Here is a 55,863-nt window from a genome sequence, read left to right as displayed (position 1 = left end):
TCCAGCACACCTTCGTCGCCGCCGAGAACAAGACGTTCTACACGGACAAGGGCGTCGACCTGAAGGGCACCGCCCGCGGCGTGCTCAACACTGTGCTCGGCAAGGGCAAGCAGGGTGGTTCGACGATCACCCAGCAGTACGTCAAGAACTACTACCTGACGCAGGAACAGACCGTCTCCCGCAAGCTCAAGGAACTGGTCATCTCGCTGAAGGTGGACCAGAAGCAGTCCAAGGACGACATCCTCGCCGGGTACATCAACACCAGCTACTACGGCCGCGGCGCCTGGGGCATCCAGGCCGCCGCCCAGGCCTACTACGGCGAGGACGCAAGCAAGCTGACCGTGCCGCAGGGCGCGTACCTCGCCGCGCTGCTCCAGGCCCCGAACCAGTACGACTGGGCGATCGCGTCCGACACCGGGAAGCAACTGGCCACGGCGCGCTGGAACTACGTGCTCGACAACATGGTCGACATGCACTGGCTGGACGCGAGCAAGCGGCAGGACATGACGTTCGACAAGCCGATCCCGCCGAAGGCCGCGTCCGGGCTCCAGGGCCAGGAGGGCTACCTCTACGAGGCCGCCAAGGACGAGGTGATGAAGGAACTGAACCTCACCGAGGCGCAGTTCACCGCGGGCGGCTACACGATCACGCTCAACGTCGACCGCAAGAAGCAGAAGCAGCTCGAGAAGTCGGTGAAGCAGCAGCTCAACGACAACCTCGACCGCAAGGACAAGAAGGCCGACGCGCGCGTGCAGGCCGGCGCCGTCTCCCTCGCCCCGAAGACCGGCAAGGTCCTCGCGATGTACGGCGGCGAAGGGCTCAGCGAGCACTACGTCAACAACGCGACCCGCACCGACTACCAGCCCGCCTCCACCTTCAAGCCGCTGATCCTCGCGGCCGCCCTGGAGGAGAAGGCCACCACGCAGTCCGGCCAGAACATCACCGCGGACACGATCTACGACGGCACCAGCAAGCGCCCGGTCGTCGACAACGGCGAGAAGGTCGGCTTCGCCCCGCCGAACGAGGACAAGAAGAGCTACGGCCCGGTCACCGTCCAGACCGCCATGAACAAGTCCATCAACTCCGTCTTCGCGCAGCTCGGCGTCGACGTCGGCATGCAAGAGGTCATGGCCACGGCGAAGGAGCTCGGCATGGACTCCGGCGACCTCAAGCCGTTCCCCGCGCAGACGCTCGGCACCATGGGCGCGAGCCCGATGGAGATGGCCGGCGTCTACGCGACCCTCGACAACCACGGCAAGAAGGTCACCCCGCGGATCGTGAAGGCGGTCTCCAAGCAGGGCGAGAAGGTCCCGCTCGAGGAGCCCTCCCAGGAGCAGGTGATCAGCCGGGGCGCCGCCGACTCGGTGACCTCGGTGCTGACCGGCGTGGTCGACGACGGTACGGCGAAGTCCTCGGTGCGCGACAACCCGGCCCGCGCGGGCCAGCAGGTCGCGGGCAAGACCGGTACCTCCGACGACAACAAGTCGGCCTGGTTCACCGGGTACACGCCGGACCTGGTCACGTCGGTCGGCCTGTTCGGCGAGGGCGCGCTGAAGTCCTCCGAGGCGGGCGCGCACGTGTCCATGGAGGGTGCGGGCGGCTTGCCCCGTGTCGACGGCGGCAGCTTCCCGGCCCGGATCTGGGCGCAGTACACCTTCAACTCGGCGAGCGCGAACAGCAAGTTCGACCTGGACACCGACATGGGCAAGGCCGTCCAGCCGACACGGACCGCCCCGGCCACCCCGACCGAGGAGCCGTCGACCGACCCGACGCCGAGCAAGTCGGAGACGACCGAGCCGACGCCCACCGAGTCGACGCCGAGCGAGACGCCGACCAGCGAGACGCCGCCGCCGGATCCGACGCAGACGCTCCCGATCCCGACCGACAGCCCGACGGAGAGCTGGCCGGAGGACCCGGTCGAGCCGGAGAACGGCGGCTCAAGGCCCCGGAACTGACGCGCTACTCGCAGGCACCGAGCCAGGTGCGGGCCGCTCCCAGCAGGGCCCGCACCCCCAGCTCGATCGTGGGGTCCTGGAGCGGCGCGTACTGCGGCGAGTGGTTCACCGGGACCTCGGCGGGCAGGCCGCGCGAGGCCAGCGTGGCGGCGTCGTAGCCCTCGAAGGCTGCCGGGTCGGCGCCGCCGAAGTGCCAGAACACCGAGGGCACTCCCAGCTCCGTGCCGAACAGGCCGAAGTCCTCGCTGCCGTTGATCGGCTGCGGCAGCACGAGCACGCCGTGCTCGCCGAGCGCCGCGCGCAGCCCGTCGATCGTCGTCGCGGTGGCGTCGCCGGTGTTCTCCGTGACGGGGAAGGAGCCGAGCGAGGTGAACTCCGGCTCCTTCGGGGAACCCGAGGCCTCGCACTCCGCCCGGACGATCCTGCGCACCGCCGCGAGCACCCGCTCGCGCACCACCGGGTCCACCGAGCGGATGTTGAGCCGCAGTTCGGCCTCGTCCGCGATGATGTTCTCCTTCGTGCCGACGTGCATCGAGCCCACCGTCACGACGGCCGTCTGCGAGGCGCCGATCTCGCGCGAGACCACGGTCTGCAGACGCATCACCACGGCCGCCGCGAGGACCACCGGGTCGACCGTCGACTCGGGCGTCGAGCCGTGCCCGCCGCGCCCGAAGAGGCGTACGCGGTAGCTGTCGGAGGCCGCCATGACCGCTCCGGGGCGGGTCACCGCGACCCCCGTCGGGAACGGTCCGACGTGCTGCCCGAGACACACGTCCGGCCTCGGGAAGCGCTCCGCGAACCCGTCGGCCAGCATGTCCCTGGCCCCGCGGCCGATCTCCTCGGCGGGCTGGAACACCGCCACGACGGTGCCGCGCCAGGAGTCACGGTCCGCCGCGAGCAGTGCCGTCACGCCGAGCAGACACGTGACGTGCATGTCGTGGCCGCAGGCGTGCATCACCGGTACGTCGTTGCCGTCGCGGTCGGTGCCGCGGGCCACGGACGCGTAGGGCAGGCCGGTCGCCTCCAGGACGGGCAGGCCGTCCATGTCGGCGCGCAGCAGCACCGTCGGGCCCTCGCCACCGCGCAGGACGCCGACGACGCCGGTGCCGCCGACGCCCTCGGTCACCTCCCAGCCGCCCTGCTCGCGCAGCCGGGCCGCGACGATCCCGGCGGTGCGGGTCTCCTGGAGGGAGAGTTCGGGGTGGGCGTGCAGGTCCTGGTAGAGCTCGCGCAGGGACGGCAGCAGGCTGTCGAGAGTGGTGGTCATCGGGGCTCGCTTTCTACGGGTGCTGCGGATACGGGAGCGGGGTCCGCGTCGGGCAGCCGCAGCGCCCGGCGGAAGGCGGACGTGGTCTGCGGGGTGACACAGGCGAGGACCGCGGCGAGCACCGCGCCGACGACGAGGAAGCCGAACGCGGCACCGAACCCGGCCGAGTCCGCCAGCAGCCCCATCGCGGTCGGCGCGACGACGCCGCCGGCCTGCCCGCCGAACGTGATCAACCCGGCGGCCGCGCCGGTCAGTTCGGGCGGCAGGCTGCGCAGCGGCACCGCGAAGATCGGCATGTAGCCCAGCGAGGCGGAGGCGATCGCCACCGACATCCAGCCGATGAACGCGACGGTGCCGGAAGCCGTCGCCATGAGGATCAGGGCGACCGAGGAGACCGTCATGGCGGGCACCACGATCTTGCGCTGATTGCCCTCGAAGCGGTCCGCGAGCCGGCCGCCGACGATCACGGCGACGGTCGCCGCGCCCGCGGGCAGGATCGACAGCGCCCCCGCCGAGGTCAGCGCGAGCCCGCGCTCCTCGTTGAGGTACGAGGGCACCCAGGTGTTCAGGCCCCACACGATGATGTCGTAGCCGAAGAACATCCCGGCGAACGCCCACATGGTCCCCGAGCGGAGCACGGTGCGGGCGGACCCGGTGCTCGTCGCGCCGCGCACCGTCCGCTCCCGCTCCGGCAGCCACAGGCGGACGGCCGCGTACACGAAGACACCGACGGCGGCGACGGTGAAGAACGCCGAGCGCCAGCCGAAGTGGGCGATGAGCGGCGCGGCGACCAGCGGGGCGACGACCGCGGCCACCGCGTTCGACGACTGCACGACGCCGTTGGCGCTCATCCGCTGCCCCGGAGTCGTCCGCTCGCTCACGGCCTTCATGGAGGCGCCGGGGAAGACCCCCTCGGCGATGCCGAACAGGAAGCGCACCACGAGCAGGATCGCGAAGGAGCCCGCGAGCCCGGTGAGCGCCGTGAACGCGGACCAGATGAGCAGTGCCCAGCAGGTGACGCGCTTGGCGCCGAACCGGTCGGCGAGCATCCCGCCCGGAATCTGACAGACCGCGTACGCCACGAAGAACACGGAGACCGCCATGCCCTGCTGGGCGCGGCTGAGGTCGAATTCGCGGCCGATCGAGGGCAGGGCCAGATTGATGACGAGGCGGTCGATGTAGTCGATCAGCCAGGCGGCGAAGAGCAGCGTGACCGTGATCTTGGCGCCCTTGTCGAGACGCTCACGTGCGGGGCCTTGCGAGGGTGGGACCACAGGCACTCCTTCTAGAGTGGGCGTGCTGGTGTGGGGGACGGCTCGGAAGTGGGGACAGAATCCGGCCGCCGTGCGAGAAGGGGCCTCAATTGCTGGAAAACGGCAGCGTGCACGCGTCCGTGCCGGAATCCGCCGCCTTCGAGGAGGCCGACCTCGCCCTGATCGACGCCCTGCAGACCGATCCGCGCGCACCGTGGAGCCGCGTGGGCCCGGCCGTCGGCGTCGACGCGACGACCGCGGCTCGCCGCTGGGCCCGCCTGGAGAGCGCGGGCCTGGCCTGGGTGACGGCGTACGCGGGGCCGACGACGGCCACCGTCGCGTACATCGAAGTGACCTGCACACCGGGCGAGTTGGAGGAGCTGACCGCCCGCCTGGTGCGGCTGCCGTGGGTGTTCAGCGCCGAGCACGTGGTCGGCGACTACGACCTGCTGCTCTCCGTCGCCGCACCCGATCTGCCCGCGCTCGGGCGCCGGGCCAGCGACGACCTGGGCCGGCTGCCGGGCGTGCGCGGTACCCGGACCCGGCTGAGCATGCGGCTCTACCAGGAGGGCAGCGGCTGGAAGGTGCGCGCCCTCGACCGGGCGGGACGCGCGCGGCTCTCGACGGCGGGGAGCGGACCGGGCGCGCCGTCACGCGCCTTCCGGCCCCGCGACGAGGTCGACCTGGCGCTGCTGCGCGCACTGGGCGCGAACGGCCGTGCCGGATACGCCGAGTTGGCGGCGGCCGTCGGCGTCGGCGAGTCGACGGTGCGGCGCAGGCTCGCCCGCGAACTGCGCGACCGGGAGATCCTGCTGCGCTGCGATCTGGCCCAGCAGCTGGCGGGCTGGCCGGCCCTCGCCACGTACCGGGCGACCGTCCCGCACGGCGAACTCGACCGCACGGGCTCGGCGCTCGCCAGGCTCCCGCAGATGCGCCTGTGCACCTCGGTCACGGGCTCCTGCAACCTGCTCTTCCAGGTCTGGCTCCGCGACCTCGACGGCATGGCGACCCTGGAGGCCCAGCTGAACGGCCGGTTCCCCGCCCTGCGCGTCGAGGACCGCACGGTGACGCTGCGCACGGCGAAGCGGATGGGGCGGGTGCTCGACGACCGGGGGCGGGCCACCGGGTACGTACCCGTGGGGTTCTAGGGCTTGTCGTTTGGATCAGGCCGGGCTCGCGGGGCTCCCTGATCCGGCCTGATCCAAACGACAAGCCCTAGCCGCCGCTCCGGGAGCCGCCGCTCTGCGAAGGGTGCGCCGCGCGCCACGCCGCCATCGACGTGTCCCAGCCGTCCCCGGACAGCGCCGTCAGCGACGCCGGGAAGAGGCCGTCCTCCTCCTTGGCGATGTGCCGGTGCAGTTCGTCCGTCTCGTCCTTCAGGCGCTGTACGTCGCCGGGGTCCGTGAGGTCGAGGGTGGGCAGCAGCGCGCCCAGCTCCCGGTGCTCCGCGACCAGGGCGTCGATGTAGCCGGCGTACTCCGGATCGTCCCGCATCACCGCGAACAGACCGTCCTCCTCGCCCTTCCAGTGCGCGGCGAGCTCCTTCGCCATGGTGTCGACGAGCGCCCGCGCGCCCGCCACGTCGCCGCGCTCCAGCGCCCGCAGCGCGTCACCGGCGGCGTCGGTGACACGCTCGTGCTCGGCGATGAACTCCTTGATGAGCGGGATCTCACGGCATCCGCAGTAGTGGCACATGGCCACATATTTACGGCACCGGAAGCTCGAACCAGACGACCTTGCCTGTGGACAGGCGCGTCGCGCTCCAGCGCCGGGCGAGCCGGTTCACCAGGTAGAGCCCGCGGCCGCCCTCGTCCGTCGCCCGCGCCTGCCGGAGCCGCGGCAACTGCGGTACGTCGTCGCCCACTTCGCAGCGCAGCACGTCGGTCCGCAACAGGCGCAGGGTCACCGGACGCGTGGCGTAGCGCACCGCGTTCGTCACGACCTCGCTCACCAGGAGCTCGACCGAGTCCGTGAGCTCCTCAAGGCCCCAGCGTTCCAGCGCGCTGCGGGCCAGCCTGCGGGCGCGGCCCGGCGCCGCGTCCTCCGGCTCCAGCGTCCAGTACGCGACGTCGCTCGGCGCGATCCCGTCGAAGCGGGCGGCGAGCAGCGCGATGTCGTCGTCCCGGTCGCCCGGCCCGAGCATGTCGAGCACCTCGTCGCACAGCGCCTCAAGGGGCGGCGGGTGGTCGGGACCGGTCAACTGCGCGGTCGCGGCGAGCCGTTCGCGCAGCTGCTCTATCCCGGTCCACACGTCGCGAAGGCGGGACTCGACGAGCCCGTCCGTGTAGAGGAGCAGCGTCGCGCCCGCCGGGGCGTCCAGCTCGACCGCCTCGAAGTCGACGCCGCCGACGCCGATCGGGGCGCCCGGCGGCACCCGCAGCACCTCGGAGCGCCCGCCGAGGTGCAGCAGGACGGGCGGCGGATGTCCGGCGTTGGCGATGGTGATGCGGTGCGCGACCGGGTCGTACACGGCGTACATGCAGGTCGCCATGCGGTCTGTGCCGAGCCGCTGGGCCTGCTCATCGAGGTGGTGCAGGACCTCCTGCGGGGGCAGGTCGAGTCCGGCGAGGGTCTGCGCGGTGGTGCGCAGCTGGCCCATGATCGCGGCCGAGGTCATCGAGTGCCCCATGACGTCGCCGACGACGAGCGCGACGCGGCTGCCCGGCAGCGGGATCGCGTCGTACCAGTCGCCGCCGACCCGCGCCGTCTCCGCCGCCGGCAGATAGCGCGAGGCGAGCCGCACCCCGGTCGGGCGCGGCAGCGTCTCCGGCAGCATCGTGCGCTGCAACTCGTCCGCGATGTACGCCTCGCGCCCGTAGAGCACGGCCTTGTCGATGCCGAGCGCGCTGTGCGTCGCCAACTGGCCCGCCACCAGCAGGTCGTCGGCGTCGAACGCGATCCGGTCGGGGCGGCGCAGGAACACCGCGGCCCCGATCACCCGGCGCCGGCCGCGCAGCGGGGCCAGGATCGCGCGCTGGCCGCCCGGCAACGTCCGGTCCGTGCCGAGGAGTTCGGGCAGCGCGGCGAGCGCCGCGGGCGAGTCGGCGAACACCGGGCGCACGCCGCGCAGCACCTCGGCGAGCGCGCCGCCCTGGCGCACCTCGCACAAGTCGGCGCAGCCCGCCGTCAGTTCCAGCTGCGGGGTGACCGGGACCGTGAGCCCCGCGCCGTCGGTGTCCGTGTCGCCCGCGGTGTCGGTGGAGTCCGGGATCCGGTCGGTGCGGCGCAGGCGCAGCACCATGGGCCCGGTGGGCCGCTCGTCGCCGACCGGCAGCGGCTCGCGCAGATACACGAGGATCGCGTCGGAGAACGTGGGCACGGTCGCCCGGCACAGGCCCATCACGATCTCGTCGAGGTCCAGGCCGCGGGCGATCCGCCGGGTCGCGGCGCCGACGAAGCGGAGCCGGTCCCCGTCGCGCCGCATCGCGGTCGGCTGCCCGGTGGGGCGCGGCTGTCCCGTGCGGCGGTCCGGCCCGCCCGTCTCCCACCCCCGCCCTTCTGGGGAGTCGCTCCGCGACGCGCCCCCTGATTCCGGCGGTCCCGGGCGCACCGGCTCGGGGGAGGGCGCCGCGGGCTGCGCGTGCTCGGCGTCCGCGGCGGAACCGGCGGCGCGCCGCGGTTGTTCCGGTAAGCCGCCCGAGCCCTCACCCGAGGGCGTGGAGGTCTCCGGGGTGTGCCGAAGCGCCCCGCGGGCGTCGGCGGGGCGGGCCGCCGTGCCGTGGTGGCGGCCTTCGTGGGAGGTGGGGTACTCCGTCACGCGTGTCGATTCCGTCCGTCCGGGGCTGCGCGCCGCGTCACTGGCCAGTGCGCCGGTAGTTGGGGATCAGCTGGGGCCCTGTCGGGGGTGGCGCCGCTGCCGGTGACCTGCGACGTGTCCCGTAGAGGAGCGGATACCCGGAACCCGCGCTCCGGGAACGGAATCCGCACGGGCGTCCGTGCCGGGGACCTGCGGACAGCCGTGCTCCCGGTCCCGGCGGCCGGTTCCTCCCGGCCCGCCCACTGCGTCGTCTCACCCACGTTCACGGTCCAGCCGCCCCTCGATGACCTCGTTGACATCGTGTCAGACCAGTTGTGCGTGCCAAGAGTTGTCCGTAGAACCCGCACATTCGGACCGGTGCTCTCTTGCGGAGGACGATCCTACGGTTCCCCCAGGGGGGCGCATCAAGGGTCTCATGAGGACACGTGCGCGGGCGTACGGTCCCAGTCGGCCGGCAGGGCGGGAACCGGCCACGCCGGGTCCGGGCGCCAGTGCTGCCAGCCGTCCGAGAACGGCTGCCGCCAGTTCTCGATCGCCTCGATCGCCCGGTGCCCCGCGGAGCGCACCTCGGCGGCCTGTCCGGGGCTCATCAGGCCCACGGCCTGCGCCTGCGCGAACTCGTCCTCGTCGTGCCAGCGCCAGCTGCCGTCCGGGTACACCGACAGGTCGAGGAAGTGGTCCTCGGAGTCGATGCCCGCGGCCCAACGGGCGCGCGGCGCCTCCAGGTTCACGTACCAGTTGCGGAACCTCCAGCCCGGCTCCCAGAACAGCCACACCGACCAGGGGTCACCGGGGCGCGCGAGCTTCAGCACGCCCGTGCCGAACCAGTGGTCGCGCTGCAGGGTGCGGGGCTTGGTGTAGCGGGTGGCGAGCGGCTCGCGGTGCACGGGGGTGCCGTCGGCGAGCACCGGCTTCACGCATTCGGTGCCGGGCGCCATCCACACGGCGAGCAGCTCGTCCGTGTCCTGGACGACGGTGACCGGACGGCAGATGTGGAAGCCGTCGCCCCCGTTGGCGCGGTAGCGCCACAGGATCGGCTCACCGGGCGCCCAGCGCCCTCCACTCTCGTTCATCCGGTACTCGTCTGTCATGCGCAGATATTAGGTGCCAACGGCATACGACGCTGCGGTGCGTATCACGAATACGCCAACTGGCCACGCGCGGTCACGAACGCGCTCACGGGCGGGTCATCCGCAGGACGTCGAGCGCCTCGTCGAGCTGCTCCTCGGTGAGGTCGCCCCGCTCCACGTAGCCGCCCTCGATGACGACCTCCCGGATGGTCTTGCGCTCCGCGAGGGACTTCTTGGCGACCTTGGCGGCCTCCTCGTAGCCGATGTACTTGTTGAGCGGCGTGACCACGGACGGTGAGGACTCGGCGTACTCGCGGGCGCGCTCGCGGTTGGCGGTAATGCCGTCGACGGTGCGGTCGGCGAGGAGCCGGGAGACGTTGGCGAGCAGCCGGATGGACTCCAGGACGTTCTTGGCGATCACCGGGAGCATCACGTTCAGCTCGAAGTTGCCCGCGGCGCCGGCCGCGGCGACCGTCGCGTCGTTGCCCGTCACCTGGGCCGCGACCATCAGCGTCGCCTCGGGAATGACCGGATTCACCTTGCCCGGCATGATCGACGAACCGGGCTGCAGATCGGGGAGGTTGATCTCCGCGAGGCCGGTACGGGGACCGGACGCGGCCCACCGCAGATCGTTGGCGATCTTCGTGAGGCCGACGGCGATCGTGCGCAACTGGCCGCTCGTCTCCACGATCCCGTCGCGCGCGCCCTGCGCCTCGAAGTGGTCGCGGGCCTCGGTCAGCGGCAGCCCCGTCGCGCGCGCGACCTCGGCGATGACGGCGCCGGAGAAGCCGGGCGGGGTGTTGATGCCGGTGCCGACGGCGGTGCCGCCCAGGGGGAGTTCGGCGAGGCGGGGGAGCGAGGCGGCAAGCCGTTCGACGCCGTAGCGGACCTGCGCCGCGTAGCCGCCGAACTCCTGGCCGAGCGTCACCGGCGTCGCGTCCATCAGATGCGTACGCCCCGACTTCACGACATCGGCGAACTCGGCCGACTTCCGCTCCAGGGACGCGGCGAGGTGTTCGAGGGCCGGGATCAGGTCGTGGGTGACGGCGGCGGTGGCCGCGATGTGGATGGAGGACGGGAAGACGTCGTTGGACGACTGCGAGGCGTTCACGTGGTCGTTCGGGTGCACGTCACGGCCCAGGCGCTCGGTGGCGAGCGTCGCCAGCACCTCGTTGGTGTTCATGTTCGACGACGTACCGGAGCCGGTCTGGAACACGTCGATCGGGAACTCGTCGTCCCAGCGGCCCTCGGCGACCTCGGCGGCGGCCGCGGCGATCGCCTCGGCGATGTCCTTGTCCACGACCCCCAGCTCCGCGTTGACCACGGCCGCCGCGCCCTTGATCCGGGCGAGCGCCTCGATGTGCGCGCGCTCGATGCGCTGCCCGGAGATGGGGAAGTTCTCCACGGCACGCTGCGTCTGGGCCCGCCACTTCGCGGCGGCGGGGACGCGCACCTCGCCCATGGAGTCGTGCTCGATGCGGAACCCGTCGTCGTTCGCCGTGCTGACCATGGCTGCCTTCCTCCGTGCCCTCTGCGTGCCTCTCCTCCTGCCAGCGTCGCTCACCCGGCGGGTATTCCGGCGGTGTCCTCGCGGGTGTCGCGGGAACCGGTAAGGAATGACGACGACGCTCGGAGGCTTTGTCCTCGGCACACCCGACCCGCCCGCCCTGGCCGACTTCTACCGCGCGCTGCTCGGCTGGGAGGAGGCGGAGCGCGACCCCGAGTGGGTGCGGCTGCGGGACCCGGCGCGCGAACGCCCCGGCCTTGCCTTCCAGCTGGAGAGCGACCACGTGCCGCCGGTGTGGCCGCAGCAGCCCGGCAGCCAGCAGATGCAGGGCCACCTCGACCTCATGGTCGACGACCTGGACGCCGAGACGGAGCGGGCGTGCGCGCTCGGGGCGCGGCTGGAGGCGCACCAGCCGCAGAAGGACGTACGCGTGCTGCGCGACCCGCACGGGCACCCGTTCTGCCTCTTCCTGCCGGGGGCCTGAGACCCCCGGAAACGCGGTCGGCCCCCGCACGGGATGCGGGGGCCGACCGGGAGTGCCGGGTGACTACGAGAGCTGCGAGCCCTGGCGCACCGGGATGTGCGAGAACGTCGGCTCGGGGGCGGGGGCCTGGAAGAAGTCGTTGCCCTTGTCGTCGACGACGATGAACGCGGGGAAGTCCTCGACCTCGATCTTCCAGACGGCCTCCATGCCGAGCTCCTCGTACTCGACGACCTCGACCTTCTTGATGCAGTCCTGCGCGAGGCGCGCGGCCGGGCCGCCGATGGAGCCGAGGTAGAAGCCGCCGTGCGCGTCGCACGCGTCGGTGACCTGCTTGGAGCGGTTGCCCTTGGCGAGCATCACCTTGGAGCCGCCCGCGGCCTGGAACTGCTCCACGTAGGAGTCCATGCGGCCGGCCGTCGTCGGGCCGAAGGAACCGGACGCGTAGCCCTCGGGGGTCTTCGCCGGGCCCGCGTAGTACACCGGGTGGTCCTTCAGGTACTGCGGCATCTCCTCGCCGGCGTCCAGGCGCTCCTTGATCTTGGCGTGCGCGATGTCGCGGGCGACGACGAGCGGGCCCGTCAGGGAGAGGCGGGTCTTCACCGGGTGCTTGGCGAGCTCGGCGAGGATCGCGTCCATCGGCTGGTTGAGGTCGACCTTGACGACGTCGCCCTCCTCCAGGTGCTCGTCCGTGGTCTCCGGCAGGAAGCGCGCCGGGTCCGTCTCCAGCTGCTCCAGGAAGACGCCCTCGGCGGTGACCTTCGCGACGGCCTGGCGGTCGGCGGAGCAGGACACGGCGATGGCGACCGGGCAGGACGCGCCGTGCCGCGGCAGGCGCACCACGCGCACGTCGTGGCAGAAGTACTTGCCGCCGAACTGCGCGCCGATGCCGATCTTCTGCGTCAGCTCGAAGACCTTCTGCTCCAGCTCCTCGTCCCGGAAGCCGTGCCCGAGCTCGGAACCCTCGGAGGGCACGTTGTCCAGGTAGTGCGCGGAGGCGTACTTGGCGGTCTTCAGGGCGTACTCGGCGGAGGTGCCGCCCACCACGATGGCGAGGTGGTACGGCGGGCAGGCCGCGGTCCCGAGGGACCGGATCTTCTCCTCCAGGAACTTCATCATGGAGCCCTCGTTGAGGACCGCCTTCGTCTCCTGGTAGAGGAACGACTTGTTGGCCGAGCCGCCGCCCTTGGCCATGAAGAGGAACTTGTAGGCGTCGCCGTCCGTCGCGTAGAGCTCGATCTGCGCGGGGAGGTTGGAGCCGGTGTTCTTCTCCTCCCACATGTTCAGCGGGGCCATCTGCGAGTAGCGCAGGTTCAGGTTCTGGTAGGCGTCGTAGATGCCCTTGGAGAGCGCCTTCTCGTCCTCACCTTCGGTGAGGACGTTCTGCCCGCGCTTGCCCATGACGATGGCGGTGCCGGTGTCCTGGCACATGGGCAGGACGCCCGCGGCGGCGATGTTGGCGTTCTTCAGCAGGTCGAGCGCCACGAACTTGTCGTTGCCCGAGGCCTCGGGGTCGTCGACGATGCGGCGCAGCTGCGCGAGGTGGGTCGGGCGCAGGTAGTGCTGGATGTCGTGGATGGCCTCCTCGGCGAGCTTGCGCAGCGCCTTGGGCTCGACCTTCAGGAACGTACGGCCGTCCGGCCCCTCGGCGGTGGAAACGCCCTCGGAGGTCACCAACCGGTAGGTGGTGGTGTCCTCGCCCTGGGGGAGCAGATCGGTGTACGCGAACTCCGGCATCTCGCCTTTTCCTCACTCGACAGACAGCAGCTGGCATCCGTTGGCAGCGCCAACCAGCGTAGAACCTGGTCGGGCGGCCGAGCCTGTGAGGTAAGGCTCAGTTGCTCGCCGGGAGGCCCCGGACGGGGGGTGTCGCGATCTATCGCGTTTCGGTAGTCTGCTGTCGTGGACCTTCAAAAGCGCCCTTCGCAGCCCGCGCCCAGCGCTCCCGTGGCGGAGCCGACCGACCTGCGCGCGTCCGATGCCGACCGCGACCGGATCGCGGACATCCTGCGCGAGGCACTCGCGGAGGGCCGGCTCGACGCGGAGGAGCACGCCGAGCGGATCGACGGGGTCTACCGGGCCAAGACCGTCGGCGAGCTGGAGCCGCTGGTGCGCGACCTGCCGGGCACCCACGCCGCGCCCCGCCCCGAGCCCGCGCCGGGCCCCGCCCCGAGCCGGCCCGCGCCCGGCACGATCCCGCCGGTGGCCGAGGAGAACCTGGTGGCGGTGCTCAGCTCCACGACGCGCAGGGGCCGTTGGCGGATCGGCCGCCGCACCCACGCGTACGCGATCTTCGGCAACGTGGAGATCGATCTCAGCGAGGCGATCTTCGAGTACCCGCAGGTGTACATCAAGGCGGTCTCCGTGTTCGGCAACGTCGAGATCAGCGTCCCCGAGAACATCTCGCTGCGCGGCAGCGGCGCGGGCGTCCTCGGCAACTTCGAGGTGGACACGCTGGACGCGCGCGAGCCCGAGGCGCCCGTCGTGTACGTCGACGGCTTCGCGGTGCTCGGGAACATCGAGGCGAAGCCGAAGCGCGGCAAGCTCGTCCAGAACCTGGAGAAGCACCTGCGCAAGTACCTCGGCTGACGGCCGCGCCCCGGCGGCCCCGCTCGGCGAACTTCCCTGCGCGCTCGGGAACTTCCGCGCTTCGGAACTCAGTGCATAGGAGCCGACACAGCGGGTAGAGCTTGCTGCATCGTCGCCCGCTCGCGAAAGCCGTCGTCAGCCGTCGTCAGGAGTAGACCGTGCTGCACCCGCCGCATCAGTCCCTGCAGGTCACCGCCGTACCGCAGCAGCGCGAGCCAGTCCGGGGCAGGGATCAGGACGCTCCATGGCACACGGAGGCGGTGTGCAGGCGCGACGAGGCGGGACTCTTCTTCGCCCCTTCCAAGGAACCGACCGCCGCGCGCCTCGCGCGCGAGGAGGCGGCCAAGCGCGTCTGCGCCCGCTGCCCCGTCATGGTCGAGTGCCGCGAACACGCCCTGCTCCAGCCGGAGCCGTACGGGGTGTGGGGCGGCCTCACGGCGGCGGAACGCCGCGTGGTGCTGGCGAGGCGGCGCCGCCGCGAGGTGGAGCTGAAGAAGGCGCCACGCACGGCTCTGGCCGGCTAAATCAAGCCCCGCCGGCGATTGAGGCGTGGGGTCCGGGGCAGCGTCCCGAGGCGTCAACCACGGACCCCCGCAACCTACTTGGCCCGGTCGAAGTCGATCGCGCTGTAGGCCCGCAGCTTGCTCAACCGATGCGTCGAGTCGATCTGCCGAATCGTCCCGGACTTCGACCGCATCACCAGCGACGACGTGTGCGCCCGCTCGGAGTCGTACCGCACACCCCGCAGCAGCTCCCCGTCGGTGATCCCGGTGGCGACGAAGAAGATGTTCTCGCCGGAGACCAGGTCGTCCGTGGACAGCACCCGGTCCAGATCGTGCCCCGCGTCGATCGCCCGCTGGCGCTCCGCGTCGTCCTTGGGCCACAACTTGCCCTGGATCACACCGCCGAGGCACTTGATCGCGCAGGCCGAGATGATCCCCTCGGGCGTACCGCCGATGCCGAGCAGCAGGTCGACGCCAGAGCCCTCGCGCACGGCGAGGATCGAACCGGCGACGTCGCCGTCCGAGATCAGCTTGATGCGGGCGCCGGTCTCGCGGACCTCCTTGATGATCCCCTCGTGCCGCGGCCGGTCGAGGATGACCACGGTGATGTCCTCGGGCGCGCGCTTCTTCGCCTTGGCGACGCGGCGGATGTTCACCGACACCGGGGCGTTGATGTCCACGTAGTCGGCGGCCTCGGGCCCCGTGACCAGCTTGTCCATGTAGAACACGGCGGACGGGTCGAACATCGTGCCGCGGTCGGCGGCGGCGAGCACGGCGATCGCGTTCGGCATGCCCTTCGCGCAGAGCGAGGTGCCGTCGATCGGGTCGACGGCGATGTCGACCTCGGCGCCCGTTCCGTCACCGATGTGCTCCCCGTTGAAGAGCATCGGGGCCTCGTCCTTCTCGCCCTCGCCGATGACGACCACGCCGTTCATCGAGACGGTGGAGACGAGCGTGCGCATGGCGCGCACGGCCGCGCCGTCCGCGCCGTTCTTGTCGCCGCGGCCCACCCAGCGGCCCGCGGCCATGGCGGCGGCTTCGGTGACCCGGACGAGTTCCAGGGCGAGGTTGCGGTCGGGGGCCTCGGAGGGGACCTCGAGTTCGGACGGAAGCTGGTGATGCTCGGTCATCGAGACGCACCTTTCTGTTCCGGGATTCACCGGGGTTGTACGGCTTCACCGGGATACGACGACGGCCGGACGAGGGGTTGGTATAGGGAGGACTCTATCGTCAGTCCGACAATCTGAGCAGACCGCCCCACGGATGAGCGGGCCGGTCGATGTCGGACCGCGCCAATCCGGACCTCCCGGCAGAGATCATCCGGCGACCTGCGACGATGGGGCGCGTGGCAGCAAGAAACGGTAAGAAAACGGTCGGCAGCCTGGTCCTCTCGCTCGGCGTCTGCGTCCTCGCGGCCGGCGTGATCTACCTCTTCGTCCCGCACGACGATTCAGGAGAGCCGCAGGTCAAGCGCGTCGACTACAAGGTCGAGCTGTCGACGGCCCGCCGTGCGGCGCCGTACCCGGTGGCCGCGCCCACGGGCCTCACGCACGACTGGAAGCCGACCTCCGTGCGCTACCAGGGCACCGCGAACGACGCGTGGCACCTCGGGTTCCTCGACCCGCAGGGGCAGTACGTCGCCGTCGAGCAGGCGACCGGGCGCTCGAAGCGGTTCATCAACGAGGCGACCCAGGGCGCCTCGGCGACCGGCCGCACGCAGCGGATCGGCGACGAGACCTGGGAGCGCTACAAGGGCGAGAAGTACAACGCCCTGGTACTGAAGCAGCAGGGCTCGACCACGCTCGTGACCGGCACGGCCGCCTTCGACCAGCTGACGAAGATGGCCGAGGCGCTGGAGATGAAGCGCGAGAAGGCGTAAGCGCTCCGCTGGGGTCCCGCGGTCCCGGGTGATGGCCGCGCCGTGGGCCCGGCCGTTGGGGCGGCGGCCGCGCCGAGGTGGCGCTCGCGCAGTTCCCCGCACCCATTCGGGACGCTTCCCCCCCCCCCGCACGAGGAAGGCCCCGGGCAGAAGCCCGGGGCCTTCCTCGTGCGCGCACGGCGTGCGCGCGGGGCTCAGATCGTGGTGATGACCTGCTCCTGCTCCAGGCGCGGGGAGCGCGGGAACCAGGCGTCCTCGCCCGGCTTGCCGATGTTGATGACCATCAGCGGGGTGTGGTCGTCGTCCAGGAACTCCTTCTGGACGCCGGCGAAGTCGAGGCCGGTCATCGGGCCGGCGGACAGGCCCGCGGCGCGGACGCCGATGATGAAGTAGGCGGCCTGCAGCGTCGCGTTCAGCGTGCCGGCCTGCTCACGGACCGGACGCTCGGAGAAGAACATGTCCGCGATGCCCGGGGCGTGCGGGAAGAGCTGCGGGAGCTCCTCGTGGAACTCGTGGTCCGCGGAGAGGATCGCGACCAGCGGGGCGGCGGCGGTCTTCGGCTGGTTGCCCTCGGCCATGTGCTTGACGAGGCGCTCGCGGGCCTCGGGGGAGCGGACCAGGGTGATGCGCAGCGGCGACTGGTTGAAGGCGGTCGGACCGTACTTGACCAGGTCGTAGATCGCCGCGACCTGCTCGTCGGTCACGGGCTCCGAGGAGAACGTGTTCGCGGTGCGGGCCTCGCGGAACAGCAGGTCCTGCGCGGCGGGGTCAAGAACGAGAGACATGGATCAACCTTCTCGGTGCGACGGTCACGGCTGCGGTGATCCGTTCTGTCCGGATCGGCCCACATGAAAGACCGTACGCCCATGAGGTTCAACCTTCAACCAAAACATTCGTGACGCTGTTCACAAGGTGGCGCTCAGCCCCGGGGGTCACTCCTCTTCTTCCGACGCCGCCTCGTCGTCGTCCCCGGCCTCCTCCGCGAGCGCCGCGTCCAGGCGGGCGCGCGCGCCGTCCAGCCAGCGGCGGCACACCTTCGCCAGCTCCTCGCCGCGCTCCCACAGCGCGAGGGACTCCTCCAGGGACGTGCCTCCGGCCTCCAGGCGCCGTACCACATCGATCAGTTCGTCCCGGGCCTGCTCGTAGCCGAGCGCCTCGTCGGCCGGCTGCGCCGTCTTCGTAGCCATCCTGTTGTCCGTCCTCACGCTTCGGTTACTCGTACGGTGAATTCGCCCTCGGCGACGCGGGCCCGCAGCTCCTCGTCCCCCGCCACCTCGTCCGGCGCGCGCACCACGTGCCCGTCCGGCTTCTGCAGCACCGCGTAGCCCCGCTTCAGGGTGGCGGCGGGGGAGAGCGCGACCACGCGCGCGTGCGTGTGCGTCAGCTCCGACTCCGCGCGGTCCAGGAGGTGGCCGAGGGTGCGCCGGGAGCGCTCGGTGAGCGCCGCGATCTGCTCCTCGCGCTCCTCGATCATGCGGTGCGGGTCCTCTATCGAGGGCCGCGCGAGCGCCGCCGCGAGGCCCCGCTCCTCCCGCTCCAGGAGCGACTCGACACTGCGCCTGGCCCGGTCCCGCAGCCAGCGCACCCGCTCGTACTCCTCGCCGACGTCCGGGACGACCTTCTTCGCCGCGTCCGTCGGCGTCGAGGCCCGCAGGTCGGCCACGTAGTCGAGCAGTGGATTGTCCGGCTCGTGCCCGATCGCGGAGACCACGGGCGTACGGCAGGAGGAGACCGCCCGCACCAGTTGTTCGTCGGAGAACGGGAGCAGGTCCTCCACGCTGCCGCCGCCGCGCGCCACGATGATCACGTCGACGTCGTCGATCGCGTCCAAGTCCTTGACGGCCTGCACCACTTGGGTCACCGCGTGCACCCCCTGCACCGGTACGTTGCGCACCTCGAAGCGGACGGCCGGCCAGCGGTGCCGCGCGTTCTCCAGCACGTCCCGCTCGGCCGCCGAGGCGCGGCCGCAGACCAGGCCGATGAGCTGCGGCAGGAACGGCAGCGGCTTCTTGCGGTCGTCCGCGAACAGGCCCTCCGTGGCAAGGGCCTTCTTCAGCTGCTCCAGGCGCGCGAGCAGCTCACCGACGCCCACAGGGCGGATCTCGGCGGCCCGCAGCGAGAGCTGTCCGCGCGGCGCGTACCACTCCGGCTTCGCGTGCACGACGACGCGGGAGCCCTCGCGCACCACCTCCGCGACCGCGTCGAACACCTGCCGGTAGCAGGTCACCGACACCGAGATCTCGTGCGACGGGTCGCGCAGCGTCAGGAACACGACGCCGGCGCCCGGTCTGCGGGACAGCTGCGTGATCTGCCCCTCGACCCACACGGCACCGAGCCGGTCGATCCATCCCCCGATGAGCCGTGACACCTGGCCGACGGGCAGCGGGGCGTCCGCGGACGTGTTGACAGCCATGCCGTGAGCGTAGTCGCAGGCACCGACAACGCAGGTGGTCCCGGGTGCCGGTGCCCCGGAACGGGTTCAGTCGGCCGTGCCGCCGCCCGGCGAGGGCAGCGACGGCTCCCGGCCCCGCTGCGCCGCCAGCACCACGAGCCCCACGGCCAGCCAGATCGCGCCGACCACCTGCGCCGTCGGGGACGCCTCCACGATCACCGCGATCGTGATCGCCGCGCCGACCACCGGGATCAGGATGTGCCGCCACCAGCTCATCGTGTCCCCACGACGGCGTACCGCGAAGTACCCCACCACGCTCGCGTGCAGCAGCGTGAAGGCCGTCAGGGCGCCGATGTCGACGACGGAGACCAGGTGGTCCATGCCGTCGTCCCGGCTGGCCGCCCACACCGCCGCGACGAGCGTGATCACCGCGGCGAGCAGCAGCGCCACCCGCGGCACCCCGGAGTACGTGCGCGCCAGGGCCTTCGGCAGCCGCCGGTCGCGGGCCATCGCGAACAGCAGCCGCCCGGCCGCCGCCTGCCCGGCGAGCGCCGCGAACGCCGCGCCGATCGCCTTGCTCACCGCCACCAGGTCGTGCAGCCACGAGCCCACGGACGCGTCCACGGCGTCGTAGAAGGCGCTGCCCTGCTTTCCGGGGTCGTCGGCGAGCTGCGCCGACGTGGTGGGCTCCAGCAGTGCGACCAAGTAGGTCTGCGCGACGAACAGCACACCGGTGAGGACGAGGCAGAACAGCACCGCCCGCGCGACCTTCGCCGAACCCCCGGTGACCTCCTCCGCGAACGAGGCGATGGCGTCGAAGCCCAGGTAGGACAGGACCGCCACGGACACCGCGCCGATCACCGCCGACAGCGCGAACGCGCCCTGCGTGCCGTCGCCGGTCAGCGGGGACAGCCAGTCGCGTTGCGGTCCGTCCGTGGCCAGGATCGCGACTGCCGCGACCATGAAGACCAGCAGGACCACGATCTCCAGGGCCAGGACCGCGAACCCGACCCGGGCCGCGGCCCGCACACCCCACAGGTTGAGCAGCGTCGTGACGACCACCGCGATCGCCGTCCACACCCACTGGGAGACCGAGGGCACCAGGGAGTTCATCGCGATACCGGCGAAGAGATACGCCACTGCCGGGATCAGCACGTAGTCGAGCATCGCCATCCAGCCCGCGATGAACCCGGGGCCCTTGCCGAGACCCGCGCGCGCGTAGGCGAAGACCGAGCCCGCCTGCGGGGCCACCTGCACCATCTGTGCGTAGCTGAATGCGGTGAACGCCATCGCGATCGTCGCGACGACGTAGACGAGGGCCACGGCGCCGTGCGACTTCGCGTCCAGGGTGCCGAAGACGCCGACGGGCGCCATGGGGGCGATGAAGAGGAGCCCGTAGACCACGAGGTCCCGGAAGCCGAGACTGCGCCGCAGAGCGGTTTCCTCATGCGTTGCGTGGGGGGTGTCGGCGGACATCGTGCCTCCGTAGATCGCGCAGACCCCCAGTCTCCCCACGGGCGCGATCTTTAGCCCCCCGGGTACGCCCTTACGATGGGAGACATGACTGCAACGCCTGGCTCCCGCCGCGTCCTGCTCGCCGCCCCCCGGGGTTACTGCGCCGGTGTGGACCGTGCCGTGATCGCCGTCGAGAAGGCCCTCGAGCAGTACGGGGCCCCCATCTATGTCCGCCACGAGATCGTGCACAACAAGTACGTCGTGGAGACCCTGGAGCGGAAGGGCGCCATCTTCGTCGAGCAGACGGAGGAGGTCCCCGAGGGCTCCATCGTGATGTTCTCGGCGCACGGTGTCGCACCGACCGTCCACGAGGAGGCCGAGCGCGGCAAGCTCGCCACCATCGACGCCACCTGCCCCCTGGTGACCAAGGTCCACAAGGAGGCGATCCGTTACGCCCAGGACGACTTCGACATCCTCCTGATCGGACACGAGGGCCACGAGGAGGTCATCGGCACCTCCGGCGAGGCCCCCGAGCACATCACGCTCGTCGACGGCCCCGAGGACGTCGCCAAGGTCGAGGTCCGCGACCCGGAGAAGGTCGTCTGGCTGTCCCAGACCACGCTGTCCGTCGACGAGACGATGGAGACCGTCGACGCGCTGAAGACCAAGTTCCCCGGCCTCGTCTCGCCGCCCAGCGACGACATCTGCTATGCCACCCAGAACCGTCAGCTCGCCGTGAAGCAGATGGGCGCCGATTCCGACCTCGTCATCGTCGTCGGCTCGCGCAACTCCTCGAACTCCAAGCGGCTCGTCGAGGTCGCCAAGCTGGCCGGCGCCACCGAGGCGTACCTCGTGGACTACGCCTCGGAGATCGACGAGTCCTGGCTCGACGGCGTCACGACCGTCGGCGTCACCTCCGGTGCCTCCGTCCCGGACGTCCTCGTCGAGGAGGTCCTGGAGTACCTGAAGCAGCGCGACTACGCGGACGTGGAGATCGTGAAGGCGGCCGAGGAGTCGATCACGTTCTCGCTGCCCAAGGAGCTCCGCCGCGACCTGCGGGCCGAGGCGCAGACGCTGGTCGGCGGTGCCGGGGAGTCCGCTTCATCCGCTTCGTCCGCTTCCAAGGAGTGACTGTCGGTCTCCCGTCGTAACGTGGAGTCATGCAGATCTTCGGTGTGGACATCGGCGGATCCGGGATCAAGGGCGCCCCGGTCGACCTGGAGCGCGGTGATCTCGCCCAGGAGCGGCACAAGGTGCTGACCCCGCACCCGGCCACGCCGGAGGGCGTGGCCGACGGGGTCAGGCAGGTCGTCGAGCACTTCGCCGACGCCCGGCCCGACCGGGTGGGCATCACGTTCCCCGGCGTCGTCACCGGCGGCGCCACGATCCGTACGGCGGCCAATGTCGACAAGAGCTGGATCGACGTGGACGCGCGGGCCCTGCTGAGCAAGAAGCTCGACGGGCTGCCGGTCACGGTGCTCAACGACGCGGACGCGGCGGGCGTCGCCGAGATGCACTTCGGCGCGGGCCGCGGCCGCAAGGGCACCGTGCTGCTGCTCACCTTCGGTACGGGCATCGGGAGCGCCCTGTTCAGCGAGGGCGTCCTGGTGCCGAACACGGAACTGGGCCACCTGGAGCTGAACGGGCACGAGGCCGAGAAGCACGCGTCCACGAAGGCGCGGGAGGACCACGACCTCAGCTGGGAGAAGTGGGCGCACCGCGTCCAGAAGTACCTGGCGCACGTGGAGATGCTCTGCTCCCCGGAGCTGTTCATCATCGGCGGCGGCATCAGCCGCAAGGCGCACAAGTTCCTGCCGCTGATCGAGGGCATCAAGGCCGAGATCGTCCCCGCCGAGCTGCAGAACAACGCGGGGATCGTGGGAGCGGCGATGGCGGCATCGCGCGCGTAGTGCCCAGGAGCGGTCGCGCTACGCGGTGCTTCGGCGCGGGCCCGGCGCCTGGGACGAGGACTTGGCGCCGGACGCCTGCTGCCGCCCGGCGGCCCGGCGCACCGCGGCCCGCCGTGCCATCAGCCGCAGCTTCCGTACGGTCACGAGCACACCGGCGACGAGGGTCCCGCCGTACAGCCAGATCGCGTTCATGGCGAGCGTCGTCGCGAGCCCCATGAACTGCTGGCCGAAGCCGCCCGTGCCCTCGGAGATCGGCACGATGCCGACGGCGAACGCGATGGGCACCACGACCGGCGCCGTCACCAGGTCCGCATTGCGCACCCACACCGCCGTGAGCCCGCCGACCAGCAGGAACAGCACGCCGAAGAAGGCTCCGGAGCCGCCGAACAGCAGCCGGTCGAGGAAACCGACCACGAGCATCGCTGCGATGCAGAACAGCCCGCTGCCCCGCCCGGTGAGCCGTGGATTCGGAAAGCGGAAGGACCGGCGCGTGCCACCGACGGGCGGCCGGACCGAGCGGGCGGCCCGGTACACGGTGGCCGACTCGGCGGACGGCGCGGCGCCGTCCTGATCGCCCTGCGCCTGCGGCGGAAGCGGTGCCGTGCGGCGGGGCCTGGCCTGCGGGGGACGCGTCCTGGGTTGCTCCACAAGGCCAAGATAGATGCGCTTATGTGTCCAATGGCCCAAGGGACACGCCCTTTGGTAGAGCTTGACCGCACTTGGCGCAAGTCTGTCGGGTTCGGCGAGGCCGTAGACTGGTGGACTGCCCAGCCCCACACCCACCCACACCACGTACGGGAAGTCGCAACGTGTCGCTCACGATCGGAATCGTCGGTCTGCCGAATGTCGGCAAGTCGACCCTGTTCAATGCCCTGACCAAGAACGACGTGCTCGCGGCCAACTACCCGTTCGCCACGATCGAGCCGAACGTCGGTGTGGTCGGCGTCCCCGACACCCGCCTCACCAAACTGGCCGAGATCTTCTCCTCCCAGAAGGTCCTCCCGGCCACGGTCGACTTCGTCGACATCGCGGGCATCGTGCGCGGCGCCTCCGAGGGCGAGGGCCTGGGTAACAAGTTCCTGGCGAACATCCGCGAGTCCGACGCGATCTGCCAGGTCATCCGCGCCTTCCAGGACGAGAACGTCGTGCACGTCGACGGCAAGGTCGCGCCCAAGAACGACATCGAGACGATCAACACCGAGCTGATCCTCGCCGACCTCCAGACCATCGAGAAGGTCCTCCCGCGCCTCCAGAAGGAATCGCGCATCAAGAAGGACATCGCCCCGAAGGTCAAGGCGGTCGAGGCGGCCAAGGAGATCCTGGAGCGCGGCGACACGCTCTCTTCCCAGGGCATCGTCCAGGGCTCCGGCAACGAGGAGCTCCTCCACGACCTGCACCTCCTCACCACCAAGCCCTTCCTCTACGTCTTCAACGTCGACGAGGACGAGCTCACGGACGAGGCCTTCAAGGCCGAGCAGAGCGCCCTCGTCGCCCCCGCCGAGGCGATCTTCCTCAACGCCAAGCTGGAGGCGGACCTCGCCGAGCTCGACGAGGAGGAGGCCCTCGAACTCCTCCAGTCCGTCGGCCAGGAGGAGCCGGGCCTCGCGACCCTGGCCCGCGTCGGCTTCGACACCCTGGGCCTCCAGACCTACCTGACGGCAGGCCCCAAGGAGTCCCGCGCCTGGACCATCAAGAAGGGCGCGACGGCCCCCGAGGCGGCTGGTGTCATCCACACCGACTTCCAGAAGGGCTTCATCAAGGCCGAGGTCATCTCCTTCGCCGACCTGGTCGAAACGGGCTCGGTCGCCGACGCCCGCGCGGCCGGCAAGGCGCGCATGGAGGGCAAGGACTATGTGATGCAGGACGGCGACGTGGTGGAGTTCCGCTTCAATGTCTAGCGGGTGACTTAGCGCCACTTCGCTGATCTGGCAAACATGCAGCCGCATGCTCCGATGGAGACTTTGTGCCGCTCGAAGTGGCCGAGAAACTCCTGCCATTCCTCGTCGGTGGGGACACGGTATTCATCGCTCGGGCGAAGGGGCCGGCGGCGGGCGAGGAAGGCCATATGCGCCTGGATCGCCGCTTCGGGACAGATGGCCTTGTAACCGAGAGTCACGTTGATGTCCTGATGGCCAGCGATCACCTGTGCGATGTGCGGCGGTAGCCCGTTGGGGACGGCATCGGTGATGAACAGCCGTCGGAAGTCGTACGGTGTGTAGCGAAGCGGGGCACTGGTGACCTCGGTCAGGCCCGTGTCGGTGAGGGCCTCGTCGAGCATGGCGCGAACGGTTTCATCGGTGAACGCGCAGTCCTCACCGCGGATGCGTCGTTGGGCCGGTGTGTGGGCGCGGCGCAGATCCTTGCACACGGAGGGCCCTCGCGCCCCGACGTGTCCCCGCCATGACGTTTCGTTACAGGATCTGAAAGACCTTGTAGGCGATGCCGCCTTCGACGAGGTAACCCGACCCGACGCAGACTGTGTCGTTGAGCCATGTGTAAGGCTCTGCCCCCGTCTCGAAAAGCGGGTTGGTCCGGAAGTAGTAGTGGGCCGGGTCGATCCGGTACCGCTCGTCGGGGTCGGCCAGGGCGTCGCGCACCTCGGGCGGGGTGACCCAGCGGCCGCCGTAGGTCATGTGCAGGAGGGCGTCGTCGTGGGTGCGCAGTGTCAGGCGTACGTCCAGGGTCATCGCTCCGTCGGGGGCGAACAGCGCCCAGTCTCCCCCGCCGGGGAGGACGTCGCCGTTCAGCCTGGGGCCGTGGAACGTGCCGCCTGACGCACCGAAGAGGACGCGCCGGCCGAACGGGCCGCTGCCGATGGGCAGGCGGGGGTTCAGGTCGATGACCATGTCGAAGAGGTGCGCTGTCCGGATCTCGCCGACGTCCTTCACGCGTGGGTCTGCCGTCATGTCGCGTCGACTCCTGCGAGCGTGGGGAACAGTCTCTGCCGGACCGCGTCCGTCGAGACGCCCGACTGAGCGCACAGCGTCGCCAGGTCGAAGAAGAAGCGTTCGCCTGCAATCAGGTCGTCTTTGAAAGTGAACTGGATGAACACCGGTATCTCAGCACGTTCGCCGTTGGGGGCGGCGCCGAACCGGTTGCCCGTCATGGTCAGCCGCGCTGTACCCCAGCACACGAGCGTGTCGCCATTGCTCGCGTGGCCGTGCAGGACGACGTCGTAGTCGGGGAACGAGGCGAAGAACCGCCGTAACGCCTTCTCGTTCTCGGCCAGGCCCCGAGCCGTCGTACCGAAGGCCGGGGTCTCGAGAACCATGTCTGGGTGGAAGAGCCGCAGGGCGGCGGGAACGTCCTGTCGACTCTTGGCGACGGCGAGCGCGTGCGCCAGTTCGAACCTGCGTTGTTCATGCATCGGTGCCTCCTTCAATGTGCCTGCAAAGTAAACATACGATCGGTCGTATGCTTGAGGCAAGCGCATGACAGGATGGAGTCGATGAACGAGCACTCAGGGAGCCGAGGGCGACAAGTGGCCGTGTCTTCAACGGAAGCAGCAGGCGCGACCGTGGCGGACCAGCGCCTCGTCCGCGGTGCCCGGACCCGGCACAAGATCACGCGCCACGGCGTCGACGTCGCGTCCCTGGAAGGGCTCAACGGGATCAGCATCGGCCGTCTGGCCACCGACCTGGGGCTGAGCAAGAGCGGCATTCAGACGCTCTTCAAGACCAAGGAGAACCTGCAGTTCGCGGTCGCGGAGTTGGCGCGCGAAGAGTTCACCGAAGCGGTCATCCGCCCCGCGCTGACCGCTCAGCCAGGCACCGCCCGGCTCCGCGCACTGACGGAACGCTGGATCTCCTACATCGAGGCACCGTTGTTCGCCGGAGGCTGCTTCTGGGCGGCCTGCCTCCCCGACTTCGACAGCCGGCCCGGGAAAGTCCGTGACACCCTGCTGCTCCACCGCCGCACCTGGCTCGCTCTTCTCGCCGGCGAACTCGGCTGCGCCGTGAACACCGGGGAGATCGCCCAACTGGACGTGGACCTCACGGCCTTTCAGATCGACGCTGTACTCAACGCCGCAAACACGGCACTGCGCCTGGGCGAAAGTGACGCGGTCTCAAAGGTTCGTTGCGTGGTCGAGGGGTTCCTTGCACCCCCGCACTGACAGGCGCCCCCCCGGCACGAGAAGTGCCTCGACGGCCAACGCGTAGCGCTTCACGGGTGGCGGAGGCTGCGGCAATGCCGACGATGGCACTCTCACCATTGAAGGTGACGGCGGGGCCTTCGTGCAGCTCGTAGCCAAGATCCATCGCTTCGCTCACACGCCGGCAGAACGTGGCGTCATCCGGCCCGGTCAAGACTCGACAGACCGGCAATCCGTCAGGTGCTGTGTTCATGGAAGAAAGATCCCAGACGCACCCGCTCGCCGAGCCTGCGGGCCACTTTGGCCCGAAGCAATCGCTCCCCAGGTCGTCATATCCGGCCGCTGGCCACTGCTCCCGTTGCACCCGCGCCAGGCCCGCCCGCGCGTGCGGGAACGCCCAGATGAGGTGGAGTACGCCGAGCGGTTCGCCTCGGAGATCCCGCACACCACACTCATACGTATCCCGGATGCAGGGCACATCCCTACGGAGAACGCGCCCGGCCAGGTCGCGCGCGCACTCATTGACTTCTTCACGGCGTAGAGGCTGAGTGGGCGGTATGTGAGCTGCCGTTGTCGTTTCGGTCACTACGGGTGGGATTCGTCGCCACCGCATGCCGACTGCGCGACGATTAACACCTTCGCTGCACGAGATCGCCCGCCTCCCGCCTCGTCATCCGTACCGGCAAGAAGCGCGGCCGGCACCGCGCCCCGGCGAGGTGATGCGCACGCTGCGAGAGCACGGCGAGGAGAAGGCCGCAGCCGCACAAGGCACCTCGTGGCTCAACCGTAGCGACTCGACGGTACCCGGGTCATGAGGTCGTCGACGGGGAGACCGCCCTTCCTGTCGTCCGGAAGGCCGAGATCTGCAGACGGTGCTGATCTGTGCTGACTCGGATCTCTCAGATACTCGTTTCCACGGGTGAGAGCGTTGCGGCGAACGTTCCGTTTCAATGAGCCCTGTTCCAACCTGCTGGTCGGGCTTGCTCGTTGGGCTGACAGCGCGAAGAAGCTCCTGGTAGACGGGTTTTCGACCAAGAGAACTCAGCTGCCGGACCGCAGCCGCAGGACGAGTATCTCGACGACCGGCCGAGTGTGTTCGCCTCGCCACCGCGGTGTAGGGCAACTACTTCGACCGCCTGGCCGCCGCCCTCGGTCGTCTGGACGCGACGCACGCCCACCTGAGCGCACGGGGTGTGACGGAGGCAAGCCGCGCTCCCCTGACGTATCTTGCGGCCCGCCTGCGCGACGAGGACTGACCAGTGAACGCAGGGCCCGGCGGCGCCGTTATCGGGTGTGTGGTGCGGTGTGCCGCTCGTGCGTGCCTTCGTCCGAAGGCGCCGTTCCCCGCCGAGCCACTGTCAGCCCAGCCGCCCCCACCAGCAGGAGCACCGCGATCGTGCCCAGGGTGAACGTCTCGAAGGTCGTGCGGGAGACGCCCCACTCGGCCATGAAGTCGTAGTCGATGCCGAAGACGGACTCCAGGACGCCGGGGAAGAGGGCCGCCCAGGAGCCGATCAGGATCCAGGCGTAGACGAGGGCCGCGCAGATCATGAAGCCCCGGTTGCCGAAGGGGACTTGGTAGGGCCGGGGGACCTCCGGGCGGCGCACGCGCAGGACCACAAGGGCCGGGACGACCAGGAGGTAGGAGAGCAGGAGCGTCGTCACCGCCACCGTCAGGACCACGCTGAAGATCGCGCCCGTATCGCCGCGAACCAGTTGCATCGCCGCCAGCATGAACACCGTGGCCACCGCGCCCGAGAGCAGGTTCGTGCGGACCGGGGTGCCGAGCTTCGGGTGGAAGGCGCCCAGCGCGCGGCTGAAGAAGCCGCCGTCGGCCGCCGCCATCGCCTGCATGCGGTCGCTGACGATCATCCACGCGCTGCCCTGCGTGAGGAGGGCGAAGACGAATCCCACCGCCGTGCACGTCAGGAGCGGGCCCGCCGCCGGGCCGTAGACGCCGAAGACCAGGCGGATTCCCTCCATGAAGCCGCCGATGCCGGTGACCTTCGAGGCCGGGACGACCGCCAGCAGGGCCAGGACAGGCAGGAGATAGCAGGCCGCCGCGATCGTCGCCGAGCGGCCGAGCGCCGCGGGGACGTCGCGCTGCGGGTCGTGCATCTCCTCGCCCGCCGCGTTCGGCGCCTCGAACCCGACGTAGGCGAACAGGAGGATGGGGACGAGGGCCAGGAAGCCGGCCGTCGACGGGGCGAAGTGGGCCTGCGACAGGCCCTGGAAGCCGTGTTCCGCCCCGTACAGGATCGCGGTGACCGTGAAGAGGGCCAGCGAGAGGACCTTCACCACCGCGCCCGCCGTCGTGATCCACTTGCCGCGACTGAGCGAGACGATCGCCGTCAGGATCGCGATCCACACGAAGAGCAGCTTGAACGTGTAGTCCGCGAACGTGCCCGAGCCCAGGTGGAAGACGAAACCGTCCCACGTCTCGGCGGCCAGGAAGACCAGTGAACCGCCCAGCCAGATCGGGTTGGTGACCCAGTAGAAGAGGGTCGTGAGCGCCGCCGCCGGGCGGCCGAGGGCCAGCTTCACCCAGACGTACGGGCCGCCCTCCTGCGGGAACGCGGCGCCCGTCTCGGCGAACAACAGGGCGTAGGGGAGCAGGAAGAAGAGGGCGATGGCTGCGGTCCAGGTGGCCGCCTCGCCGCCGCCCGTCGCGATCTGGCCGATGGTGTCGAAGGAGATCACCGCGGCGACGGCCATCGCCGTGATGTCGAAGCGTTTCAGGCTGCGCCGCAGGTTCGAGTCCGAGGCGGAGGCGTCGGGCGGTGTCTGTGGCTCTGCGGAGGGGAGGTTCGTCGACACGGGCAGTTCCTAGGGAGGGGGTCGGGGACTGCGAGCGGTGTGCGGGCCGGGCAGGTGCGAAAGGGGGTGGGCCCGGCGGCGGGGATCGAGTCCTGCCGCCGGGCCAGGGGCGTTACGCCTCCCGGATCTCCCCGGTCGGCTCCGTGCGTTCCAGTACGCCGCGCAGCGCCGACGCGACCTCCTTGGCCTCGGTCTCCGTCATGATCAGCGGCGGGGACAGGACCAGGCTGTGCGCGGAGTCGCGGACGATGACGCCGGTCTCGCGGCGGATCACGTCGTGCGGCATCCGGTCGGGGTGAAGGGAGAGGGGCGCGCGGGTGTCGCGGTCCGCCACCAGCTCCACCGCCAGCATCATGCCCACCGAGCGGATCTCGCCGACGATCGGCAACTCGCCCAGCTGGGCCTCCAGTTCGCCGTGCAGCGTCGCGCCGATCGTCTTCGCCCGCCCCAGCAGGCCCTCCTTCTCGATGACGTCGAGGTTGGCGAGGGCGACGGCCGTCGCGACCGGGTGGCCGTTGTACGTGTAGCCCATCGGGAAGCCGTGGTCCCGCAGCAGTACCTCCGCGACCTGGTCGGCGACCATCAACGCGCCCAGCGGCACATAGCCGGACGTGATGCCCTTTGCCGTGACGATGATGTCCGGCGTCACGCCGAAGTGCTGGGCGGCGAACCACTCGCCCACGCGCCCGTACGCCGTGACGACCTCGTCGAAGACGAGGAGGATGCCGTGCCGGTCCAGGGTCTCGCGCACCCGCGGCCAGTAGTCGGCCGGCGGGACGAGCATGCCGCCGACGCCCATGATGGGCTCGCCGATCATCGCCGCGATGTTTTTCGGACCGATCTCCGCGATGCGTTCCTCCAACTCGCGGATGAGGAAGTCCGTGGGGTCCTCGCCGCCGTACAGGTCCGTGCGGTACGGCCACGGCGGCGTGAGGTGCGAGACGTGCGGCATCATCGGGGCGAAGCCCTCGTGGTACAGCGGGAATCCGGTGGCCGAGCCGCCGCCGTAGCCGATGCCGTGGTACGCCTTGTCGCGCGCCAGGATCCACGTGCGGTCGGTGTCGCCGCGGCGGTGGTGGTAGTAGCGGGCCATCTTGATGGCGGCCTCGTTGCCCTCGGAACCGCCGGAGGTGAAGTACACGTGGTTCAGCGGGTCCGGCGCCAAGTCGGCCAGCCGGGCGGCGAGTTCGATCGCGCGGTCGTTGGAGAACTCCCAGAAGCTGGTGAAGTACTCCAGCTTCTTCATCTGTTCGTGGGCGACGTCCGCCAGGTCCTCGCGGCCGTGCCCGACCTGCGCCAGCCACAGGCCACCGGTCGCGTCGAGGTAACTGCGGCCCTCGGAGTCGGTGAGGCGGCAGCCCGAACCCTCGGTCATCACGACGCGCTCGGTGGCGCTGCCCGGCAGGTAGGGGTGGATGATGTGCGCCCGGTCGAGGGCGGCGAGCTGGTCTGCGGTGCGGCTCGTGGTGTCACTCATGGTGTGGTCAAGCCCTTTCAGATGTACGCGATCCACGTGGTCTTCAGGCCCGTGTACTTGTCGAAGGAGTGCAGGGAGAGGTCGCGGCCGTGCCCCGACTGCTTGAAGCCGCCGAACGGGGTGAGCGGGCTGAGCGCGTCCACGGTGTTGACCGAGACGGTGCCCGCGGTCAGGGCGTCGGCGACGCGGTGCGCGCGGCCGATGTCCCGCGTCCACACGGAGGCGGCGAGGCCGTATGCGGAGTCGTTGGCGAGCCGGATCGCCTCCGCCTCGTCGCGGAACGGCAGGACGACGAGGACCGGGCCGAACAACTCCTCGCGTACGAGAGGGGATTCCGGGGGCAGCCCGGTGACGACCGTCGGGTCCAGGTACGCGCCCTCGCCGTCCGGCCGGGTGCCGCCGCAGGCGAGCGTCCCGCCCGCGGCCCGCACCGCGGCGAGGACGCGCTCCACCTGCGCCTCGTCGACCAGCGGGCCGATCCGGGTGGCGGGGTCGAGCGGGTCGCCGGGGATCCAGGTGCGGGCGTGCTCGGCGACGCGGGCGGTGAACTCCTCGGCGATGGACGCCTCCACCAGGAGCCGGGTGTTGGAGGAGCAGACCTGCCCGGCGTTGTACGCGAAGCCCCACGCGGCGCGTTCGGCGGCGGCGTCGAGGTCGGCGTCGGCGAAGACGACGTCGGGGCTCTTGCCGCCGGCCTCGGGCCACACCTGCTTCATGTTCGACTCGGCGGAGTAGCCGAGGAACTTCCTGGCCACGGCGGTGGAGCCGGTGAAGACGAGGGTGTCGACGTCCGGGTGCAGGCCGAGCGCGCGGCCCGTCACCTCGCCGGGGCCCGGCACCACGTTCAGGACGCCGTCCGGGAGGCCCGCCTCGGTGGCGAGTTCGGCGAGGAGGAGGGCCGACAGCGGGGACTGTTCGGCGGGCTTCAGCACGACGCTGTTTCCTGCCGCAAGCGCGGGCGCCAGCTTCCAACTCGCGATGTCCAGCGGGAAGTTCCACGGCACCACCGCGCCGACGACGCCCAGCGGGGCGCGCCGCACCAGGGCGAGGTTGCCGGGCGGGGCCGGTGCCACCTCGTCGTACAGCTTGTCGATGGCCTCGGCGTACCAGGCGAAGACGGCGGCGGCGCCGGGCACGTCGGTGCCGTACGACTCGGCGATCGGCTTGCCCATGTCGAGGGTGTCGCACAGGGCGAGCTCCTCGCCGTGCTCCTCGATGAGGCGGGACAGCTTCAGCAGGACGCGCTTGCGTTCGGCCGGGTCGGTGCGCGACCAGCGGCCGTCCTCGAAGGAGGCGCGGGCCGCGGCCACGGCCCGGTCGACGTCGGCGGCCGAGGCGACCGCCACGTCGGCGACGGGCTTGCCGGTGGCCGGGTTGACGGTGGGGAGCCACTCCCCGCCGGAGGGGTCGGCCCACGTCCCGTCGATGTAGAGGCGGGTGCGGGGTGCGAACTCGGCGGCGCGCTGCCGCCAGTGCGAGTGCGTCGTCATGCGGTGACCTTCGATTGCGTACGGCGCGGGGCGTACGGGAGCGGTCTGTGCGAGAACTGCGGGATCCGCGAAGGGATCTTTGAAGTTGGATTCAAACAATGCGTCAGAGGTCCGTCAATGCCTCGGGACGGATCCGCTTGATTTTCTTGAATCGCGTAACAGAGAATTAACCGCATGGGAAAACCGGGGAGACCGAAGAACCAGACCGCGCGGCGCGAGGCGCTCGTGGACGCGGCGGGGCGGGCCATCACGGAGCGGGGCCTCGACGGGCTGCGCATCAAGGACATCGCGGCGGAGGCCGGCATGTCCGCGGGCTCGGTCCTGTACTACTACCCGGAGCTGGACGAGCTGGTCCTGGAGGTCCACCGGGGCGCCGTCGAGCGCTTCCTCGCCGCGCGGCACGCGGTCACCGACGAGGTGGCCGACCCGGTGGAGCGGCTGCGCGCGCTGATCGCCTCCGGGCTGCCGTCCGACCCGGGCGACGCGACGCACGGCCTGCTCTTCGAACTGCACCGCAGGGCCGACCGCAGCCCCGGCCACGCCGAGCTGATGGCGTCACTGTTCGCGAGCGAGGTGGGCCTGTACGCCACCGCGCTCGAAGTGGGCGCCGCGACCGGGGAGTTCACGCTCACGGCGCCCGTGGGGGACCTCGCCAGGAACCTGGTGGCGCTGGAGGACGGCTACGGACTGCACATCGTGAGCCGCAACGCCGCCCTCACGCGGGAGGAGGTGCAGCGCCTGATCCGCGTGCACGCGCGCGTGGTGACGGGGTGCGCGGACCTGTAGGGGCCGGACCTGGAGGAGTCACACCCCGTCCGAGTTCTCCCGCAGTACGTCCATCACCGCGCGGGCCCGCGCGCTCTGCGTCATGCCGCCGAGCGAGGCGATCCTGACCTCCAACGGACGCCCGGCGTCACGGAGTTCGAGCTCGGCGATCTCGCCGCCGCCGTAGGTCAGTCCCGTGGCGGGGCGCTGGTTGAGCACCGAGTAGCCGAGGCCGCGGGCCACCATGGAGCGCACCGTCTCGTAGCTGCGGGTGCGGTAGCGGACGTCGGGGGCGGTGCCGGTGGCGGCGACGAGGGAGCGGAAGTAGTCGCGGCTGTGCGGGAGGTCGAGGAGGACGAGGGGCTCCGCGGACAGGTCGGCGAGGGACACGCTGCCCCGGCCGGAGAGGGGGTGGTCGGCCGCGACGATCACGTATGCGGGGGCGCGGGCGATCGTCTCGCTGCGCAGTTCCGGTTCGGTGGACAGGCCGAGGTCGTAGGTGAGGGCGAAGTCGATGCGGCCGGTCGTCAGGGCCTCGACGAGCTCGTCCGCCTCCGCCTCCACCACGTCGATCTCGATGCCGGGGTGGCGGCGCGTGCACTCGCTGAACAGGCGCGGCAGGTAGTACGGGGCGAGGGTCACGAAGCAGCCGACCGTCACCGGTCCGGACAGCTCCGCGCCGTCGCCGCGCGCCTCCCGCTCGACCTCGCGCGCGCGGGCGAGCAGGTCCCGGCCCTGCGCCCGCAGCCGCTCGCCCGCGGGGGTCAGGGTCAGGCCCCGGCCCCTGCGGCGGATGAACAGCTGCACCTGGAGGTCGCGCTCCAGGTTGTGGATGGCGGCGGACACGGCGGACTGCGCGATGTGCAGCTCGGCCGACGCCTCCGTCATCGAGCCGCGTTCGGCCGCGACCAGGAAGTAGCGCAGCTGAACGAGGGTGAAACCGAGCGGTGATGTCATACGGGGCCCTTGCCAGGTGATCCGGGTACGGGCCCGACCTTATGCCGCTTCCGAAGACGGCTCCGACACGTCCTCCGCGTGCAGCAGCGCGGAACCCGCCGTCTCCTTCAGGGACAGCGCCGCGACGAGCCCGCCGACGGCGAACACCATCAGGTACGGGCCGGGCACGAGCGTGCTCCCGGTCGCCGAGATGAGCAGCGTCATCAGGTACGGAACGGTGCCCGCGAACAGCGCCGCCGTCACGTTGTACGAGATGGACAGGCCGCTCTGCCGGGTCCGCGTCGGGAAGACCTCCGCCGACCACACGGCGTACGTGCCGAGGATCGCCGCCAGGATCGCGCCGAGCGCGAGACCGCCGATCCAGGTCCCGGCCATCCCGGTCCGCATCAGCCAGAACGCCGGGGTGGAGACGACCAGGAGGGCGCCCGTCGCCACGATGAACACCGGCTTGCGCCCCACCCGGTCGGACAGCGCGCCGAACAGCGGCACGAGCACGAGGCCGAGCAGCGAGATCACGGTGGAGAGCAGGGCCGCGCTGTCGGCGGAGTGGCCGAGGTGGTCGGTCTCGTACGTGACGAGGTAGGTCAGCACCGCGTAGAACGGCACGTGCATGGCCGTCATCAGGCCTGCCGCCTGGAGCAGTTGGCGCTTGTGGGTGCGCAGGAGTTCGCGGGCGGGGCTGCGCGGGACGGTGTCGTTCGCTTCGAGGGCGCGGTACTCCGGCGTGTCCTCGATCTTGTTGCGGATGATGACGCCGATGACGCCGAGCGGCGCCGCGACGAGGAACGGGATCCGCCAGCCCCAGGAGGTGAGCTGGGTGTCGTCGAGCCCCGAGGACAGCAGCAGGAAGACGAAGGAGCCGGCCAGGAAGCCGAGCAGCGAGCCGACCTCCAGCCAGCTCACCCCGAAGCCACGGCGGCGGCGCGGCGCGCTCTCCGCGAGGAAGCTGGCCGCGCTGCCGAACTCGCCGCCCGCCGCGAACCCCTGGACGAGGCGGAGCACCACCAGGAGGACCGGTGCGGCGATGCCGATCGAGTCGTAGCCGGGGAGCAGCCCGATCGCCAGGGTCGCGCCGGACATCATGAAGATGACCAGGGACAGCGTGCGCTTGCGACCGATCTTGTCGCCGAGCGGCCCGAAGACGAGGGCGCCGATCGGCCGGACGCCGAAGGACACCGCGAAGACGCCGAACACGGCGAGCAGGCCGGTCGTGCTGTCGTCGGCCGGGAAGAACACCTTGGCGACGGTCCCGGCGAGATACGCGTACGCCGCCCAGTCGAACCAGTGCACGAAGACGCCGACGGCTCCGGCCGCGACGCTTCTGCGCAGGGTGGCGGCGTCGGGGGACACCGCGGTCTCGGGCTGCTCGGTCACGGTCATGTCTTCGCCTCCTCGGAAGGGCCGGCCCGGTCCACGCCCGTCCACGCCAGCGCGACCGCCGCGTCGAGCAGCGCCCGCTCGGCGGTGGCACCCACGCAGTACGCGGCGAACTCGTGCTGGTGGTTGGTGGCGGGCAGGGAGCCGATGCCGATGTAGGGGTGGATGGCGGGCACCACCTGCGACACGTTGCCCATGTCGGTGGAGGCGCGGTTCATGCGCGCGGCCTGGCCGGGCGGGGCGAACTCCCGCCCGAGCGCGAGGGCGTTGGCGCGGTAGTGCGCGAGCGCGGACTCGTCCGCGCGGAACTCCGCGTACGGCTTGCTCTCCGGCTCGATCGCCAGGTCGCAGCCGGTCGCGAGGGCGCCCGCCTCGAAGGCCCGCATGACGCGCGGCTCCAACTCGGCGAGTTCGGCGAGGGTTTCGGCGCGCACGTACCAGCGGCCCGAGGCACGCTCGGGGATGGCGTTCGGGGCGTCCCCGGCGTGCGTCACGACGCCGTGCACCCGCGCGGAGGCCGGGAGCTGCTGGCGCAGCAGGCCGATGGCGACCTGGGCGACGGTGAAGGCGTCGGCCGCGTTGACCCCGGCCTCCGGGTAGGCGGCGGCGTGCGCGGACTTGCCCGAGTAGGAGACCTTGGAGTGGCTGACCGCGAACGGCTGCGCCTCGGCGACGTCCACCGGCGCCGGGTGCGCCATCATCGCGAGGTCGACCCCGGCGAAGGCGCCCCGGTCGAGCAGCTCGATCTTGCCGCCGCCGCCCTCCTCGGCCGGGGTGCCGTAGACCTCCACGGTGAGCCCGAGGTCGTCGGCGACGGCGGCCAGGCCGAGCGCGGCGCCGATGGACGAGGCCGCGATCAGGTTGTGCCCGCATGCGTGCCCGAGGCCGGGCAGCGCGTCGTACTCGGCGCACAGCGCGATCCGCCGGGGCCCGCTGCCGAAGGAGGCGTGGAACGCGGTGTCCAGGCCCAGGTACTTCGACGTGACGTCGAATCCGGCCCGGTCGAGGAGCTCCGGCACGGCCGCGGCCGCCCGGTGCTCCTCCCACGCGGTCTCCGGGTCGGCGTGCAACCGCTCGGACAGGCCGATCAGTTGCTCCGCGTGCCGGTCGACCTCCGTGCGGGCGGCGTCCTTGAGGGCACTCATCGTGCGTCCCCGGGAACGCCGTACGAGGGCGAGCTCGCCGGGTCCAGGCCGCGCGTCACATAGTCGTCGCGCTGCGGCAGCCAGACGTCGAGGAGTTCGCCGAGCCGGTCGATCGGGTCGTCCGCCCAGTCGATCCGCAGGTCGGTGACGCGCCAGCCGACGTCGGCGACGACCGCGAGGCCCGCCGAGTGCACGGGACCGGCCTCGCCGCCCGCCGCTACGGCGGCCTTCATGGCGGCGACGAGGCGCTCCTCCAGCTCGCCGGTGGCCTCCTCGTACGCCTGGAGGAGCACGCCGGGGATGTGGGTCCCGGAGAGCATGTTCCCGGCCGCCACCGCGCCCTCGGCGGTGGCGGTGGCGTACGTGCCGAGGGTGTGCGGACCGCTGTACGCGAAGCCGGGGCCGGTGCGGCCGAGGACGGTCAACTGCCGGTAGGAGATGGTCTTCTCGTTGCGCGCGGCGCCCGTGACCCCGGCCAGCGCGCGCTCCGCGTCACCGTGCTCGGAGAGACCGTCGAGCAGATCCGTGCCGAGCGTCGGGTCGGTGATGTTCTGCGAGGACGCCGCGCCGACGCCGGGCCGCAGATGGGCGATGCGGGCGGCGACCGCGGGGCTCGACGAGCTGCCCACGATGCCGAACCGCTCACCGTCGCGTACCACCAGGGAGAACGTCATGCCCGCGCCTCCTTCGACGACTGGGGGATCACGGCGACCGCGTCGATCTCGCACAGCCACTCCGGACGGGCGAGCGCCGAGACGACGATGCCGGTCGAGATGGGGTGCACGCCCTTGGTCCAGCGCCCGACCGTGCGGTACACGGCCTCCCGGTAGCGCGGGTCGATCAGGTAGATCGTCAGCTTGACCAGGTGTTCCATCCGGCTGCCGGACTCCTCAAGCAGCATCTTGATGTTCGCCATGGCCCGCTCGGCCTGCGCCTCCGCGTCGCCGACGCCGATGTTCTCGCTGGTGTCGAGGTCCTGGCCGATCTGGCCGCGGACGTACACCGTGTCTCCGGCGACGACGGCCTGGCAGAGGTCGTTGTCGAGGTTCTGCTCGGGGTAGGTGTCGCGGGTGTTGAACGGCCGGATCCGGGTGTGCCCGCCGGCCACGATCGGGGCGTTGGCCATGATCTCTCCTCAGTTGCTGCCGTACGCGAGGTATCCGCGCCGGGTCGTGATGTGGTCGGCGACGTACTTGGCGTCGTGCCAGACGCCCCAGATGAAGCTCGACCCGCGCCGGGACAGCCAGGGCAGGCCCAGGAAGTAGACGCCGGGCTCGGTGGAGACGCCGCGGCGCTGGTCGGGGCGGCCGTTCTCGTCGTACGCGTCGACGTCGAGCCAGCTGTAGTCGGCGGCGAAGCCCGTGGCCCAGACGATCGAGGCGACACCGGCCGCGGCCAGGTCGAGCGCGAGCCGGGGGTCGGTCAGGCACTCCGGGTCGGGGCCGAGGACGTGCGCCTCCGGCTCCTCGGGGAGTTCGAGCCCGTTGCGCTCGATGTACGCGTCGGCCGCCCGCAGCAGCTCCAGGTACTTCTCGTCGCCGAGCGCGATGTTCTCGGTGAGGTCGGGCGCGAAGCTCAGCACCCCGTCCTCGTACGCGGAGGTCATGCCGAGGAGTTCGATGCCGGTGCCCGCCAGCTCGCGGAAGTCGACGGAGTGGCCGCCGCGCGCCCCGCTGACCGCGATGGTCACGTGGGCCGCGCCCTGCGGCGGCGTCGTCAGGTCCCACAGGCCGAGCACTCCGAGCCACCAGCAGAAGTCACGCCCGCGGTACTGCCGCGGCGGCCGGTCGTGCGGCCCCACGGACAGGAACACCCGGCGGCCGGAGCGGCGCAGCTCGTCGGCGATCTGCACGCCCGAGGAGCCGGCCCCCACCACCAGCACGGCGCCCTCGGGCAGTTGCTCCGGGTTGCGGTACTCGCTGGAGTGGATCTGGGTGCGGACCGCACCCTCCGGCACGATGGGCGGGATCACGGGCCGCTGGAAGGGACCCGTCGCGGCCACCACGAACCCGGCGTCGATGGTGCCCTCGGACGTCTCGACGCGGAAGCCGGGGCGGCCCTCGTGCTTGCGCACCTTGGACACCTCGACGCCGCACCGCACCGGGGCGTCGATCTTCTCGGCGTACCGCTCGAAGTACTCCGCGACCTGCTCCTTCGTCGCGAAGGCGTCGGGGCCGACGTCGGGGATCTCCAGGTTCGGGAACCGGTCGTGCCAGGCGGGCCCGTTCGCGACGAGCGAGTCCCAGCGCTGGGTGCGCCACCGCTCGGCGATCCGGTCCCGCTCCAGGACGATGTGCCGGATGCCCAGGTTCCCCAGGTGCTCGCTCATGGCGATACCGGCCTGACCTGCGCCTACGACGACAACGTCCGTTTCTTCATTGGGCATTGAAGCCTCCACTTGAGCGGTAGTTGGTCCATCGCTGGTTCCGCGGCACCGCACGAGACATCTTTCGACGCGCCCCAACCCCTGTCCAACAGATGTTTCCGGGGTGAGTGATCTGTTTTTCAGATGTGGGCCGACATGGCTCGACTAGGGTCGTTCCGTGACCACCGAGCAGAATCCGACCGCGCCCCCCGCCCCGCTCGACGAGTTGGACCGCCGCATCGTCGCCGCCCTGCAGATCGACGGGCGGGCCTCCTGGCGGCGGATCGCCGATGTGCTGGGGGAGCCGGAGCGGAAGGTGGCGCGGCGTGGGCACCGGCTCGTGGAGAGCGGGGACGTCGCGGTGCGCGGGCTCGTCGTGCGCGGCGAGACCGTGATCCTGCGGATGAACTGCCGGCCCGGATCCGTGCGGGAGGCCGCCCTCGCCACGGCCCGGCGTCCTGATGTCGTCTTCTCGTACGTGCTCGCGGGCGTGGCCGACTGCGTGGCCGAACTGCAGTGCCCGCCAGGACAGTTGGGACGCCTGATGCTGGACGACGTGCCCGCCCTTCCCGGGCTCGTGCAGCAGCAGGTCGCGCCCGTCCTGCGCTACTTCCGCACCGTGCACGAGTGGTCGCCGGGCATCCTCGACGCCGCCGAGGCCGAGGCGCTCGGGGGCGGCGAACGGCCGGACGACCGGGTGGGCCTCACCGACGTCGAGCTCGCGCCCGATGAGGAGGCCATCCTGCGCGCCCTCGCCGCGGACGGGCGGTGCACGAACGACGAACTCGCCGCCGTCGCCGGGGTCTCGGTCGCCACGGCCAGGCGCCGCGTCGACGCGCTGAGCCGCGCCGGGCTCGTCAGCATTCGCGCGGTCGTGGAGCCGGCGCTGCTCGGCCTGCCCGTGCAGGCGCTGCTGTGGATCAGGACCCGGCCCGGCGAGGTCGAGGAGGTGGGCCGGCTGCTCGTCGAGTCACCGTTGGTGCGGTACGCGGCCGTGGTCATGGGCGAGCACCAGCTGCTCGTCGACGTGACCCAGCCGTCGAAGGGGGCGCTGCACGCCTTCCTGACGGAGGAGCCGTGGGTGCGCAGGGCCGAGGCCGTGCAGTCCCATCTCGTGGTCGAGGCGTGGAAGCGCAGTGGGGTGACCGTAAACGCCAGATGAGGAATTCGAGCGTCTGAAAAGTTCAGCCAGTGCGAGGCATTGACTTAAACGGTCAGACGGTCGCAGTGTGAGGGCGCACACAGTCGCCTCCTGCCCGAGGACGGTCATGCCCGTACGCCCCACCGATTCCGACGCCCTCTGCGGGCTCGACGCCGTCGAGCTCGCCGGCCTTGTCCGCCGCCGCGAACTGTCGGCGCGCGAGGTCGTCGCCGCCCACCTCGACCGCATCGAGCGCGTGAACCCCGCGCTCAACGCCATCGTCACGCTCGACGCGGAAGGCGCGCTCGCGGCGGCCGGGCAGGCGGACGAACGAGCGGCTTCCGGAGCCGAGTTGGGGCCGCTGCACGGGCTGCCCATCGCCTTCAAGGACACCCACCTCACCCGCGGCATGCGGACCACGCACGGCTCGCCGCTCTTCGCCGACCACGTGCCCGACGAGGACGAACTCCTCGTCGAGCGGGTCCAGGGGGCCGGCGCCATCCGTATCGGGAAGACCAACGTCCCCGAGTTCGCGGCCGGTTCGCACACCTTCAACCCGGTCTTCGGCGCGACCAGGAACCCGTACGACACGACCCGCTCGGCCGGCGGCAGCAGTGGCGGCGCGGCCGCCGCGCTCGCCGCCCGGCTCACCCCGATCGCCGACGGCAGCGACATGGGCGGCTCGCTTCGCAACCCGGCCTCCTTCTGCAACGTCGTCGGCCTGCGCACCACGCCGGGCCGCGTGCCCGCGCTGCCCTCGGGCGACCTGTGGGAGACGCTCGGCGTCGCGGGTCCCATGGGGCGCACCGTCGCCGACGTCGCGCTGCTCCTGTCGGCCATGGCGGGCCCGGACCGGCGCTGCCCGCAGTCCCTGGAGACGCCCGGCTCCGTGTTCCGCGCGCCGCTGGAGCGCGACCTCAAGGGGCTGCGCGTCGCGTACGCCCCCGATCTCGGCGGCCGCGTCGCCGTCGACCCCGAGGTCCGTGAGGTCACTGGCCGGCAGGTCAAGGTGTTCGAGGCCGCGGGAGCGCATGTCGTCGAGGACTGCCCCGACCTCGACGGCGCCGAGGACGTCTTCCGCATCCTGCGCGCGCAGGCCTTCCGCACCGGGCTCGGCCCGCTCCTGGAGACCTCCCGCGAGCAGCTCAAGCCCAGCCTGATCTGGAACATCGAGGAGGGCGTCAAGCTCACCTCGGCCGACCTGGCCCGCGCCCGCACCGAGCACACCCGCCTGCACCTCGCGGCCGCCGGCTTCTTCGAGCGCTACGACGTGCTGATCGCCCCGGTCAGCCAGGTCCTGCCGTTCGACGTCGATCTGGAGTACCCGACCGTCATCGACGGTCAGCAGCAGCACACGTACCTCGACTGGATGCGCTCCGCGTATCTGCTCACGGTCCTGGGCGCACCCGCCCTCTCCGTACCCGCCGGCTTCACCGACGCCGGGCTCCCCGTCGGCCTGCAGATCGTGGGCCCGCCGCGCGCCGAGCGCACCGTCCTGGAGATCGGCGCCGCCTACGAGGCCGCCACCGGGCACGGACGCCGCGCGCCAACTCTGTCGTAGTGATCGACTCCCGGGTCCGGGAGCTGACTTGAGACCCCCGCTGGAGCCCCGATGAGATCTCCGCACATGTTGTGGGCCGCCGTGCCCGTCCTGGCCTTTCTCAGCACTCCGTTCCTGCCGTTCGTCAACGGGCCCCACCTGTGGTTCGGAATCCCCTCGGTCCTGGCCTGGTGCCTGCTCTGGACGGTGGGCACCACCGTGACGCTCGCCGTCGTCGACCGACTGGTGTTCGCGGGCCGTCCCGAAGAGGAGGACGAGGTGGCGGCCGTATGAACAGCACCATGGTCATCACGGTCCTCGGCATCGTCGCCATCGCGGTGGTCGGCGTCTCCGGCCGCCGCGCCCCCAGCAAGGAACTGGGGGAGTGGACCGTCGCCAAGCGCGGGTTCTCCACCTTCACCACCTGGTTCCTGCAAGCGGGGGAGGCCTTCACCACCTTCAGCTTCCTGGGCCTCGCGGGCATCGCCTTCGGCGGCGGCGTCGCCGCGTCCTTCGCGGTCTGCTACCTCGCCATCAACTTCATCCTTCAGTACTTCACCGCTCCCCGGATGCGCCAACTCGGCCAGCGCGGCGGCTACTTGACGCAGGCCGACTTCTTCGTCGACCGGTACGGCAGCCCGCTGCTCGGCAAGGTCGTCGCCGTCGTCGGCGCCGTGTTCCTGCTGCCGTATCTGCAACTCCAGATCACCGGGCTCGGCATGATCGTGCAGCTGGCCACCGGCAGTCACACCGGCGGCAACCTGAGCATGGTCCTCGCCACCGTCCTGACCGTCGTGTTCGTCCTGTGGTCGGGCATCCGCGGCATCGCGCGGGTCGCGTACCTCAAGGACGCGCTGATGATCATCGGTCTCGTGGTGCTGCTCGCCGGCGTCGCCCTGACCGTCAACGGCGGCATCGGCGGCCTCTTCGACACGATCCGCGACGGCCACCCGCAGCTGCTCACCCTCGACCAGGAGGGCTACGACGGCACGTTCTTCGTCACCGCCGTCATCATCTCCGGCATCGGCGGCGGCCTCGGCACCATGGCCCACCTGTGGCCGCCGGTCCTCGCCGCCCGCAGCGGCCGCGTGCTGCGCTCCAACTCGATCTGGCTGCCGCTCTACCAGGTCGCCCTGGGCATCCCGATCATCATCGGCTTCGCCGGCGTCCTGCTCGCGAAGAAGGGCACCGAGCCGAACGGCGTCGCGCTCACCCTCGCCGGACAGACCCTGCCGGGCTGGCTCGTCGGACTCGTGGCGGTCGCCGCGGCCTCCGCCGCGATGGTGCCGTCCGCGGCCATCGTCGTCGGCATCTCCAGCCTGCTCTCCCGCAACCTGCTGAGCGTGCGCAATGAACGCACCCAGCTGCGCACCAACCACCTGTGCGTGGTGGCCGCGGCGGGCCTCGCCCTCGTCCTCGGCCTGACCCGCCCCGGCCTCCTCTCCGACCTGCTGCTCCTGACCTACGGCGGCCTCACCCAGCTCGCCCCGGCGATCGTGATGGGCCTGGCGAAGAAGGTGAAGCTGGGCGCGGTCCCTGCGCTCATCGGCATCCTGACCGGCGTCGCGGTGCTCGCCTGGCTGACGTTCGGCTCCGTCGACGTCGGCACCGTGGACACCGGCCTGATCGCCCTGGCCGTCAACATCGTCGTCACGACCGGCGCCCAGCTCGTCCTGCGCCCCCGGCCTCAGGACACGGTCAACTCGCCGACGGACTCCGCCGATTCACCGGTCTCGGTGAGTCGCACGTAACGCCCCTCGGCCCCGGCCTCGAACCGCGTCCACCGCTCGCCGTCCACGGACGTCTCCAGCCGGTACGCCTTCGCCCCCGTCACCCGCACCCGGTCCACCGGGCGCACGCCGCCGAGATCCACGGTGAGCGAAGCGCCCGGTGCGGCCGGGTGCCAGGTCGTGGCCGGGTTGCCGTCGACGGCGGCGCCCGCGTACTGGCCCGGGTCCTCCGATGTGGCCTTCGCGGACTTGCAGCGGGCCAGGTCGGTGGTCGGTTCGAGATCGGGGCGGCGGGTCGGCAGGGTGAGTCCCGCCCCGGTCACCGTCCTGCGTCCGCCCGGGGTGTCGACGGCGAAGGGCGCGCCACCGGTGAGCCGGACACGGGTCTCCTCGGCGCCGATCTCGACGTCGTACGTCCGCCCCCGCCACTGAAGTCCCTTGACGTTCACGCCGGTTGAGAGCTGCGGCGGCAGCATCGGGTCGAGCCGCACCGCGTCGTCGTCCTGGAGCCGCATCCCGGTGAGCCCGTGCGTGAAGACTTGCAGGAAGCCACCCTTCCCGGTGAGGAAGTCCTGCGCGGGCGTCCCCGCGAGCGCGTCCCCGGCGCCCGCCTTCTCGCCGCGCGACTCCGAGAACGTGCCGAACGGACCCCGGAAGAACGGCCGCGAGGCCCGCTCCAGGAAGGTGTACGTCGAGCAGCCGGGCTCCCCGATCCGCGCGGCGGCGACCGCGTGCACGGAGTCCGTCATCGCCGGTCCGTCGCGGTCGGTGTGCGCGGCGTAGTAGTCGAGGGTCGCGGCGGCGGCGCCCTTCGGCATCGGCTCCCAGTCCAGCGGGTACAGCAGCAGCACGGCGTCCGCCTGCTTGATGTCGGCGCCCTTGTCGATGTCGTAACCGGCGTACTGGAGGAAGACCTTGCGGTCGCGGTCGTACGGAATGCGCAGCCGGTCGGCGATCCGGTTCCACTCGGCCGGAGCCCGCTCGCCCACCAGCGCGGCCGCCTTCGCGGCGTCCCGCAGCGAGGTCGCGGCGACGGCGTTCGTGTAGACGCCGTCGTCGACGCCGTTGCTGTACTCGTCGGGCCCGGCGACGTCCTTGATGGAGTACGAGCCGTCGTCCTTGTTCGGCGTGACGCGCCCGCTCCAGTAGTTGGCGAGCCCCTTGAGCAGCGGCCACCCCCGCTCGCGCAGCCACCCACGATCCCCGGTCGCCTGGTAGAACTGCCACGCCGCGAGCGCGATGTCGCCCTGGAGGTGGTTCTGGGTGACGCAGTGCGGCGGGTTCCAGCTCTGGCACTCCTTCCACAGGTCGCCCGAACTCGCGCTGGTCCAGGGGTACATGAACCCCTTCTGGGAGGTCTTGAGCGCGTTGCGGGCGGCGGCGCCGCGCGTCCGGTACCGGTACTCGAGCACCGGCTCCGCCAGCCCGGGACGGGTCGCGAGCAGCGAGGGATACATCCACGTCTCGGCGTCCCAGAAGACCATGCCCGCGTAGTTGTCGCTGCTCAGGCCGGTCGGCGCGATGCTGTTACGGGCGCCGGGACGCAGCGACGACAGCAGCCCGTACTGCGCGGCCCGCAACCGCTCCTGCACCTCGGGACGGCCGGGCGTCTCGATGTCCGAGGACCACAACTCCCGCCAGGCGGCGTCGTGCCGCAGGACGAGCGCGTCCCACCCGGCGGTCGCGGCGCGCTTCGAGGCCGCCAGCGCACCGGCCCGGGGATCCTTCGACGTGAGACCGGTGTGCACGCCCACATACTTGGCGACGTCGTACGTGACGCCCTCGGTGGCCCGGAAGTCGGCGGACTGGCTGGTACCGAGCGAGTCCTTCTTGGGACGGGCGGTGTGGGTGCGGCCGGGGGAGCGGAGGGTGGAGGCGACGGTACCGGCGGTCCCGGACCCGTCCGTGCGGAAGCCGACGGCGGCCGTGCGCTTCCCGGCCGGGCCGCTGCCGGTGCCGGTGATCCGGCGGGCGCCGCGCGCGTCGACGCGGTCGATGACGGTGACGTCCCCCGACCAGTGCGGCGTGACGCGCAGCCGCACGGCGCCGACATGCGGACGCGCCCGGTCGGCGAGCACTTCGAACGTGAGGTCGGTGCGCTTCCCGTCCTTGTGCACCCACGTGACCTCGGTGCGCACGATGCCGCAGCGCATGTCGAGCGTCTGCCGGTAGCCGGCGGTGCGACTGCCAGGACCGTACGTCTCGCCGCGCGCCTGCACGTCGAGGGTGGTCCAGGTGGGAAGCGCGGCGACGGCCTCCCGGCGCGCGGTGTTCCGCGGCCCGCGACCGTAGAGCCCGGACACGAACGCGCCGTCGTACGGGGGCGTGTAGAGCGGCCACCCGGTCTTGGCCCCACTCCCGCCGGTTCTCGCATAACCGGCCCCCGCGGGCGGCACCCGCACACCGAGATACCCGTTCCCGACGTAGGCGTGGTACGGACTGTCCGGTTCCGCGGTACGGGTACTCAACGCCCACCCGGGCCCACCGCACCCGGGAGCTCCGGGGGCGGCGTGGGCGGTGGGAACGAGCGTGGCACCGACGGTGAGAACGGCGAGAGCGAGGAGAGGTGCTGGCTTCATGAGGTGAGGGTGATCCGCGCAAGCTCGCCGCCGGCGGACCCGCGCCGCGGGAGTCCCCCGATCTGAGGGTGGCTGCGCAACGCCGGTTCGGCAGTTCAAGCCCCGCCGGCGATTGAGGCGCGGGGTCCGGGGCAGAGCCCCGCGGCCGCAACACCGTTCCCCCGCAACACGACCGCTTAACCTCACCGCATGAGCCTGACCACCTACTGCCCCGCCGACGGCACCCGCGTCCCCGCCGGCTCCCTCACCTGGCGCTGCCCCACCTGTCACGGCCCCCTCGACCTCGACTACTCACCCACCCCCGGCCCCTTCAAATCCCTGACGGGCCGCGTGAGTTCGATGTGGCGCTACGCCGAATGCCTCCCCCTGCCCCGCCCGGACTGCACCCTCGGCGAAGGGCGGACGCCCCTCGTCCCGCTCACCGCCGAGGTGGACGCCAAGCTGGACTTCCTGATGCCCACGCTCTCCTTCAAGGACCGCGGCGCGGTGATGCTCGCCGCGCTGGCGACCCGCCTCGGCCCCGACCGCGTCATCGCCGACAGCAGCGGAAACGCCGGCACCGCGATCGCCGCGTACTGCGCCCGCGCCCGCCTCGCCTGCACGGTCTACGTCCCCGAGGCCACGTCCGCGAAGAAGCTGGAGCAGATCCGCGCCCACGGCGCCCGCCTCGAAGTGGTCCCCGGCGACCGCGAGGCCACGGCCCGCGCGGCGCGCGCCGCCGCCGACGAGGACGGGGTGTTCTACGCCAGCCACGTCTACAACCCGTACTTCCTGCACGGCACCAAGACGTACGTCCACGAGCTGTGGGAGGACATGGGCGGACGCCTCCCCGAGGTGCTGGTGCTCCCCGTCGGCAACGGAACGCTGCTGCTCGGCGCCGCCCTCGCCGTCGCCGAACTGCACCACGCCGGGCTCATCGACCGCCGCCCCGCCCTGCACGCCGTGCAGTCCGCCGCGGTCGCCCCGCTGGCGCGCGCGTGGCAGGCCGGTTCGGAGGAGATCGTGGTCGACGAGGCCCCGGCCCCGACCGCCGCCGAGGGCATCGCCATCCCGAACCCGCCGCGCGCCCGCCAGATCCTGCGCGCCGTCCGGGAATCCGGCGGCGCCTTCCACACGGTGACGGAGGGCCAGATCCGGCACGCCCAGCTCGACCTCGCTTCCCGCGGCCTGTACGTGGAGTCGACCAGCGCGGTGTGCTGGGCCGCGGCCCGGGAGGGCGGCGCCATCGGCGGCCGGAGCGCGGTGGTCCCGCTGTGCGGCGCGGGGCTCAAGACGGGACTCGTCCCCGACCCCGGAAACGTATGAATGCTCGAAGCGTGGCCCGATGTGTGAATGATGCACTACCTGGGCAAAGTCGCTGCGTAAAGGCCTCTGACGTCGGAAGTCATCACATCGAGTGATTCTTTGGCCTTTGCTTGCACGCCTCAACCCACGGTTGCCACGCTGTTGCTGTCTGTCAATCTGATGGGGATCTGAGGGGACAACCAGTGGCATTCGGTGAGCAGCCGGCGTATCTCCGCGTTGCGGGTGATCTCCGCAAGAAGATCGTCAGTGGATCGCTGCCGCCGCATACCCGCCTTCCCTCACAGGCCAAGATCCGTGAGGAGTACGGGGTTTCGGACACGGTGGCCCTGGAGGCCCGCAAGGTCCTGATGGCGGAGGGGCTCGTCGAGGGCAGGTCGGGTTCGGGGACATATGTGCGCGAGCTGCCCGTGCCGCGCCGCGTCGCCCGCTCCGGCTACCGGCCGAGCAGTGGTTCCACGCCGTTCCGGCAGGAGCAGGCCGATCCCGACGCGCGCGGGACCTGGGAGTCGCGCAGCGAGCAGATCGAGGCGGTCGCGTCCGTCGCGGACCGGCTTGCGATCCGCTCGGGCGACCGCGTGATGCGCACCAAGTACGTGTACCGGGACGCGGGTGAGGCGATGATGCTCGCGACCTCGTGGGAGCCTCTCGCCGTGACGGGGCGCACGCCCGTGATGCTCCCGGAGGAGGGCCCGCTCGGCGGCTGCGGGGTGGCCGAGCGCATGGCGGCGATCGACGTGATCGTGGACAACGTGACGGAGGAAGTGGCCGCCCGCCCGGGCCTCGCCGAGGAGTTGAGCGCGCTCGGCGGCGTGCCGGGGCATGTCGTGATCGTCATCCACCGGACCTTCTTCGCCTCGGGCCGGCCGGTCGAGACGGCCGATGTCGTGGTCCCCGCGGACCGCTACCGCATCGCATACCACCTGCCGGTGCGGTAGTCGGTCGCGTGCCCGGTGTCCGGGGCGCGCCGTCCGGGCCGTGTGATCCCGAGTTAACCGCGCCCCGACTCCCGTAACAGGCAGGCAATCGCGCGCCGCCGCAGATTGTCATGTACGGCTCCTACCTTCCCTCTCCGAACGCAGTTGGTATACCGCCGACGGAGGAACGGGTAGCCGCCATGACCGAGACCGCCGTAACCCATGCAGAACCCGCGTCCGGGCCGCCCGACGGACAGCCGCCGAAGCGCAGTTACGCCAGGCTCGCCGCCGACGAGTCCCGCGAGGACTACTCGCTGCGCTACGCCCCGCACTCCTACCGGCGCTGGTCCGAGACCGCGGTCGCCTCCACCGCGCTCGGCGGCATCGCCTACCTCGCGGACTTCGCGATCGGCGCGTCCATCGTCTTCACCTACGGGTTCACCAGCGGACTCGCCTCGATCCTGTGCGCGGCGACGATCATCTTCACCACCGGCATCCCGATCGCCCGGGCCTGCGCCAAGTACGGCCTGGACATGGATCTGATCACGCGTGGCGCGGGCTTCGGCTACTTCGGCTCGACGCTCACGTCCCTCATCTACGCCTCGTTCACCTTCATCTTCTTCGCGCTCGAAGGCTCGATCATGGCGCAGGCGATGCACGAGGTCTTCGGACTGCCGCTGCCCATCGGCTACTTGGTGACCACGCTGATCGTCATCCCGATCGTGTTCCGCGGAATGGGCGCGCTCGCCAAGGTGCAGGCGTGGACACAGCCGGTCTGGCTGATCGGCCTCGTCCTTCCCTTCGTGATCCTGCTCTTCAACTCGCCCGGTTCCTTCGGTGAGTTCACGCACTTCGGCGGCACCGAAGGCGCCGGCAGCGGATTCTCCTGGATCGGCTTCGGGCTCGGCACCGGTGTCGCGCTCTCGCTGATCGCGCAGATCGGCGAGCAGGCGGACTATCTGCGCTTCATGCCGGCCAAGACGGAAGCGAACAAGAAGCGGTGGAATCTGGCCGTTCTGGCGGCGGGACCCGGCTGGGTGGTCATCGGCGCCGCGAAGCAGATCGGCGGCGCGCTCCTCGCCTTCGTGGCCCTCGAAGCGGTCGGCAAGACACACGCCCTCGAACCCATCGCGCCGCAGGTCGAGGCGCTCAAGCCGTGGCTCGGCTCGGTCGCGCTGCCTGTCGCCGCGGTCTTCGTGGTGGTCTCCCAGATCAAGATCAACGTCACCAACGCGTACAGCGGTTCGCTGTCCTGGTCGAACTTCTTCTCCCGCGTGACGCACCGCCACCCCGGCCGGGTCTGGTACATCTTCCTCAACCTCGCCATCGCGCTGACGCTGATGGAACTGAACATGTTCGCGGCCCTGAACAAGCTGCTCGGCTTCTACTCGAACGTGGGCATCGCCTGGATCGCGGCCGTCGCCGCCGACCTCGTCATCAACAAGCGGGTGGGCTGGAGCCCCAAGTACATCGAGTTCAAGCGGGCGTACCTGTACGCGGTGAACCCGGCCGGATTCGGCGCCATGACGATCGCCTCCGTCGTCTCGATCCTGGCGTTCTTCGGCCTCTTCGGCGAGTACGCCGAGGCATTCTCCACCTTCATCGCCGCGGGCCTCGCGCTGGTCCTGTGCCCGCTCATCGCCTGGGCCACGAAGGGCAGGTACTACCTGGCGCGGCCGAACCCGGTGAACGGTCCGGACGTCGAGCTCGCCGAGGGCATCGACATCACCGCGACCCACACCTGCGCCGTCTGCGAGACGGCGTACGAACTCCCGGACATCGCCGACTGCCCGGCCCACTCCGGCCCGATCTGCTCGCTCTGCTGTTCCCTCGACGCGGACTGCGGCGACGTGTGCACCAAGAGGCCCACGGATGAACCGGTGTTGATGCCGATCCCGCGGGTGCGGGCGCACTGACGTCGCACCACCGGTCACGGAGGGGGCGCACCCACGGGGTGCGCCCCCTCCGCTCGTCGTCCGCGCGTTCGCTCCGTGGCTTGTTGCGTATCTCTTTGTGCCAATCCGTATCCGGTGCGTAAAGGTCAGGCGTAGGCTCGGGCATATGCGGTTTGCGGTTTCCTCGGGGATGGGAGGCAGGGCGCGATGCGAGTCGAGGCCGGTGCGGCCAGGGAGGGGCGGGGCGCGATGAGCGACAGCACGGCCACACTTCCGTGGCTGGTCATCCGCGAGGACGGCAACGGGAACCGCTACCGGGTGGGCCGTTACGCCACGAAGGCCGAGGCCCAGCGCATGGCCGACAGTCTCGACGACCGCAGGGGCCACCAGCCGACGTACTGGGTGGAGCGCCTGGGGCAGGGGCGGAACGGCACGGCGCTCTGACGGGGTCGTAGGGCCTGTCCTAGGCTCCGGCGCATGCCCCCTGAGTCACCAGCACCGACCGTCGTGGTCGCCGCGGCCCTGTACGACACCGAAGAGCGGCTGCTCGCCGCGCGGCGCAGCGCGCCCCCCGAGCTCGCGGGCCGCTGGGAACTGCCCGGCGGCAAGGTCGAACCGGGCGAGACCCCGGCGCGGGCACTCGTCCGTGAACTGCGCGAGGAGCTCGGCATCGAGGCCGAACCGCAGGCGCGCGTGCCCGGGGAGTGGCCCCTGAAGGCCGGATACGTCCTGCGGGTCTGGCGCTGCCGCCTGCGCTCCGGCACCCCGCACCCCCTCCAGGACCACGACGAGCTGCGCTGGCTGACGCCGGCCGAGGTCTGGTCCGTGGACTGGCTCGACCAGGACGTTCCCGCGGTCAAGGAGGTCCTGCGGGAACGCATCTGAGAGGTCCCGCGGCAGCGCGGCCGACCGGGGCTCGCGCCCGCCTCTCACGCGCCACGCCTACGCCGTCCGTGCCACCGCGCACCCCACTTCGCGATAGCGCGCCGCTCCGTCCGGGTATATCCAGATTAACCCTATGAAACCGGACAGGGTCCTTCGCGGGCCAGGGATGTGATCCGCGTGCTCCACACCGAAGGCGACTGCGTCGAGTGGGCCTTTCCCGCCGACCCGTCGGCCGTCCGCAGGGCGCGCGCCGCGGTGCGTACACAGCTCGTCGAATGGGGACTCGAAGAGCTCGCCGACATCGCCGCACTGCTGGTCAGCGAGCTGGTGACCAATTCGCTGCGGTATGCGTCCGGGCCCATCGGCGTCCGGCTCGCCTGCCCGCCCGAGCCTCCCGAGGTCCTCCTGGTGGAGGTCTCCGACCCGCTGCCCGACCCGCCCTGCGCCCGCACGGCCGCCCCCGACGAGGAGGGCGGGCGCGGGCTGCAACTGGTGACGGAGGTGTCGCGGCGCTGGGGCACACGGCCGGGCGGGGGGCGCTCGGGCGGCAAGACGGTCTGGTTCGAGCTGGCGCTGCCGGATTAGGAGCGGCCCGAGTGGGACAGACGCCGGTGAGGGCGCGAGTGTGAGATGCCGTGTGTGGGCGCACCCGCACCCTGGGTACGGAAACAGTCGGTCCCGACGGGCCAAAAAGCGTCGGGACCATGGTGTGATCGTGAACACCGTGTTGCGCGGCTCCGTAGTGCTGGATACTGCGTGCAGCCGCCTCGGTGACCGGTGCCGGACGCGGTGAGCTGGAGGGGACGGTTCGCGTGAGCGAGATACCAGCGAAGGGCAGGGCGCCCGAGGGCCCCGCGGGCGCGGCGTCGGCGCCGCGCGCGGAGCGGGTGCCGCCGGGCGGTGCCGCTCCCGATGCCGCGGGCACGGAGCGGGCGGAACCGGCCCCGGAACCGGAAGCGGGCGCCCCCTCGGCGCTTCCCGAGGAGTCCTTCGGCGGGACCGACCTCTGGCAGGCCAGCCCGCCGGGTTCGATCTACGACTACATCAAGGTCGCCTCCTTCTCGATCGGCTCCGACGGCGCGATCGACCAGTGGAGCCGGCGGGCCGCGCAGCTCTTCGGGATTCCGCCCGAGGAGGCCGTGGGCAAGGACCCCATCGAGGCCTTCGTCGCCCAGGATCTGCGCGAGCGCGGTCACCGCAAGATGGCGGAGATCCTGGACGGACAGGAGTGGACGGGCGTCGTCCCGTTCCGGGCGCCCGCCGCCTCGGGGACGGCGGAAGCGGAACCGGATGCGGAGGCGCCGTCCGCGACGGACGCGGGGCCGACCGGGCTCGCCGAGATCTATGTGATGCCGACGACCACCGAGTCCGGCGAGCGGGCCGCGGTGTGCATCGTCGTCGACGTGCGGACGCTGCGCGACATCGAGACCGACCTCGCCGCCTCGCAGGCCATTTTCGGCCAATCTCCCTTCGGCTTCCTGCTGTTCGGCACCGACCTCAAGGTTCAGCGCACCAACCGCACCCTGACCTCGGTCTTCGGCGGACACGTCGACGACCACCGCGGTCGCACCGTCCACGACTACCTGCCGCGGCACGAGGCGGACCGGGTGCAGGGCGCGCTGCGCCGCGTCCTGGAGACCGGCGACGCGGTCACCGACATGCAACTGGTCGGCCCCGCCCCGGAGTCCACCGAGCGGCGGCACTGGTCCATCAACCTCTATCGCGTGCACAGCGGTTCGGGCCGGCCCATCGGCGTCGCGGGGCTCGCCACCGACGTCACGCGCAGGCACGCCGCCGCCCGCGAGGCCGCGCACGCCCGTCGCAACCTGGCGCTCCTCAACGAGGCGGGCTCCCGGATCGGCAACTCCCTCGACCTGGAGACGACCGCCCGCGAACTCCTCGACGTCGTCGTCCCCGGCTTCTGCGACCTCGCCTCCGTCGACCTGTACCAGGGCCTGCTGGCCGGGGACGAGGCGGCGCAGTTGGGGCACGGCCTCGCCGACGGCAGCGCCGAACTGCGCAGGGTGGCCGCCGCGAGCGCCGTCGCCGACGTGCCGTTCCTGGACCTCGGCGGCGAGGCCCCCGTCAACGTAGGGGCGGTGCACCGCTTCTCGTTCAACTCGCCCTGCGCGAACGCCCTGCGCACCGCGCGGCCGCAGACCCTGCCCACCGAGCAGCGCGGCCTCGTGCAGTCCACGCTCGCCGTGCCGATGGTCGCGCACGACACGGTCGTCGGGCTCGTGCAGTTCTCCCGGACGAAGGGCAGCGAGCCGTTCACCGAGCGGGACCGGGCCCTCGCCATGGAGCTGGCCTCGCGCGCCGCGGTCTGCATCGACAACGCGCGCCTGTACCGCCGCGAGCACGAGCGCGCGCTGATCCTCCAGCGCTCCCTGCTGCCGCCGGACGACCCGGAGGCGGCGGGTCTCGACATCGCCTGCCGCTACCGGCCCGGCAACGCCGCGACGGAGGTCGGCGGCGACTGGTTCGACGTCATCGAACTCCCCGGGCACCGCACCGCGTTGGTCGTCGGGGACGTCATGGGGCGCGGACTGCGCGCCGCCGTCGCCATGGGCGAACTGCGCACCGCCGTACGGACGTTGTCCCTGCTCGACCTCGAACCGGCCGAAGTGCTCAGCGCGCTGGACGAGATCGCCCGCGGCCTCGGCACCCCCGGCGGCGCCCAGCAGGGCACCCGCCAGGCCCGCACCGCGCGCTCCTTCGGCGGCGAGGACCTCTCCGAGGTGTACCTCGCCACCTGCGTCTACGCGGTGTACGACGCGGTCACCCGGCGCTGCACGTTCGCCAACGCGGGCCATCTGCCGCCGGTCCTCGTCGAGCCCGGCGAGGGCGCGCTGATGCTCGACGTGCCGCCGGGGATGCCGCTCGGCGTCGGCGGCGAGCCGTTCGAGGAGGTGGAGGTCGAGCTGCCGGAGGGCGCGCTGCTCGCCCTCTACACGGACGGCCTGGTGGAGTCCCGCGACCATCCGCTCGACGAGGGCCTCTCGGCCTTCCGCAACGCGCTCGACGACCCCTCCCCGGCGCTTGAGGACGTCTGCGACCACGTCCTCAACACCCTCGACACGCATCACGGCGAGGACGACATCGCGCTCCTCATGGCCCGGGTGCAGGGGCTGCCGAGCGGGAACGTCGGCGACTGGACCCTGCCGCGCGAGCCGAAGTCGGTGGGCAAGGCGCGCGAGTACGCGCGGGCGCAGCTGCTGAGCTGGGACATGGAGAGCCTCGTCGACACGTCGGAGCTGCTGGTCAGCGAGCTGGTCACCAACGCGCTGCGGTACGGCGAGGGGGACATCAGGCTCCGCCTGCTCCTGGACCGGACGCTGGTGTGCGAGGTGTGGGACGCGGGCCTCGTGCAGCCGCGCCGCCGCCGGGCGCGGGACACCGACGAGGGCGGCCGCGGGCTGCAGCTCGTCGGGCTGCTGAGCGCCGCGTGGGGCTCGCGCCGGACGCCGCGCGGGAAGACGGTCTGGTTCGAGCTGCCGCTGCCGGACGGGGAGACCGGCATGGCGGATCCGACGGAGGCGCTGCTCAGCCTGTTCTGAGCGGACGCCCATGGGGCGTGTGGTGGTGATGCCGCACACACATCGCCACACCCCCCTTTGCATGGTCATGCATCGTCATGCATACTCTTCCTATGTCCAAGGTCCTCACATCCCTCCCGGCCGGCGAGCGCGTCGGCATCGCCTTCTCGGGCGGCCTCGACACGTCGGTCGCCGTCGCGTGGATGCGTGACAAGGGCGCCGTCCCGTGCACGTACACCGCCGACATCGGCCAGTACGACGAGCCCGACATCGACGGCGTGCCCAGCCGAGCGAAGGCGTACGGCGCCGAGATCGCGCGTGCCGTCGACTGCAAGGCCGCCCTTGTCGAGGAGGGTCTCGCCGCGCTGACCTGCGGCGCGTTCCACATCCGCTCCGGCGGCCGCGCGTACTTCAACACGACGCCGCTGGGCCGTGCGGTCACCGGCACGATGCTGGTGCGGGCGATGCTCGAGGACAACGTCCAGATCTGGGGCGACGGCTCGACGTACAAGGGCAACGACATCGAGCGGTTCTACCGCTACGGCCTGCTCGCCAACCCGAACCTGCGGATCTACAAGCCGTGGCTCGACGCGGACTTCGTGACCGAGCTCGGCGGCCGGCAGGAGATGTCGGAGTGGCTGGTCGAGCACGGCCTGCCCTACCGGGACTCGGCGGAGAAGGCGTACTCCACGGACGCCAACATCTGGGGTGCCACGCACGAGGCGAAGACCCTCGAGCACCTGAACGTCTCGCTTGAGACGGTCGAGCCGATCATGGGCGTGAAGTTCTGGGACCCGTCGGTGGAGATCCCCACCGAGGACGTCACGATCGGCTTCGAGAAGGGCCGGCCCGTCACGATCAACGGCAAGGAGTTCGCCTCCGCCGTCGACCTGGTGATGGAGGCCAACGCGATCGGCGGCCGCCACGGCCTGGGCATGTCCGACCAGATCGAGAACCGGATCATCGAGGCCAAGAGCCGCGGCATCTACGAGGCCCCGGGCATGGCCCTCCTCTTCGCCGCGTACGAGCGCCTGGTCAACGCGATCCACAACGAGGACACGGTCGCGCAGTACCACGCCGAGGGCCGGCGCCTCGGCCGCCTCATGTACGAGGGCCGCTGGCTGGACCCGCAGGCCCTGATGATCCGGGAGTCGCTGCAGCGCTGGGTCGGCGCCGCGATCACCGGTGAGGTCACGCTGCGGCTGCGGCGCGGCGAGGACTACTCGATCCTCGACACGCAGGGCCCTGCCTTCTCGTACCACCCGGACAAGCTCTCCATGGAGCGCACCGAGGACTCGGCGTTCGGCCCGGTCGACCGGATCGGCCAGCTGACCATGCGCAACCTCGACATCGCCGACTCCCGCGGCAAGCTCGAGCAGTACGCGGGCCTCGGCCTCCTCGGCGAGGGCAGCCCGGTCACCGGCGCCGCCCAGGCTGCGGTCACGGGCCTGATCGGCACGATGCCGGAAGGCGGGGCCCAGGCCATCGCCTCCCGCGGCGAAATCTCCGCGGAGGACGAGGCGCTGGACCGTGCGGCGATGGAATCCGGCACGGACTGACTCCGTCGGTCGACCGGTTCCGAAGGGGCACCCCGTTCTCGGGGCGCCCCTTCGTGCGTGGCGCGGCGCCGTTCGTGCACGACTCGGGGCTCTGCCCCGGACCCCGCTGCTCAAGCGCCGCAGGGGCTTGAAAATGACGCCGCCCGCGCGCACTGCTGCTCAAGCGCCGCAGGGGCTTAGGGCCTGTCGTTTGGATCAGGCCGGGCTCGCGGGGCCTGGCACGCACGCTCGCGGCGTTGTCGTCGGTCGACGACGCTCCGCGTCGCCTCCCT

Annotated in this window: 49 protein-coding genes and 1 pseudogene (1 of these 50 only partly in view); 23 read left to right on the top strand and 27 right to left on the bottom strand. The window is 71.2% G+C overall.

The window, feature by feature from the left end; all coding sequences use genetic code 11:
* On the top strand, window positions 1–1,955 hold the 3' portion of the coding sequence (locus tag ACIA8D_RS00250; RefSeq protein WP_399227661.1) for a transglycosylase domain-containing protein. It extends 280 nt beyond the left edge of the window; only the last 1,955 of its 2,235 coding nucleotides appear in the window; its start codon lies beyond the left edge, outside the window; the stop codon is at window positions 1,953–1,955.
* A 4-nt stretch (window positions 1,956–1,959) separates the two neighbouring features.
* Here the strand turns inward: ACIA8D_RS00250 and ACIA8D_RS00245 are convergent, their stop codons facing one another.
* Together ACIA8D_RS00245 and ACIA8D_RS00240 are read right to left on the bottom strand one after the other, a co-directional pair.
* Window positions 1,960–3,222, bottom strand: coding sequence for an amidohydrolase (locus ACIA8D_RS00245; RefSeq protein WP_399227660.1), 1,263 nt, complete (start codon window positions 3,220–3,222; stop codon window positions 1,960–1,962).
* Window positions 3,219–4,496, bottom strand: a complete 1,278-nt coding sequence (locus tag ACIA8D_RS00240; RefSeq protein ID WP_399227659.1) for an MFS transporter — start codon at window positions 4,494–4,496, stop codon at window positions 3,219–3,221. Before ACIA8D_RS00240 ends, ACIA8D_RS00245 begins: the two co-directional genes overlap by 4 nt.
* An 89-nt stretch (window positions 4,497–4,585) precedes the next feature.
* Here ACIA8D_RS00240 and ACIA8D_RS00235 point away from each other — a divergent pair, with 89 nt between their 5' ends.
* A complete protein-coding gene (locus ACIA8D_RS00235; RefSeq protein WP_399227658.1) occupies window positions 4,586–5,623 on the top strand; it encodes an Lrp/AsnC family transcriptional regulator in 1,038 nt (345 codons plus the stop codon).
* Window positions 5,624–5,690: 67 nt separating this feature from the next.
* On the opposite strand, the gene ACIA8D_RS00230 is transcribed toward ACIA8D_RS00235, so the two are convergent.
* The 4 genes from ACIA8D_RS00230 to ACIA8D_RS00215 form a co-directional block, all read right to left on the bottom strand.
* The gene (locus tag ACIA8D_RS00230; protein WP_399227657.1) at window positions 5,691–6,170 is read right to left on the bottom strand and encodes a hemerythrin domain-containing protein; all 480 of its coding nucleotides are present in this window, start codon (window positions 6,168–6,170) and stop codon (window positions 5,691–5,693) included.
* 10 nt (window positions 6,171–6,180) lie between these two features.
* Entirely contained in the window at window positions 6,181–8,232 is a 2,052-nt protein-coding gene (locus ACIA8D_RS00225; protein ID WP_399227656.1) for a SpoIIE family protein phosphatase, read from the bottom strand.
* Window positions 8,233–8,645: 413 nt separating this feature from the next.
* Window positions 8,646–9,323 carry a DUF402 domain-containing protein gene (locus tag ACIA8D_RS00220; protein WP_399227655.1) on the bottom strand — a complete coding sequence of 226 codons (678 nt, stop codon included), beginning with the start codon at window positions 9,321–9,323 and terminating at the stop codon, window positions 8,646–8,648.
* An 85-nt stretch (window positions 9,324–9,408) separates the two neighbouring features.
* Window positions 9,409–10,812 carry a class II fumarate hydratase gene (locus tag ACIA8D_RS00215; protein ID WP_399227654.1) on the bottom strand — a complete coding sequence of 468 codons (1,404 nt, stop codon included), beginning with the start codon at window positions 10,810–10,812 and terminating at the stop codon, window positions 9,409–9,411.
* Window positions 10,813–10,918: 106 nt separating this feature from the next.
* On the opposite strand from ACIA8D_RS00215, the gene ACIA8D_RS00210 reads away from it, so the two are divergent.
* A complete protein-coding gene (locus ACIA8D_RS00210; protein WP_399227653.1) occupies window positions 10,919–11,293 on the top strand; it encodes a VOC family protein in 375 nt (124 codons plus the stop codon).
* A gap of 63 nt (window positions 11,294–11,356) precedes the next feature.
* Here the strand turns inward: ACIA8D_RS00210 and ACIA8D_RS00205 are convergent, their stop codons facing one another.
* The gene (locus ACIA8D_RS00205; protein WP_399227652.1) at window positions 11,357–13,027 is read right to left on the bottom strand and encodes a fumarate hydratase; all 1,671 of its coding nucleotides are present in this window, start codon (window positions 13,025–13,027) and stop codon (window positions 11,357–11,359) included.
* Between the two features lie 165 nt (window positions 13,028–13,192).
* Here ACIA8D_RS00205 and ACIA8D_RS00200 point away from each other — a divergent pair, with 165 nt between their 5' ends.
* A complete protein-coding gene (locus ACIA8D_RS00200) occupies window positions 13,193–13,879 on the top strand; it encodes a DUF1707 domain-containing protein (RefSeq protein WP_399227651.1) in 687 nt (228 codons plus the stop codon).
* A 158-nt stretch (window positions 13,880–14,037) separates the two neighbouring features.
* Window positions 14,038–14,403 (top strand): WhiB family transcriptional regulator, encoded by a 366-nt coding sequence (locus ACIA8D_RS00195; protein WP_385763548.1) that lies wholly within the window; start codon window positions 14,038–14,040, stop codon window positions 14,401–14,403.
* A gap of 74 nt (window positions 14,404–14,477) precedes the next feature.
* On the opposite strand, the gene glpX is transcribed toward ACIA8D_RS00195, so the two are convergent.
* A complete protein-coding gene (glpX, locus tag ACIA8D_RS00190; protein ID WP_399227650.1) occupies window positions 14,478–15,512 on the bottom strand; it encodes a class II fructose-bisphosphatase in 1,035 nt (344 codons plus the stop codon).
* Window positions 15,513–15,718: 206 nt separating this feature from the next.
* Between glpX and ACIA8D_RS00185 the strand changes: the two genes are divergently transcribed.
* Window positions 15,719–16,261 carry a DUF4245 domain-containing protein gene (locus tag ACIA8D_RS00185; RefSeq protein WP_399228043.1) on the top strand — a complete coding sequence of 181 codons (543 nt, stop codon included), beginning with the start codon at window positions 15,719–15,721 and terminating at the stop codon, window positions 16,259–16,261.
* Window positions 16,262–16,455: 194 nt separating this feature from the next.
* On the opposite strand, the gene ACIA8D_RS00180 is transcribed toward ACIA8D_RS00185, so the two are convergent.
* The 4 genes from ACIA8D_RS00180 to ACIA8D_RS00165 form a co-directional block, all read right to left on the bottom strand.
* A complete protein-coding gene (locus ACIA8D_RS00180; protein ID WP_399227649.1) occupies window positions 16,456–17,046 on the bottom strand; it encodes a malonic semialdehyde reductase in 591 nt (196 codons plus the stop codon).
* Window positions 17,047–17,193: 147 nt separating this feature from the next.
* Window positions 17,194–17,448 (bottom strand): exodeoxyribonuclease VII small subunit, encoded by a 255-nt coding sequence (locus ACIA8D_RS00175; protein WP_399227648.1) that lies wholly within the window; start codon window positions 17,446–17,448, stop codon window positions 17,194–17,196.
* Between the two features lie 14 nt (window positions 17,449–17,462).
* The gene (gene xseA / locus ACIA8D_RS00170; RefSeq protein WP_399227647.1) at window positions 17,463–18,674 is read right to left on the bottom strand and encodes an exodeoxyribonuclease VII large subunit; all 1,212 of its coding nucleotides are present in this window, start codon (window positions 18,672–18,674) and stop codon (window positions 17,463–17,465) included.
* Window positions 18,675–18,740: 66 nt separating this feature from the next.
* Window positions 18,741–20,129 carry an APC family permease gene (locus tag ACIA8D_RS00165; protein WP_399227646.1) on the bottom strand — a complete coding sequence of 463 codons (1,389 nt, stop codon included), beginning with the start codon at window positions 20,127–20,129 and terminating at the stop codon, window positions 18,741–18,743.
* A gap of 75 nt (window positions 20,130–20,204) precedes the next feature.
* On the opposite strand from ACIA8D_RS00165, the gene ACIA8D_RS00160 reads away from it, so the two are divergent.
* Window positions 20,205–21,239, top strand: coding sequence for a 4-hydroxy-3-methylbut-2-enyl diphosphate reductase (locus ACIA8D_RS00160; protein ID WP_399227645.1), 1,035 nt, complete (start codon window positions 20,205–20,207; stop codon window positions 21,237–21,239).
* A gap of 29 nt (window positions 21,240–21,268) precedes the next feature.
* Complete coding sequence (gene ppgK / locus ACIA8D_RS00155; protein ID WP_399227644.1) at window positions 21,269–22,018, top strand: polyphosphate--glucose phosphotransferase; 750 nt, start codon at window positions 21,269–21,271, stop codon at window positions 22,016–22,018.
* Between the two features lie 18 nt (window positions 22,019–22,036).
* Here ppgK and ACIA8D_RS00150 read toward each other — a convergent pair whose 3' ends face one another.
* Window positions 22,037–22,666: a DUF6542 domain-containing protein gene (locus ACIA8D_RS00150; protein ID WP_399227643.1), complete on the bottom strand. Its 630-nt coding sequence runs from the start codon at window positions 22,664–22,666 to the stop codon at window positions 22,037–22,039.
* Between the two features lie 161 nt (window positions 22,667–22,827).
* Between ACIA8D_RS00150 and ychF the strand changes: the two genes are divergently transcribed.
* A complete protein-coding gene (gene ychF / locus ACIA8D_RS00145; RefSeq protein ID WP_399227642.1) occupies window positions 22,828–23,916 on the top strand; it encodes a redox-regulated ATPase YchF in 1,089 nt (362 codons plus the stop codon).
* Window positions 23,917–23,924: 8 nt separating this feature from the next.
* Here ychF and ACIA8D_RS00140 read toward each other — a convergent pair whose 3' ends face one another.
* The 3 genes from ACIA8D_RS00140 to ACIA8D_RS00130 are packed head-to-tail and all read right to left on the bottom strand — an operon-like array spanning window position 23,925 to window position 25,385.
* Window positions 23,925–24,386, bottom strand: coding sequence for a hypothetical protein (locus ACIA8D_RS00140; RefSeq protein WP_399227641.1), 462 nt, complete (start codon window positions 24,384–24,386; stop codon window positions 23,925–23,927).
* A gap of 43 nt (window positions 24,387–24,429) precedes the next feature.
* Complete coding sequence (locus ACIA8D_RS00135) at window positions 24,430–24,924, bottom strand: DUF3237 domain-containing protein (RefSeq protein WP_399227640.1); 495 nt, start codon at window positions 24,922–24,924, stop codon at window positions 24,430–24,432.
* Window positions 24,921–25,385 (bottom strand): ester cyclase, encoded by a 465-nt coding sequence (locus tag ACIA8D_RS00130; RefSeq protein ID WP_399227639.1) that lies wholly within the window; start codon window positions 25,383–25,385, stop codon window positions 24,921–24,923. The genes ACIA8D_RS00135 and ACIA8D_RS00130 overlap by 4 nt, the downstream gene beginning before the upstream one ends.
* Before the next feature lie 150 nt (window positions 25,386–25,535).
* On the opposite strand from ACIA8D_RS00130, the gene ACIA8D_RS00125 reads away from it, so the two are divergent.
* A complete protein-coding gene (locus ACIA8D_RS00125) occupies window positions 25,536–26,132 on the top strand; it encodes a TetR/AcrR family transcriptional regulator (protein WP_399227638.1) in 597 nt (198 codons plus the stop codon).
* Window positions 26,133–26,202: 70 nt separating this feature from the next.
* Here ACIA8D_RS00125 and ACIA8D_RS00120 read toward each other — a convergent pair.
* The 4 genes and pseudogenes from ACIA8D_RS00120 to ACIA8D_RS00105 form a co-directional block, all read right to left on the bottom strand.
* Window positions 26,203–26,364: pseudogene (locus tag ACIA8D_RS00120) on the bottom strand (DUF1737 domain-containing protein); the annotation flags it as partial.
* 1,031 nt (window positions 26,365–27,395) lie between these two features.
* On the bottom strand, window positions 27,396–28,928 hold the full coding sequence (locus tag ACIA8D_RS00115) for an APC family permease (protein ID WP_399227637.1): 1,533 nt from the start codon (window positions 28,926–28,928) through the stop codon (window positions 27,396–27,398).
* A gap of 112 nt (window positions 28,929–29,040) precedes the next feature.
* Window positions 29,041–30,405 carry an aspartate aminotransferase family protein gene (locus ACIA8D_RS00110; protein ID WP_399227636.1) on the bottom strand — a complete coding sequence of 455 codons (1,365 nt, stop codon included), beginning with the start codon at window positions 30,403–30,405 and terminating at the stop codon, window positions 29,041–29,043.
* Between the two features lie 17 nt (window positions 30,406–30,422).
* Window positions 30,423–31,895 (bottom strand): aldehyde dehydrogenase family protein, encoded by a 1,473-nt coding sequence (locus ACIA8D_RS00105; protein WP_399227635.1) that lies wholly within the window; start codon window positions 31,893–31,895, stop codon window positions 30,423–30,425.
* Window positions 31,896–32,069: 174 nt separating this feature from the next.
* On the opposite strand from ACIA8D_RS00105, the gene ACIA8D_RS00100 reads away from it, so the two are divergent.
* The gene (locus ACIA8D_RS00100) at window positions 32,070–32,681 is read left to right on the top strand and encodes a TetR/AcrR family transcriptional regulator (RefSeq protein WP_399227634.1); all 612 of its coding nucleotides are present in this window, start codon (window positions 32,070–32,072) and stop codon (window positions 32,679–32,681) included.
* A gap of 18 nt (window positions 32,682–32,699) precedes the next feature.
* On the opposite strand, the gene ACIA8D_RS00095 is transcribed toward ACIA8D_RS00100, so the two are convergent.
* Genes ACIA8D_RS00095 through ACIA8D_RS00070 form a run of 6 tightly spaced genes read right to left on the bottom strand, consistent with a single transcriptional unit; the run spans window position 32,700 to window position 38,525 of the window.
* On the bottom strand, window positions 32,700–33,617 hold the full coding sequence (locus ACIA8D_RS00095) for a LysR substrate-binding domain-containing protein (protein ID WP_399227633.1): 918 nt from the start codon (window positions 33,615–33,617) through the stop codon (window positions 32,700–32,702).
* Window positions 33,618–33,656: 39 nt separating this feature from the next.
* Complete coding sequence (locus tag ACIA8D_RS00090) at window positions 33,657–34,997, bottom strand: MFS transporter (RefSeq protein ID WP_399227632.1); 1,341 nt, start codon at window positions 34,995–34,997, stop codon at window positions 33,657–33,659.
* Complete coding sequence (locus ACIA8D_RS00085; protein ID WP_399227631.1) at window positions 34,994–36,139, bottom strand: M20 family metallopeptidase; 1,146 nt, start codon at window positions 36,137–36,139, stop codon at window positions 34,994–34,996. The genes ACIA8D_RS00090 and ACIA8D_RS00085 overlap by 4 nt, the downstream gene beginning before the upstream one ends.
* Window positions 36,136–36,813 (bottom strand): DUF1028 domain-containing protein, encoded by a 678-nt coding sequence (locus tag ACIA8D_RS00080; protein WP_399227630.1) that lies wholly within the window; start codon window positions 36,811–36,813, stop codon window positions 36,136–36,138. The genes ACIA8D_RS00085 and ACIA8D_RS00080 overlap by 4 nt, the downstream gene beginning before the upstream one ends.
* Complete coding sequence (locus tag ACIA8D_RS00075) at window positions 36,810–37,265, bottom strand: RidA family protein (protein WP_399227629.1); 456 nt, start codon at window positions 37,263–37,265, stop codon at window positions 36,810–36,812. The genes ACIA8D_RS00080 and ACIA8D_RS00075 overlap by 4 nt, the downstream gene beginning before the upstream one ends.
* A 9-nt stretch (window positions 37,266–37,274) precedes the next feature.
* A complete protein-coding gene (locus tag ACIA8D_RS00070; protein ID WP_399227628.1) occupies window positions 37,275–38,525 on the bottom strand; it encodes a flavin-containing monooxygenase in 1,251 nt (416 codons plus the stop codon).
* A gap of 157 nt (window positions 38,526–38,682) precedes the next feature.
* Between ACIA8D_RS00070 and ACIA8D_RS00065 the strand changes: the two genes are divergently transcribed.
* The 4 genes from ACIA8D_RS00065 (at window position 38,683) to ACIA8D_RS00050 (ending at window position 42,936) form a co-directional block, all read left to right on the top strand.
* Window positions 38,683–39,666: an AsnC family transcriptional regulator gene (locus tag ACIA8D_RS00065; protein ID WP_399227627.1), complete on the top strand. Its 984-nt coding sequence runs from the start codon at window positions 38,683–38,685 to the stop codon at window positions 39,664–39,666.
* Window positions 39,667–39,772: 106 nt separating this feature from the next.
* Window positions 39,773–41,206: an amidase gene (locus tag ACIA8D_RS00060; RefSeq protein ID WP_399227626.1), complete on the top strand. Its 1,434-nt coding sequence runs from the start codon at window positions 39,773–39,775 to the stop codon at window positions 41,204–41,206.
* A 51-nt stretch (window positions 41,207–41,257) separates the two neighbouring features.
* A complete protein-coding gene (locus tag ACIA8D_RS00055; RefSeq protein WP_399227625.1) occupies window positions 41,258–41,479 on the top strand; it encodes a hypothetical protein in 222 nt (73 codons plus the stop codon).
* Window positions 41,476–42,936, top strand: a complete 1,461-nt coding sequence (locus tag ACIA8D_RS00050; protein ID WP_399227624.1) for a sodium:solute symporter — start codon at window positions 41,476–41,478, stop codon at window positions 42,934–42,936. The genes ACIA8D_RS00055 and ACIA8D_RS00050 overlap by 4 nt, the downstream gene beginning before the upstream one ends.
* Here the strand turns inward: ACIA8D_RS00050 and ACIA8D_RS00045 are convergent.
* Window positions 42,873–45,494 (bottom strand): discoidin domain-containing protein, encoded by a 2,622-nt coding sequence (locus ACIA8D_RS00045; RefSeq protein WP_399227623.1) that lies wholly within the window; start codon window positions 45,492–45,494, stop codon window positions 42,873–42,875. The two genes, ACIA8D_RS00050 and ACIA8D_RS00045, sit on opposite strands and share 64 nt — an antisense overlap.
* 189 nt (window positions 45,495–45,683) lie before the next feature.
* Here ACIA8D_RS00045 and ACIA8D_RS00040 point away from each other — a divergent pair, with 189 nt between their 5' ends.
* The 8 genes from ACIA8D_RS00040 to argG all read left to right on the top strand — a co-directional run bounded on the left by ACIA8D_RS00040 (window position 45,684) and on the right by argG (window position 55,591).
* Entirely contained in the window at window positions 45,684–46,799 is a 1,116-nt protein-coding gene (locus ACIA8D_RS00040; RefSeq protein WP_399227622.1) for a threonine synthase, read from the top strand.
* A gap of 182 nt (window positions 46,800–46,981) precedes the next feature.
* Window positions 46,982–47,734 (top strand): GntR family transcriptional regulator, encoded by a 753-nt coding sequence (locus ACIA8D_RS00035; protein WP_399227621.1) that lies wholly within the window; start codon window positions 46,982–46,984, stop codon window positions 47,732–47,734.
* A 179-nt stretch (window positions 47,735–47,913) separates the two neighbouring features.
* The gene (locus ACIA8D_RS00030; RefSeq protein WP_399227620.1) at window positions 47,914–49,629 is read left to right on the top strand and encodes a purine-cytosine permease family protein; all 1,716 of its coding nucleotides are present in this window, start codon (window positions 47,914–47,916) and stop codon (window positions 49,627–49,629) included.
* Between the two features lie 228 nt (window positions 49,630–49,857).
* Window positions 49,858–50,052 carry an SPOR domain-containing protein gene (locus ACIA8D_RS00025; RefSeq protein ID WP_399227619.1) on the top strand — a complete coding sequence of 65 codons (195 nt, stop codon included), beginning with the start codon at window positions 49,858–49,860 and terminating at the stop codon, window positions 50,050–50,052.
* A gap of 33 nt (window positions 50,053–50,085) precedes the next feature.
* Complete coding sequence (locus ACIA8D_RS00020) at window positions 50,086–50,493, top strand: (deoxy)nucleoside triphosphate pyrophosphohydrolase (protein ID WP_399227618.1); 408 nt, start codon at window positions 50,086–50,088, stop codon at window positions 50,491–50,493.
* Between the two features lie 168 nt (window positions 50,494–50,661).
* Window positions 50,662–51,078 carry an ATP-binding protein gene (locus ACIA8D_RS00015; protein WP_399227617.1) on the top strand — a complete coding sequence of 139 codons (417 nt, stop codon included), beginning with the start codon at window positions 50,662–50,664 and terminating at the stop codon, window positions 51,076–51,078.
* Between the two features lie 185 nt (window positions 51,079–51,263).
* A complete protein-coding gene (locus tag ACIA8D_RS00010) occupies window positions 51,264–54,053 on the top strand; it encodes a SpoIIE family protein phosphatase (RefSeq protein ID WP_399227616.1) in 2,790 nt (929 codons plus the stop codon).
* Window positions 54,054–54,145: 92 nt separating this feature from the next.
* Complete coding sequence (gene argG, locus ACIA8D_RS00005; RefSeq protein WP_399227615.1) at window positions 54,146–55,591, top strand: argininosuccinate synthase; 1,446 nt, start codon at window positions 54,146–54,148, stop codon at window positions 55,589–55,591.
* Window positions 55,592–55,863 lie beyond the last annotated feature (272 nt).

Source organism: Streptomyces sp. NPDC051684 (genome assembly GCF_044453445.1).
Classification (GTDB): domain Bacteria; phylum Actinomycetota; class Actinomycetes; order Streptomycetales; family Streptomycetaceae; genus Streptomyces.
Note: the sequence above shows the minus strand (reverse complement) of the source record. Positions and strands in the feature narration are given on the sequence as shown.

Bases quoted from the DNA above. Each gene is read 5' to 3' on its own strand.
- ACIA8D_RS00245 (WP_399227660.1), bottom strand. From the start codon at position 3,222: ATGACCACCACTCTCGACAGCCTGCTGCCGTCCCTGCGCGAGCTCTAC.
- ACIA8D_RS00230 (WP_399227657.1), bottom strand. From the start codon at position 6,170: ATGTGCCACTACTGCGGATGCCGTGAGATCCCGCTCATCAAGGAGTTC.
- ACIA8D_RS00220 (WP_399227655.1), bottom strand. From the start codon at position 9,323: ATGACAGACGAGTACCGGATGAACGAGAGTGGAGGGCGCTGGGCGCCC.
- ACIA8D_RS00215 (WP_399227654.1), bottom strand. From the start codon at position 10,812: ATGGTCAGCACGGCGAACGACGACGGGTTCCGCATCGAGCACGACTCC.
- ACIA8D_RS00210 (WP_399227653.1), top strand. From the start codon at position 10,919: ATGACGACGACGCTCGGAGGCTTTGTCCTCGGCACACCCGACCCGCCC.
- ACIA8D_RS00205 (WP_399227652.1), bottom strand. From the start codon at position 13,027: ATGCCGGAGTTCGCGTACACCGATCTGCTCCCCCAGGGCGAGGACACC.
- glpX (WP_399227650.1), bottom strand. From the start codon at position 15,512: ATGACCGAGCATCACCAGCTTCCGTCCGAACTCGAGGTCCCCTCCGAG.
- ACIA8D_RS00185 (WP_399228043.1), top strand. From the start codon at position 15,719: ATGGGGCGCGTGGCAGCAAGAAACGGTAAGAAAACGGTCGGCAGCCTG.
- ACIA8D_RS00180 (WP_399227649.1), bottom strand. From the start codon at position 17,046: ATGTCTCTCGTTCTTGACCCCGCCGCGCAGGACCTGCTGTTCCGCGAG.
- ACIA8D_RS00175 (WP_399227648.1), bottom strand. From the start codon at position 17,448: ATGGCTACGAAGACGGCGCAGCCGGCCGACGAGGCGCTCGGCTACGAG.
- xseA (WP_399227647.1), bottom strand. From the start codon at position 18,674: ATGGCTGTCAACACGTCCGCGGACGCCCCGCTGCCCGTCGGCCAGGTG.
- ACIA8D_RS00165 (WP_399227646.1), bottom strand. From the start codon at position 20,129: ATGTCCGCCGACACCCCCCACGCAACGCATGAGGAAACCGCTCTGCGG.
- ACIA8D_RS00160 (WP_399227645.1), top strand. From the start codon at position 20,205: ATGGGAGACATGACTGCAACGCCTGGCTCCCGCCGCGTCCTGCTCGCC.
- ppgK (WP_399227644.1), top strand. From the start codon at position 21,269: ATGCAGATCTTCGGTGTGGACATCGGCGGATCCGGGATCAAGGGCGCC.
- ACIA8D_RS00135 (WP_399227640.1), bottom strand. From the start codon at position 24,924: ATGACGGCAGACCCACGCGTGAAGGACGTCGGCGAGATCCGGACAGCG.
- ACIA8D_RS00130 (WP_399227639.1), bottom strand. From the start codon at position 25,385: ATGCATGAACAACGCAGGTTCGAACTGGCGCACGCGCTCGCCGTCGCC.
- ACIA8D_RS00110 (WP_399227636.1), bottom strand. From the start codon at position 30,405: ATGAGTGACACCACGAGCCGCACCGCAGACCAGCTCGCCGCCCTCGAC.
- ACIA8D_RS00105 (WP_399227635.1), bottom strand. From the start codon at position 31,895: ATGACGACGCACTCGCACTGGCGGCAGCGCGCCGCCGAGTTCGCACCC.
- ACIA8D_RS00100 (WP_399227634.1), top strand. From the start codon at position 32,070: ATGGGAAAACCGGGGAGACCGAAGAACCAGACCGCGCGGCGCGAGGCG.
- ACIA8D_RS00095 (WP_399227633.1), bottom strand. From the start codon at position 33,617: ATGACATCACCGCTCGGTTTCACCCTCGTTCAGCTGCGCTACTTCCTG.
- ACIA8D_RS00090 (WP_399227632.1), bottom strand. From the start codon at position 34,997: ATGACCGTGACCGAGCAGCCCGAGACCGCGGTGTCCCCCGACGCCGCC.
- ACIA8D_RS00085 (WP_399227631.1), bottom strand. From the start codon at position 36,139: ATGAGTGCCCTCAAGGACGCCGCCCGCACGGAGGTCGACCGGCACGCG.
- ACIA8D_RS00080 (WP_399227630.1), bottom strand. From the start codon at position 36,813: ATGACGTTCTCCCTGGTGGTACGCGACGGTGAGCGGTTCGGCATCGTG.
- ACIA8D_RS00075 (WP_399227629.1), bottom strand. From the start codon at position 37,265: ATGGCCAACGCCCCGATCGTGGCCGGCGGGCACACCCGGATCCGGCCG.
- ACIA8D_RS00070 (WP_399227628.1), bottom strand. From the start codon at position 38,525: ATGCCCAATGAAGAAACGGACGTTGTCGTCGTAGGCGCAGGTCAGGCC.
- ACIA8D_RS00060 (WP_399227626.1), top strand. From the start codon at position 39,773: ATGCCCGTACGCCCCACCGATTCCGACGCCCTCTGCGGGCTCGACGCC.
- ACIA8D_RS00055 (WP_399227625.1), top strand. From the start codon at position 41,258: ATGAGATCTCCGCACATGTTGTGGGCCGCCGTGCCCGTCCTGGCCTTT.
- ACIA8D_RS00050 (WP_399227624.1), top strand. From the start codon at position 41,476: ATGAACAGCACCATGGTCATCACGGTCCTCGGCATCGTCGCCATCGCG.
- ACIA8D_RS00045 (WP_399227623.1), bottom strand. From the start codon at position 45,494: ATGAAGCCAGCACCTCTCCTCGCTCTCGCCGTTCTCACCGTCGGTGCC.
- ACIA8D_RS00040 (WP_399227622.1), top strand. From the start codon at position 45,684: ATGAGCCTGACCACCTACTGCCCCGCCGACGGCACCCGCGTCCCCGCC.
- ACIA8D_RS00030 (WP_399227620.1), top strand. From the start codon at position 47,914: ATGACCGAGACCGCCGTAACCCATGCAGAACCCGCGTCCGGGCCGCCC.
- ACIA8D_RS00025 (WP_399227619.1), top strand. From the start codon at position 49,858: ATGAGCGACAGCACGGCCACACTTCCGTGGCTGGTCATCCGCGAGGAC.
- ACIA8D_RS00020 (WP_399227618.1), top strand. From the start codon at position 50,086: ATGCCCCCTGAGTCACCAGCACCGACCGTCGTGGTCGCCGCGGCCCTG.
- argG (WP_399227615.1), top strand. From the start codon at position 54,146: ATGTCCAAGGTCCTCACATCCCTCCCGGCCGGCGAGCGCGTCGGCATC.